At 73.8% G+C, this 56,246-nt stretch carries 48 protein-coding genes (1 of these 48 running past the window's edge); 24 read left to right on the forward strand and 24 right to left on the reverse strand.

Annotation, left to right across the window (positions count from 1 at the left end):
• Window positions 1–8: the 3' portion of a citrate synthase 2 gene (locus ACIF8S_RS13700; protein WP_399999272.1), read on the forward strand. It extends 1,093 nt beyond the left edge of the window; only the last 8 of its 1,101 coding nucleotides appear in the window; its start codon lies off the left edge, out of view; the stop codon is at window positions 6–8.
• 700 nt (window positions 9–708) lie between these two features.
• Window positions 709–2,103, forward strand: coding sequence for a PAS domain-containing protein (locus ACIF8S_RS13705; protein ID WP_349798745.1), 1,395 nt, complete (start codon window positions 709–711; stop codon window positions 2,101–2,103).
• 33 nt (window positions 2,104–2,136) lie between these two features.
• Here the strand turns inward: ACIF8S_RS13705 and ACIF8S_RS13710 are convergent, their stop codons facing one another.
• The gene (locus tag ACIF8S_RS13710; protein WP_399999274.1) at window positions 2,137–2,892 is read right to left on the reverse strand and encodes an SIS domain-containing protein; all 756 of its coding nucleotides are present in this window, start codon (window positions 2,890–2,892) and stop codon (window positions 2,137–2,139) included.
• Window positions 2,893–3,123: 231 nt separating this feature from the next.
• Here ACIF8S_RS13710 and ACIF8S_RS13715 point away from each other — a divergent pair, with 231 nt between their 5' ends.
• Window positions 3,124–3,816 carry a metal-dependent transcriptional regulator gene (locus tag ACIF8S_RS13715; RefSeq protein ID WP_024884243.1) on the forward strand — a complete coding sequence of 231 codons (693 nt, stop codon included), beginning with the start codon at window positions 3,124–3,126 and terminating at the stop codon, window positions 3,814–3,816.
• Between the two features lie 512 nt (window positions 3,817–4,328).
• Window positions 4,329–5,207, forward strand: coding sequence for an alpha/beta fold hydrolase (locus tag ACIF8S_RS13720; RefSeq protein ID WP_399999275.1), 879 nt, complete (start codon window positions 4,329–4,331; stop codon window positions 5,205–5,207).
• Between the two features lie 84 nt (window positions 5,208–5,291).
• Here ACIF8S_RS13720 and ACIF8S_RS13725 read toward each other — a convergent pair whose 3' ends face one another.
• The 4 genes from ACIF8S_RS13725 to ACIF8S_RS13740 form a co-directional block, all read right to left on the reverse strand.
• On the reverse strand, window positions 5,292–6,038 hold the full coding sequence (locus ACIF8S_RS13725) for an alpha/beta hydrolase (protein ID WP_399999276.1): 747 nt from the start codon (window positions 6,036–6,038) through the stop codon (window positions 5,292–5,294).
• A 199-nt stretch (window positions 6,039–6,237) separates the two neighbouring features.
• Window positions 6,238–7,830: a transporter gene (locus tag ACIF8S_RS13730; RefSeq protein WP_399999277.1), complete on the reverse strand. Its 1,593-nt coding sequence runs from the start codon at window positions 7,828–7,830 to the stop codon at window positions 6,238–6,240.
• Complete coding sequence (locus ACIF8S_RS13735) at window positions 7,827–8,603, reverse strand: ABC transporter ATP-binding protein (RefSeq protein WP_399999278.1); 777 nt, start codon at window positions 8,601–8,603, stop codon at window positions 7,827–7,829. The genes ACIF8S_RS13730 and ACIF8S_RS13735 overlap by 4 nt, the downstream gene beginning before the upstream one ends.
• Before the next feature lie 74 nt (window positions 8,604–8,677).
• A complete protein-coding gene (locus tag ACIF8S_RS13740) occupies window positions 8,678–9,340 on the reverse strand; it encodes a bifunctional DNA primase/polymerase (protein ID WP_399999458.1) in 663 nt (220 codons plus the stop codon).
• 309 nt (window positions 9,341–9,649) lie between these two features.
• Here ACIF8S_RS13740 and ACIF8S_RS13745 point away from each other — a divergent pair, with 309 nt between their 5' ends.
• The gene (locus ACIF8S_RS13745; RefSeq protein WP_399999280.1) at window positions 9,650–11,035 is read left to right on the forward strand and encodes a transcriptional regulator; all 1,386 of its coding nucleotides are present in this window, start codon (window positions 9,650–9,652) and stop codon (window positions 11,033–11,035) included.
• A gap of 190 nt (window positions 11,036–11,225) precedes the next feature.
• Window positions 11,226–12,908 (forward strand): hypothetical protein, encoded by a 1,683-nt coding sequence (locus ACIF8S_RS13750; RefSeq protein ID WP_399999281.1) that lies wholly within the window; start codon window positions 11,226–11,228, stop codon window positions 12,906–12,908.
• A 164-nt stretch (window positions 12,909–13,072) separates the two neighbouring features.
• On the opposite strand, the gene ACIF8S_RS13755 is transcribed toward ACIF8S_RS13750, so the two are convergent.
• A complete protein-coding gene (locus ACIF8S_RS13755) occupies window positions 13,073–14,389 on the reverse strand; it encodes an ABC transporter substrate-binding protein (RefSeq protein ID WP_399999282.1) in 1,317 nt (438 codons plus the stop codon).
• 172 nt (window positions 14,390–14,561) lie between these two features.
• On the opposite strand from ACIF8S_RS13755, the gene ACIF8S_RS13760 reads away from it, so the two are divergent.
• Together ACIF8S_RS13760 and purU are read left to right on the forward strand one after the other, a co-directional pair.
• Window positions 14,562–15,008 carry a hypothetical protein gene (locus ACIF8S_RS13760; protein WP_024884252.1) on the forward strand — a complete coding sequence of 149 codons (447 nt, stop codon included), beginning with the start codon at window positions 14,562–14,564 and terminating at the stop codon, window positions 15,006–15,008.
• A 47-nt stretch (window positions 15,009–15,055) separates the two neighbouring features.
• Complete coding sequence (purU, locus tag ACIF8S_RS13765) at window positions 15,056–15,937, forward strand: formyltetrahydrofolate deformylase (RefSeq protein ID WP_399999284.1); 882 nt, start codon at window positions 15,056–15,058, stop codon at window positions 15,935–15,937.
• A 95-nt stretch (window positions 15,938–16,032) separates the two neighbouring features.
• Here purU and ACIF8S_RS13770 read toward each other — a convergent pair whose 3' ends face one another.
• Window positions 16,033–17,220, reverse strand: coding sequence for a maleylpyruvate isomerase N-terminal domain-containing protein (locus ACIF8S_RS13770; RefSeq protein WP_399999285.1), 1,188 nt, complete (start codon window positions 17,218–17,220; stop codon window positions 16,033–16,035).
• Window positions 17,217–17,798 carry a sigma-70 family RNA polymerase sigma factor gene (locus tag ACIF8S_RS13775; protein WP_399999286.1) on the reverse strand — a complete coding sequence of 194 codons (582 nt, stop codon included), beginning with the start codon at window positions 17,796–17,798 and terminating at the stop codon, window positions 17,217–17,219. Before ACIF8S_RS13775 ends, ACIF8S_RS13770 begins: the two co-directional genes overlap by 4 nt.
• A 362-nt stretch (window positions 17,799–18,160) precedes the next feature.
• On the opposite strand from ACIF8S_RS13775, the gene ACIF8S_RS13780 reads away from it, so the two are divergent.
• The 3 genes from ACIF8S_RS13780 to ACIF8S_RS13790 all read left to right on the forward strand — a co-directional run bounded on the left by ACIF8S_RS13780 (window position 18,161) and on the right by ACIF8S_RS13790 (window position 20,175).
• Window positions 18,161–18,541, forward strand: coding sequence for an STAS domain-containing protein (locus tag ACIF8S_RS13780; RefSeq protein WP_349798720.1), 381 nt, complete (start codon window positions 18,161–18,163; stop codon window positions 18,539–18,541).
• 173 nt (window positions 18,542–18,714) lie between these two features.
• Window positions 18,715–19,227, forward strand: coding sequence for an EF-hand domain-containing protein (locus ACIF8S_RS13785; RefSeq protein ID WP_349798718.1), 513 nt, complete (start codon window positions 18,715–18,717; stop codon window positions 19,225–19,227).
• A gap of 483 nt (window positions 19,228–19,710) precedes the next feature.
• A complete protein-coding gene (locus ACIF8S_RS13790) occupies window positions 19,711–20,175 on the forward strand; it encodes an ATP-binding protein (protein ID WP_399999459.1) in 465 nt (154 codons plus the stop codon).
• Between the two features lie 423 nt (window positions 20,176–20,598).
• Here the strand turns inward: ACIF8S_RS13790 and ACIF8S_RS13795 are convergent, their stop codons facing one another.
• Window positions 20,599–21,648: a GlxA family transcriptional regulator gene (locus tag ACIF8S_RS13795; protein WP_399999287.1), complete on the reverse strand. Its 1,050-nt coding sequence runs from the start codon at window positions 21,646–21,648 to the stop codon at window positions 20,599–20,601.
• 71 nt (window positions 21,649–21,719) lie between these two features.
• Here ACIF8S_RS13795 and ACIF8S_RS13800 point away from each other — a divergent pair, with 71 nt between their 5' ends.
• Window positions 21,720–23,015 (forward strand): MFS transporter, encoded by a 1,296-nt coding sequence (locus ACIF8S_RS13800; protein ID WP_399999288.1) that lies wholly within the window; start codon window positions 21,720–21,722, stop codon window positions 23,013–23,015.
• Between the two features lie 45 nt (window positions 23,016–23,060).
• On the opposite strand, the gene ACIF8S_RS13805 is transcribed toward ACIF8S_RS13800, so the two are convergent.
• Window positions 23,061–24,260 carry a flavin-containing monooxygenase gene (locus ACIF8S_RS13805; RefSeq protein WP_399999290.1) on the reverse strand — a complete coding sequence of 400 codons (1,200 nt, stop codon included), beginning with the start codon at window positions 24,258–24,260 and terminating at the stop codon, window positions 23,061–23,063.
• A gap of 106 nt (window positions 24,261–24,366) precedes the next feature.
• Here ACIF8S_RS13805 and ACIF8S_RS13810 point away from each other — a divergent pair, with 106 nt between their 5' ends.
• Window positions 24,367–25,056, forward strand: a complete 690-nt coding sequence (locus ACIF8S_RS13810) for a GNAT family N-acetyltransferase (RefSeq protein WP_399999292.1) — start codon at window positions 24,367–24,369, stop codon at window positions 25,054–25,056.
• 52 nt (window positions 25,057–25,108) lie between these two features.
• Here the strand turns inward: ACIF8S_RS13810 and ACIF8S_RS13815 are convergent, their stop codons facing one another.
• The 3 genes from ACIF8S_RS13815 to ACIF8S_RS13825 form a co-directional block, all read right to left on the reverse strand.
• Window positions 25,109–25,774 (reverse strand): pyridoxal 5'-phosphate synthase, encoded by a 666-nt coding sequence (locus ACIF8S_RS13815; RefSeq protein WP_399999293.1) that lies wholly within the window; start codon window positions 25,772–25,774, stop codon window positions 25,109–25,111.
• A 59-nt stretch (window positions 25,775–25,833) separates the two neighbouring features.
• Window positions 25,834–26,259, reverse strand: a complete 426-nt coding sequence (locus ACIF8S_RS13820; protein WP_399999294.1) for a pyridoxamine 5'-phosphate oxidase family protein — start codon at window positions 26,257–26,259, stop codon at window positions 25,834–25,836.
• 217 nt (window positions 26,260–26,476) lie between these two features.
• Window positions 26,477–27,112 (reverse strand): TetR family transcriptional regulator, encoded by a 636-nt coding sequence (locus ACIF8S_RS13825; RefSeq protein WP_349799170.1) that lies wholly within the window; start codon window positions 27,110–27,112, stop codon window positions 26,477–26,479.
• A 134-nt stretch (window positions 27,113–27,246) separates the two neighbouring features.
• Between ACIF8S_RS13825 and ACIF8S_RS13830 the strand changes: the two genes are divergently transcribed.
• From ACIF8S_RS13830 to ACIF8S_RS13840, 3 genes are all read left to right on the forward strand, one after another.
• Window positions 27,247–27,969, forward strand: coding sequence for a VOC family protein (locus ACIF8S_RS13830; RefSeq protein WP_399999295.1), 723 nt, complete (start codon window positions 27,247–27,249; stop codon window positions 27,967–27,969).
• Window positions 27,970–28,204: 235 nt separating this feature from the next.
• Window positions 28,205–30,556, forward strand: coding sequence for a PQQ-binding-like beta-propeller repeat protein (locus tag ACIF8S_RS13835; RefSeq protein ID WP_399999296.1), 2,352 nt, complete (start codon window positions 28,205–28,207; stop codon window positions 30,554–30,556).
• Window positions 30,557–30,801: 245 nt separating this feature from the next.
• The gene (locus ACIF8S_RS13840) at window positions 30,802–31,320 is read left to right on the forward strand and encodes a hypothetical protein (protein ID WP_399999297.1); all 519 of its coding nucleotides are present in this window, start codon (window positions 30,802–30,804) and stop codon (window positions 31,318–31,320) included.
• 181 nt (window positions 31,321–31,501) lie between these two features.
• Here the strand turns inward: ACIF8S_RS13840 and ACIF8S_RS13845 are convergent, their stop codons facing one another.
• The 3 genes from ACIF8S_RS13845 to ACIF8S_RS13855 all read right to left on the reverse strand — a co-directional run bounded on the left by ACIF8S_RS13845 (window position 31,502) and on the right by ACIF8S_RS13855 (window position 35,378).
• On the reverse strand, window positions 31,502–31,690 hold the full coding sequence (locus tag ACIF8S_RS13845) for a sigma-like protein (RefSeq protein WP_399999299.1): 189 nt from the start codon (window positions 31,688–31,690) through the stop codon (window positions 31,502–31,504).
• A gap of 209 nt (window positions 31,691–31,899) precedes the next feature.
• A complete protein-coding gene (locus ACIF8S_RS13850) occupies window positions 31,900–34,857 on the reverse strand; it encodes an AfsR/SARP family transcriptional regulator (protein WP_399999300.1) in 2,958 nt (985 codons plus the stop codon).
• A 125-nt stretch (window positions 34,858–34,982) separates the two neighbouring features.
• Complete coding sequence (locus ACIF8S_RS13855; RefSeq protein ID WP_399999302.1) at window positions 34,983–35,378, reverse strand: nitroreductase/quinone reductase family protein; 396 nt, start codon at window positions 35,376–35,378, stop codon at window positions 34,983–34,985.
• 195 nt (window positions 35,379–35,573) lie between these two features.
• Here ACIF8S_RS13855 and ACIF8S_RS13860 point away from each other — a divergent pair, with 195 nt between their 5' ends.
• From ACIF8S_RS13860 to ACIF8S_RS13870, 3 genes are all read left to right on the forward strand, one after another.
• Complete coding sequence (locus tag ACIF8S_RS13860; protein WP_399999303.1) at window positions 35,574–36,434, forward strand: LLM class F420-dependent oxidoreductase; 861 nt, start codon at window positions 35,574–35,576, stop codon at window positions 36,432–36,434.
• A gap of 24 nt (window positions 36,435–36,458) precedes the next feature.
• A complete protein-coding gene (locus ACIF8S_RS13865) occupies window positions 36,459–39,047 on the forward strand; it encodes a bifunctional FO biosynthesis protein CofGH (RefSeq protein WP_399999304.1) in 2,589 nt (862 codons plus the stop codon).
• A gap of 68 nt (window positions 39,048–39,115) precedes the next feature.
• On the forward strand, window positions 39,116–39,685 hold the full coding sequence (locus ACIF8S_RS13870) for a hypothetical protein (protein ID WP_399999305.1): 570 nt from the start codon (window positions 39,116–39,118) through the stop codon (window positions 39,683–39,685).
• A 33-nt stretch (window positions 39,686–39,718) separates the two neighbouring features.
• On the opposite strand, the gene ACIF8S_RS13875 is transcribed toward ACIF8S_RS13870, so the two are convergent.
• Both ACIF8S_RS13875 and ACIF8S_RS13880 read right to left on the reverse strand, forming a co-directional pair.
• Complete coding sequence (locus tag ACIF8S_RS13875) at window positions 39,719–40,072, reverse strand: hypothetical protein (protein WP_399999307.1); 354 nt, start codon at window positions 40,070–40,072, stop codon at window positions 39,719–39,721.
• Window positions 40,069–40,530, reverse strand: a complete 462-nt coding sequence (locus ACIF8S_RS13880) for a prevent-host-death family protein (RefSeq protein ID WP_399999309.1) — start codon at window positions 40,528–40,530, stop codon at window positions 40,069–40,071. Before ACIF8S_RS13880 ends, ACIF8S_RS13875 begins: the two co-directional genes overlap by 4 nt.
• Window positions 40,531–40,720: 190 nt before the next feature.
• Here ACIF8S_RS13880 and ACIF8S_RS13885 point away from each other — a divergent pair, with 190 nt between their 5' ends.
• Window positions 40,721–43,270 carry a tetratricopeptide repeat protein gene (locus ACIF8S_RS13885; RefSeq protein WP_399999310.1) on the forward strand — a complete coding sequence of 850 codons (2,550 nt, stop codon included), beginning with the start codon at window positions 40,721–40,723 and terminating at the stop codon, window positions 43,268–43,270.
• 124 nt (window positions 43,271–43,394) lie between these two features.
• Window positions 43,395–44,516 (forward strand): ADP-ribosylglycohydrolase family protein, encoded by a 1,122-nt coding sequence (locus tag ACIF8S_RS13890; protein WP_399999311.1) that lies wholly within the window; start codon window positions 43,395–43,397, stop codon window positions 44,514–44,516.
• A gap of 125 nt (window positions 44,517–44,641) precedes the next feature.
• Here ACIF8S_RS13890 and ACIF8S_RS13895 read toward each other — a convergent pair whose 3' ends face one another.
• The 3 genes from ACIF8S_RS13895 to ACIF8S_RS13905 form a co-directional block, all read right to left on the reverse strand.
• Window positions 44,642–46,177 carry a sodium:solute symporter family protein gene (locus ACIF8S_RS13895; protein WP_399999312.1) on the reverse strand — a complete coding sequence of 512 codons (1,536 nt, stop codon included), beginning with the start codon at window positions 46,175–46,177 and terminating at the stop codon, window positions 44,642–44,644.
• Window positions 46,178–46,417: 240 nt separating this feature from the next.
• Window positions 46,418–48,367, reverse strand: coding sequence for an MFS transporter (locus ACIF8S_RS13900; RefSeq protein WP_399999313.1), 1,950 nt, complete (start codon window positions 48,365–48,367; stop codon window positions 46,418–46,420).
• 153 nt (window positions 48,368–48,520) lie between these two features.
• Window positions 48,521–51,073 carry a D-alanyl-D-alanine carboxypeptidase gene (locus ACIF8S_RS13905; RefSeq protein WP_399999315.1) on the reverse strand — a complete coding sequence of 851 codons (2,553 nt, stop codon included), beginning with the start codon at window positions 51,071–51,073 and terminating at the stop codon, window positions 48,521–48,523.
• A gap of 223 nt (window positions 51,074–51,296) precedes the next feature.
• On the opposite strand from ACIF8S_RS13905, the gene ACIF8S_RS13910 reads away from it, so the two are divergent.
• The 3 genes from ACIF8S_RS13910 to ACIF8S_RS13920 all read left to right on the forward strand — a co-directional run bounded on the left by ACIF8S_RS13910 (window position 51,297) and on the right by ACIF8S_RS13920 (window position 53,645).
• The gene (locus ACIF8S_RS13910; RefSeq protein ID WP_349798673.1) at window positions 51,297–52,049 is read left to right on the forward strand and encodes a GPP34 family phosphoprotein; all 753 of its coding nucleotides are present in this window, start codon (window positions 51,297–51,299) and stop codon (window positions 52,047–52,049) included.
• Window positions 52,050–52,369: 320 nt separating this feature from the next.
• A complete protein-coding gene (locus ACIF8S_RS13915) occupies window positions 52,370–53,227 on the forward strand; it encodes a helix-turn-helix transcriptional regulator (protein ID WP_349798671.1) in 858 nt (285 codons plus the stop codon).
• 226 nt (window positions 53,228–53,453) lie between these two features.
• Window positions 53,454–53,645: a DUF397 domain-containing protein gene (locus ACIF8S_RS13920; RefSeq protein WP_024884283.1), complete on the forward strand. Its 192-nt coding sequence runs from the start codon at window positions 53,454–53,456 to the stop codon at window positions 53,643–53,645.
• A gap of 228 nt (window positions 53,646–53,873) precedes the next feature.
• Here the strand turns inward: ACIF8S_RS13920 and ACIF8S_RS13925 are convergent, their stop codons facing one another.
• The 3 genes from ACIF8S_RS13925 to ACIF8S_RS13935 all read right to left on the reverse strand — a co-directional run bounded on the left by ACIF8S_RS13925 (window position 53,874) and on the right by ACIF8S_RS13935 (window position 56,145).
• A complete protein-coding gene (locus ACIF8S_RS13925; protein ID WP_399999316.1) occupies window positions 53,874–54,755 on the reverse strand; it encodes a MerR family transcriptional regulator in 882 nt (293 codons plus the stop codon).
• 62 nt (window positions 54,756–54,817) lie between these two features.
• Window positions 54,818–55,327, reverse strand: coding sequence for a glutathione peroxidase (locus ACIF8S_RS13930; RefSeq protein ID WP_399999317.1), 510 nt, complete (start codon window positions 55,325–55,327; stop codon window positions 54,818–54,820).
• 110 nt (window positions 55,328–55,437) lie between these two features.
• On the reverse strand, window positions 55,438–56,145 hold the full coding sequence (locus ACIF8S_RS13935; protein ID WP_399999318.1) for a nucleotidyl transferase AbiEii/AbiGii toxin family protein: 708 nt from the start codon (window positions 56,143–56,145) through the stop codon (window positions 55,438–55,440).
• Window positions 56,146–56,246: the final 101 nt, after the last annotated feature.

The raw sequence follows: 56,246 nt of genomic DNA on the forward strand, positions 1-56,246 counted from the left end.
CGCGCTGACCGCGCGCCGGGACCATCCTCCGGGAGCCCTCCGGAGAAATCCCGGAGAACGCAGGCGACCCGCGAGTCTGGTTCCCCCTCGGGGGAGCCGGCCGGACGATACCGGCGACTCGCGGGTCGGGTGACTGCGTTGGATTGGGCCGGTTGCGTGCATCACTCGCACGCCGGTCCGGCGCCGAACCGAGTACGGCGGCGGGCCACTAGCCCGCAGCCACCTCTTCCGTCCGGTTGTCATACATCTGCCGAACCACCTCCTTTCCGAAGTACCGCCACTGTAAGAACCGCTCGCCGCAGGATCAACCACTTTTTTCCGGACCGTCCGCGGAGCCGTCCTCCGGGCGCCCGCGCGTAAGGGCTTCGGGTCCGCGCTCCACGAGGCCGGTCATGAGCACGCGCGGGCGGCGGGCGCCGCGGCCGTCGAGACGGTGGTGCTCGCCGCGAACGGGGACGGCGTCCGGTTCGCCCGCGCGCGGGGATTGGACGAGACCGAGCGGTACGTCCTGCCCGGGGAGACCGATGTCTGGCTGACGTTCCGGTTGAGGACTTTTCCCTCGTGAAAGCGTGGGTACGAGGTCGGCGGGCAACAATTCCCACAATCTTGTCGAGAACTCGATGTGCGCTGAGTCACGTTCAAGTTGAATGATTGCAAGTGAGCGAACCGTCGTGCCGTACGGGCGGACACAGCCTGCAGGGGGTCCAGGTGAGTGCATCCCGGCGTAGTGGGGCCACCGACGAGCTCGGGCCGGAAGGGCCCGAGCCCGAGCGGGAGGGGCCGTCCGGCTCCGATCTGCTCGCGGCGCTGCTCGACGGCATGGACGCGGCCCTGTGCGCCTTCGACGCGGACGGTGTGGTGACGCACTGGAACCGCGAGGCCGAGCGCGTCCTCGGCTGGACCGCCGCCGAGGCCGTGGGCCGGGCCGGGTTCGCCGGGTGGGCCGTGCGCAGCGCGGACGCCGAGGAGGTCGAGGCGCGGCTGATGTCGGCCATGGACGCGCCGGGCCGCCAGGTGAACGAGTTCGCGCTGCTGACCAAGGACGGCGGCCGGGTGCTGGTGCGCACCCAGTCCGCGGCCGTACGCGGCCCGGACGGCAAGCCCGCCGGGGTGTACTGCGCGTTCAGCGAGGTGCACGCGCAGATCGACCTGGAGCGCTCGATCGCGCTGAGCGAGGCGCTGCTGGAGGACGCGAGCTGGGGTGTCGTCCTGGTCGACGCCGACCTGCGGCCCGCCGTGGTGAACGCGCACGCCGCGCGGGCGCTGGGTGCCGGGCGTACGTCCGTGCTGGGGCGCCCGCTGGGCGAGCTGCTGACCCAGGGCGTGGAGGAGCTGGAGAGCGCCCTGACGCATGTGCTGGCCGAGGGCGCGCCGCCCGCGCCGGCCGAGCTGTGGGTGAGCGTGCGCACACCGGAGGGGGAGCGCCGGCGGTGCTGGCGCAGCGGGTTCGTGCGGCTGGCGTCGCCGCTCGCCGAGGAACCGGTACCGCTGGGCGTCGGCTGGCTGTTCCAGGACGTGACCGACTCCCGGCAGGGCGAGCAGGAGGCGTCGCTGCTGCGGTTCCGCGCGCAGCAGCTGCACCGCGCGGCGCGTGCGGCGGCCGAGTGCGAGGACCCGGCGGAGGCGGCGACGGTCCACCTGGACTTCGCGCTCGCCGGTTTCGCCGATCACGCCCTCATCGACCGCGTGGCGGGCGGCGGCGAGGACACCGACCGGGTGCGGCTCGTACGCATCGCGGCCACGCCCTCCGGGGTGCCGGGGCCCAGCAGGCTGGACGGCCGGGCGGGGCTGCCGACGCGCTACGCCGAGGGGCATCCGGCGCTGCAGTGCGTGGAGCGGGCCGGGTCGGTGCGGGCCGGCGCGGGCTCGCTGCCGGCGGAGGCGGCCCGGAAGTGGGCGCTGGCGCGGCAGTGGCCCGAGGACGCGGTGCACGCGCTGTGCACGGTGCTGCGCAGCAGGGGACGCACGCTCGGTGCCGTGACGTTTCTGCGGACCGCGAACCGCACGACGTTCGAACGCTCCGACGCCATGTACGCGGAGGACGTCGCCGCCCACATCGCCACGGCCCTGGACCTGGCGGCCCTGCTCCCCGAGGACCGCTGAGCGGCACGTACGAGCGCCAGGGGCGTACGGGCGTCAGTGGTGGTAGAAGATGCGGTCGCCGTACTCGGTCATCACGCGGGCGTTCCAGTCGTGGCCGCCGTCCACGTTGCCCGAGCGCAGCAGCGGCGGCTCGATCCCGCGGTCGGCGAGGGCGGCCGCGGCGGTGGCCATGACCGCCTGCAGCAGCGCCGAGGTGACGACCGTGGACGCCGGCGCGAACGGCGCGGGCACGCCGTCCCAGGTGAGCTCCGCGTCGCCGACCGCGATGCCCGAGTCGAGCACCAGATCGCAGTGGTCCTTGAGGAACGTCCCCGAGGAGTGCCGCGAGGAGGTCTCGGACGCGTAGGCCACCGACGTCACGCCGATCACCCGTACGCCCATCGTGCGGGCCTTCATCGCCATCTCCACCGGCAGCGCGTTGCGCCCGGACAGGGAGATGATCACCAGGACGTCGCCCTCCCGCAGCGGCGAGGACTCCAGCACCACGCTCGCCAGCCCGTCCACCCGCTCCAGCGCGGAGCCCAGGGTCGCCGGCATCACGTCGACGCCCACCATGCCCGGCACGGTGAGCAGGTTCATCAGGGCGAGACCGCCGGCCCGGTAGACGAGGTCCTGCGCGGCGAGCGAGGAGTGGCCCGCGCCGAAGGCGAAGAGCCGTCCGCCGTCGGCGACCGCGTCGGCGAGCAGGGTGCCCGCGGCCGCGATCGGCTCGGCCTCCTCGTCGCGCAGCCGCCGCAGCAGCCCGATCGCGGCGTCGAGGAACTGACCGGCGGGCGTGCGGTCGCTCATGCGGCTTCCCTTCGGGGCGGACACGTCGCCGATCACCGTGCGGTCTGGACCACTGCCGTGTCAATACGGTGGTGGCGCGGGCCGGTTTCCCAGGGCTGAGCCCCCTCGTTTCCGGGGCGCGGCCCGGTTGTCGGCCGTATGCGTAAGAATTGAAGCTCGGGCCAGCGCACACGCCGGTGAGCAGTCCAGCCTCCGGCAGAGCCAATCCGCAGATCTCATCGAGGGGCACGTATGTCCGGACTGATCGACACCACGGAGATGTATCTCCGCACCATCCTCGAGCTGGAGGAGGAAGGTGTGGTCCCCATGCGCGCCCGGATCGCCGAGCGGCTCGACCAGAGCGGGCCGACGGTCAGCCAGACGGTGGCCCGGATGGAGCGCGACGGTCTGGTGTCCGTCGCCCCGGACCGCCATCTGGAGCTCACGGAGGAGGGCCGCCGGCTGGCCACCCGCGTGATGCGCAAGCACCGTCTCGCCGAGTGTCTGCTGGTCGACGTGATCGGCCTGGAGTGGGAGCAGGTGCACGCCGAGGCGTGCCGCTGGGAGCACGTGATGAGCGAGGCCGTCGAGCGCCGCGTCCTGGAGCTGCTGCGGCACCCCACCGAGTCGCCGTACGGCAACCCGATCCCGGGCCTGGAGGAGCTGGGCGAGACGGACGGCGCCGACCCCTTCCTCGACGAGGGCATGGTGTCGCTGGCCGACCTGGACCCGGGCGCCGAGGGCAAGACGGTCGTCGTGCGCCGGATCGGCGAGCCGATCCAGACGGACGCGCAGCTGATGTACTCGCTGCGCCGGGCGGGCGTGCAGCCCGGCTCGGTGGTGAGCGTGACGGAGTCGGCGGGCGGGGTGCTGGTGGGCAGCAGCGGCGAGGCGGCCGAGCTGGAGTCGGAGGTCGCCTCGCACGTCTTCGTCGCCAAGCCCTGACCCGCGGCCCCGCGGGGGCGAAGGCCTCACGCTCGCGGTGACGAACGCGCCGAATCCGGGATCCGTTGTGCCGAATCGCAGCGCCTCCCCGGCCGGCGTGCGAGGCTGTCGCGTGAGGCATATGACCTGAGGGGTTCTTGGCCGGACGACCTGGACGCCCGGCCGGGGAGGGGCGGGACGATGTGCCGTGACCACGTGAGGAGCCCCGGCGCCGTGCGGCGCCGGGGCCTGTCCTCCCCTGTGCTGACCCGGAGCCCCGAGCTCCCAGGGTCATTCCCCTCGGACCGTTTTCCCCGAGCGGTCCGCCTCCCGCTGAAAATCTCCCCCGGGCCACGGCGGTCAATCCCCGAACGGGGTCACTCGAACGAGGGGTGTTGCCGGGCAGACGGGTATTTTCGAATGCTCATTCGATAACGTGCGGCAGTGGTGACAGGCAGGAGCCGGCGGACCGACGGGTCCGGTGGACCGGCGGCAGGCAGTGGGCAGGCAGCGAGCTTGGGGGGTGCCAGACCATGGCGCGACGCATCGACGTGACAGGGGCGGACGGCGTACGTCTGGCCGCCTGGGAGTTCGGCGACCCGGCCAAGAACGGGCCCGGCCCGGTGGCGGACGCCGGCGCGGACGCCCCCGGCGTGCTGTTACTGCACGGCCTGATGGGCCGCGCCTCGCACTGGGCGTCCACCGCCCGCCGGCTCTCCGCGCGCCACCGCGCGATCGCCCTCGACCAGCGCGGCCACGGCCGCAGCGAGAAACCCTCGGACGCCTCCTTCACCCGCGGCGCCTACGTCGACGACGCGGAGGCCGCCCTCGAACAGCTCGGCCTCGGACCCGCCGTCCTCATCGGCCACGCGATGGGCGCGCTGACCGCCTGGCAGCTGGCCGCCAAACGCCCCGACCTGGTCCGCGGCCTGATCATCTGCGACATGCGCGCCTCCGCCCTCGGGGGCGCCTCCCAGCGCGAGTGGGCGGAGTGGTTCGCCTCCTGGCCCGTGCCGTTCGCGACCCTCGCCGACGTGCGCAAGTGGTTCGGCGAGGACGACCCCTGGGTGGAGCGGCCCAACCCGGCCCGCGGCGAGTTCTACGCCGAGGTGATGGCCGAGTCCCCCGACGGCTGGCGCCCGGTCTTCGAACTGGACCAGATGCTCCGCTCCCGCGAGACCTGGGTGTACGACGCGCACTGGGAGGAACTGGCCCAGGTCCGCTGCCCCGCCCTGGTGGTGCGCGGCCTGGACGGCGAACTGGGCCGCGCGGAGGCCCAGGAGATGGTCCGGGTCCTGCCCCGCGGCCGGTACGCCGAGGTCGCCGACGCCGGCCACCTGGTCCACTACGACCAGCCCGACGCCTGGTTCTCCGCCATCGAACCGTTCCTGGAGACCCTCGACGAGACGTGAGGGCTCCGGAAACCCTCGACGAGACGTGAGGGCTCCGGGGAGCCCGAGCCGCCAGCCGCGGCCCGAGCCCCCGCGAGGCCGGCGTCAGGCGGCCTTCAGATGCCGCGCGAGGAACCGCGCCGCGGCGTCCCCCGCGTGCTCGGGGACGCCGGTGTGGCCGCCCAGATGGGCGTGCAGCGACTTCTCCCCGGAACCGAAGGCGTCGAACAGGTCCAGGGCCGCCTGCCGCTCGTTCCCCTCGTCGTCCCACTGCAGCAGGACGTGCAGCGGCACGGTCACCCGCCGGGCCTCCTCGAACATGACCCGGGGCACCAGGCTCCCCGCGAACAGGACGGCGGCCTCGATGCGCGGGTCGGCCACCGCCAGCCCGATGCCGACGGAGATCAGCCCGCCCGAGTAGCCGACCGGACCGCCGATGCCGGGCAGCGCCAGCAGCGCGTCCAGGGCGGACCGCCATTCCGGGACCGCCCGTTCGACCAGCGGGAGGACGAGCGCGTCGACGGTCTCGTCGCCGACCGGACCGCCCGCCCGCATCGCCCGCCGGAGACCGGCGCGGGCCTCGTCCAGGGCCGGCCACGCGGGCCGGTCGCCGCTGCCGGGGAGCTCGACGGTGGCCGTCGCGAAACCGTCCGCCGCGGCCCGGCGGGCCCGGGTCACCAGCCGGGGATACATCGCGCGCAGGCCCAGCGGGGGGTGGCCGAGCAGGATCAGCGGCGCCGGCGCGGCGGCTGACGCGGCCGGCGGCGTCCACAGCAGGCCGGGGATCTCGCCGAGGGTGAACTCGCGTTCCAGGAGACCGTCGTCGAGGTGCTTCTCGGAGATGACACGCATGGTGGTGCCTTTCGGGAGTGCGCGGAGACGGCGCTCCCGGACGACCTGCCTATCGCCCGACCGTGACCCCGGAGGGGAGCACCCATGTCAGTACGGCGTTCACGGGTACCACCTCCTCGCTCTCTCGCACGGCCTCCGGGACCGTAGCACCGGCCACCCCGGCCGCCAACCGGTTTTCCCACGCCTCGGCCGGGCGCGGTCAGCCCTTGCTGACCGCCGCGATGATCTCCGGGAGCCGGCCGGCCGTCCGGGGCGCGGCGAGACGCAGACCGCCCAGGGCCAGCAGCGCCCCGTAGACCGTGCCCACGGGGAGCAGGAGCCACCGGAGGTCCTGGCCGCCCTCGGCGAGGTTCAGCCAGATGGTGGCGGCGATCACCGGGAGGCACAGCAGGGCCGCGGCCATCATGCCGCCGAAGATCGAGATCCAGGCGAGCCCGACCTGGCCGGGGGCGACGTTCTTGTAGCCCTCCTGCGGCACGGAGTACGGGAAGCGGGCCGAGGTCCACGCGCCGGTCGCGAGCATCGCGCCGAGCAGCGCGAAGGACAGGCCCAGCGCCTCCGGCAGCCGCGTCCAGTCGTCCAGCATCGCCGTCGTCAGCACGGTGACGAGCGTGGCGTACGGCAGGGTGATCAGCAGCAGCGCCAGGGCGCGGGCGCGCAGTTCGACGTAGGCGTCACGGGTGGAGGAGATGGTCGTCGCGACCATCCAGAAGGCGGAGGTGTCCTGCCCGAACTGGTTGTACATCTGGATGCCGAGCATCCCGGCGGCGAAACAGGCGAAGTACACCGAGCCGGTGCCCTGCCAGGCGTTGAACACCGGCACGATCAGGCCGATCGCCAGCGACGTCACCCACGCCGCCTTCGTCTTCGGGTCGCGCCAGATGTAGCGCAGGCTGCGCTCCATCACCGTGCCGGTCCTGCCCTGCGGCAGCAGGCGTCCGAGTCCGGGCGAGGGGCGGTCGCGCACCGCGGAGTCCCCCGCCTGCAGCGTGGAGCCGTCCGGCGCGGTCATCAGCCGGGTCAGGGAGCGCGACCACAGCACCAGCAGCGCCGCCAGCGCCGCCGCGCTCACCGCCAGCTGCGCCGCCGCGACGCCGTACGACCCCTCGCCGGCCGTGTGCACGGCGCCGACCGCCGACGCGGCCGGGAACCAGCGCAGCACGTCCGCCACCGGGTCCAGCTGCTCCAGACCGGACGAACCGAGCTGCTGCGCGCCGAAGTTGACCACCTGCGCGCCGATCGCGATGACCAGACCGCTGAGCACCGCGAGGTCGCGGCCCTTGCGGCTGGTGAGCAGCCGTACGTTCGCCGCGGCCACGGCCCGCGCGAGGGCCACGCACACCAGCAGCGCCAGCGGGGCGGCGAAGACGCCCACCGCGAAGGCCGCCGCGCCGTGCGCGACGGCGATCACCGAACCGGTCAGCAGGCACAGCGAGAAGAGCGGTCCGATGCCCACCAGGGAGGCCGCCAGCAGGGCCCGGACCAGGGATCGCGGGCGCAGCGGCAGCATCACCAGGCGGGTCGGGTCGAGGGTCTCGTCGCCGCCGGGGAAGAACAGCGGCATCACCGCCCAGCCGAGGGCCAGCACCGCCACCAGCAGCACGACCAGCGACTCGACGTGGCCGAAGCCGCGCAGCGCGACGAGTCCGAGCACCTGGAGCGCGGCGAACAGCAGGGCGAAGACGGCGGAGGCGATGTACGCGGCGCGGCGGCCGCCGGACTGGCGCAGGCCGTTGCGCAGCAGCGACAGCTTCAGCCGTACGACGACGGGGGTGATCGCGGGCGCGCTCACCGGGCCCCGCCGCCCAGCCAGTCGAGGTCGGAACCGGCGTCGCGGCTGTCGGCGCCGACCAGTTCGAGGAACGCCCGCTGGAGGGTGGGGGCGTCGCCGCGGACCTCGGCGAGCGGGCCGTGGGCACGGATGCGGCCCGCGGCCATCACCGCCACCCAGTCGCACAGCGACTCCACGAGCTCCATCACGTGCGAGGAGAACACCACCGTGGCGCCGGACGCCGTGTAGCGCTCCAGGACGCCCCGGATGGTCTGCGCGGACACCGGGTCCACGCCCTCGAACGGCTCGTCCAGGAACAGCACTTCCGGGTTGTGCAGCAGGGCGGCGGCCAGGCCGATCTTCTTGCGCATGCCGGTGGAGTAGTCGACGACGAGCTTGTGCTGGGCGCCGGCCAGCCCGAGCACGTCGAGCAGCTGCGTGGCGCGCTTGTCGACCTCCTCGCCGGGCAGCCCCCGCAACCGGCCGCTGTAGGCGAGCAGTTCCCGCCCGGAGAGCCGCTCGAAGAGACGAAGTCCCTCCGGCAGGACGCCGATCCGGGCCTTGACCGCGACCGGGTCACGCCACACGTCGTGCCCGGCGATCTCGACGGTGCCCTGGTCCGGGCGCAGCAGGCCGGTCACCATGGACAGCGTGGTGGTCTTCCCGGCGCCGTTCGGCCCGACCAGCCCGATGAACCGCCCGGCGGGCAGTTCCAGGTCGATCCCGCCGACGGCGACCTGCTCCCCGAACCGCTTCCACAGGCCCCGCACGCGTACGGCAACAGTCCCCACCACGTCTCCCTCCGTCGGCCCCGAGCCTAAGGGGAACGGGCCGCGGGATCACGGTGCGGGGGCGGGCGGGGCTCCGGTCACCGGTCCCGGCCGCACGCGTACGCCAGCGCGGACGCCAGCTCCTCCGCGTCCGGCAGCCAGCGGTTCTCCCGGGTCGGCCGGCGGACCCACTGCACGGCCCCGCGGCATCCGACCCGGGTCGGCGGCGCGGCCACGTACGACCCCTCGCCCAGGACGGCCAGGTCGAGCGAGGGCAGCGCCCACCCCAGGTCGCGCACCAGCTCCGGGAGCTTCGCCGCCGCCCCCGGGAGCACGAAGAACTCCGTGCGCCGGTGCGGTGTCCGGGTCACCGGGCCCGGCGTGAGCCCCATCCGCTCCATCCGCGCCAGCGCCAGGAGTCCGGCCGTCTCCGGCACGGAGATCGCGTCGAAGGTGCGCCCGGTGGGCAGCAGGATCGAGGCGTCGGGCCGCTGCTGCCACATCCGGCGCGCGACGGTGGCGCTGCCGGTGGACTGCGCCGCCCAGTCGGGGCGGTCCGGGTGCGCGCCCGGCGCGGAGCACGCGAGGTCACCGCACGAGCAGACGTGCATTCCGTCGACGACCTCGGTCCAGGTGCCCGGCACCACGTCCCAGTGCCGCTCCTCGGCATAGCGCACGGCGGTGTCCAGCAGCGATTCCCCGCGCTGCGTCGGGATCTGTACGGCGTCGGCGCCCGCGATCGTCTCTTCCACGATGAACACAACTACAGCCGTCACCAGGGGTTACGCCCGCCCCTGTGCGCGGGGGAGGGGCATCGGGTCCGTGTCCGGGGCGCATGGGTGCATCCGTGGGGGCGCGCGGGGGGATCCGCCACCGCGACGGGGTAACCAGGAGGGGGGCCGGCAACCGCCGTTACCCCGGCAATTCTCACATGTCCCGCATTGTCGGTATGTCGACGGGGCATTGATCCTCCCGGCCGGACGTCTCGCCGGGACGACGTGAGACGTACGGCCGCGGACAACACGTCAACCCGGTGCGTGGGCAGGCACCGCAGCCTCAGGGGGTACGCCATGGCCGCAAGGCCGCTCGTCGCCCGGCAGCCGAACGAACGGCTGCAGGCGCTCATCCAGGAAGCCGGATGCTCCAACGCCGGACTGGCCCGCAGGGTCAACATGTGCGGCGCGGAACACGGCCTCGACCTGCGCTACGACAAGACGTCGGTGGCGCGCTGGCTGCGGGGCCAGCAGCCGCGGGGCCGGGCACCGGCGATCATCGCGGAGGCGCTGGGCCGCAAGCTGGGCCGTACGGTCACGATCGACGAGATCGGCATGGCCAACGGCAAGAACCTCGCGTCGGGGGTCGGCCTCCAGTTCTCGCCGACGGTGCTGGGAGCCATCGAGCAGGTCTGCGAGCTGTGGCGCAGCGACGTGGGGCGGCGGGACTTCCTGTCCGGGTCCTCGGTCGCCGCCTCGGCGCTGGTGGAGCCCAGCCGGGACTGGCTGATCTCCGCGCCCGACGGGCAGGTGGCGCGCTCCACCGGCCCGCGCGTGGGCCAGTCCGACGTGGCGGCGGTGCGGTCCATGACGGAGGCGCTGGTCGCCCTGGACCACCAGTACGGCAGCGGGCACGTCCGCCCGGTCGTGGTGCACTACCTCAACAGCGTCGTCTCGGGGATGCTGGCCGGGTCGTACCGCGAGGCGGTGGGGCGCGACCTGTTCGCCGCCGTCGCCCGGCTCACCGAACTCGCCGGGTACATGGCCGTCGACACCGGCCAACCGGGCCTGGCGCAGCGCTACTACATCCAGGCGCTGCGGCTGGCGCAGGCGGCCGGGGACCGGGGCTACGGCGGGTACGTGCTCGCCGCGTCCATGAGCCACCTCGCCGCGCAGCTCGGAAACCCGCGCGAGATCGCCCAGTTGGCGCGGGCGGCCCAGGAGGGCGCGCGGGGGCGCGTGACCCCCCGCGCGGAGGCGATGTTCCTCGCGGCGGAGGCCCGGGGACACGCGCTGATGGGCGACGCCCAGGCCGCGGAGGCCGCCGCGGGCCGCGCGGTGAGCGCCCTGGAGGCCGCCGAGCCGGACTCCGGGGACGACCCGCCATGGATCGCGCACTTCGACGAGGCTTACCTGGCCGACGAGTTGGCGCACTGCCACCGTGACCTCGGCCGGCCCGAGGCCGCCGCGCGGTACGCCCAGGAGTCGTTGGACGGCCACCCGCCCTCGCGGGCCCGGCGCCGGGCGATCGGCTATGTGCTGCTGGCCACGGCCCAGGTGCAGCAGCGCGAGATCGAACAGGCCTGCAGCACCGGCCTGAAGGCGGCGGACCTGCTGGGCGGGCTGCGCTCCAACCGGGGCGCCGAGTACCTGGAGGACCTCCAGCAGCGCCTGGAGCCGTACCGCGAGGAGCCGGTGGTACGGGAGTTCGGGGCGCGCATGGAGTTGCAGGCGGCGGCGTGACGTGCGTGACACGCCGTACGACACGTGAGGCGGGGCGGGAAGGAGGGGACGTAATCAGCGTGCGGTGACCTGGTTTTGTTACCGCGCTCACAGGGCAGGAGGTCAGGTTCTGTGCTGCGTGGCACCGGGCTCCGGGGACCCGGTAGCGTGAGCCGACGATTCACAAGGTCCCCCATTGGTAGGAGTCCCGGTGACGCAGAGTGGACAGGGCGAGGAGCCCTCGGCGCGCCCCGCGCGCGAAGGCATCGTGCTGCCCTCCGACGGTGGTGAACCCCTGCTGCCGGGCATGACGTCCGGTCCCGTGGCGCCCGGCGGCACGGACGGCCGCCCGCCCGCCGGCGGGTTCCCCGCCTCCGCGCCGCCCGGCGGCCAGACCTGGGGGAGCCCCTGGGGCCCAGAGCAGCAGCAGGCACCCGCCCCGGCGGCGGGCCAGGAGTGGCCCGCCGCGGGCGACGGCTCCTGGCAGCCGCAGCAGCCCTCCTGGGACGCCGGCGGCCAGGCCCCGGCCGGGCAGGGCCCCGGCCCGCTGCCCCCCGAGGGAACCCCGCCCCAGGCCGGCTACCCGGCCGCGAACGGCACCCCCGACGCGTACGGCCACGGCGCGCACGCCGGGCAGCAGGGCGCCGGCTACGGGCACACCGGCACGGACGGCTACGGCACCGGCGGCGCGGCGGCGTACGGCGGGCACGGCGCGGGGTACGGCACGCCGGACGGCGGAGGCTACGGCTACCCGGCCGCCCCGCTGCCGCCGCCCGCCCCGGACGGGGCCGAGGGCGCCACGCAGTTCCTCCCGCCGGTCGCCGCGGGCGGTCTCGACGAGGGTGCCACCCAGTACATACCCCCGGTCGCCCCGGGCGCGCTGCCGCCCGAGATGCCCGCCGCGCACGACGCGGAGGCCACCCGCAACCTCGCCATGCCCCCGCAGCCCGCGGCCGGCTCCGGCCCGCTGCCGCAGCACGGCAACCCGGACGCCGAGCCCACCCAGTTCATCGCCCCGATCACCGACCACGGGCCGCCGCAGCCCTACGGCGCCGCGCCCGACGACGGCAGCCGGCAGCCGCCGGCCGAGTTCGACAACCTCTTCCGCAACGACGACGGCGGCGCCGCGGGGTCCACCCAGCAGCTTCCGCGCATGGAGTACGGACGTCCCGCCCGGGCCGACCGCACCCCGTCCGGACCGCCCACGCCTCCCGCACCGCCCGCCCCCCGTGGCGGACGCGGCGGCGGTGGTGGCGGGGGCGGCGGCCCGCGGTGGCCGCTGATCGCCGCGGTCGGGGTCGGCATCGCCGTCGTCGGCGTCGGCGCGGGCGCCCTGCTCGGCAGCGGCGGCGGCGGGGACGACGACTCCGGGAAGAACCAGCCGGTGTCCGCCACCGCGCCCGCGAGCGAGGAGGCCTCGGCCTCACCGTCCGCCGACCCGGCCCGGGAGCAGGCCGTCGAGCTGGACAAGCTGCTGGCGCACAGCGGCGACAGCCGCAGCACCGTGATCAGCGCGGTGGAGGACGTGAAGTCGTGCCGTGACCTCGGCAAGGCCGCGTCCGACCTGCGGGAGGCCGCGAAGCAGCGGAACCAGCTGGTGACCGACCTGTCCCAGCTGTCCGTGGACAAGCTGCCCGAGCACCAGACGCTGACGGAGGCGCTGAGGAAGGCGTGGAAGGCGTCGGCCTCGGCCGACGACCACTACGCGCGCTGGGCGGAACAGACGGCGGGCAAGAAGGGGTGCAAGAAGGGGCAGGCGCGGTCGACCCGTGAGACGGAGGAGGGGAACCGGGCGAGCGGGACGGCTACGGAGCAGAAGAAGAAGGCGTCCAAGGTGTGGAACGAGATCGCTCGTCAGTACGGGCTGACCGAGCGGGCGCCGACCCAGTTGTAGGGCTGGGCCGGCGGGGCGCCCCTGCGGGGCGGGGGGCTCCGGGTCGGGGGCGGGTGCCGGTGCGTGGGGGCTGATCGCGCAGTTCCCCGCGCCCCTTGAGGGCGTCGCGGTTGCCCGTGCCCTTGTCAGGGGCCTCGTTCAGCGACCCCGCTCCCCGAGGGTGTTCACAGGGGGGCGTTGCGGAGGGTGGCGGTGACGTCGGTGAAGCCCTTCGCGGCGGAGACCAGGCGGCCCTGGTCCACCGTCTGGAGGGTCACGTTCGCGTTGACCAGGCGGGGGAGGCCGACCGCGGCCAGCTCGTCCTGGAACCGCCAGCGCAGCGTCGGCGTGAGATCGCCGGTGGAGACCTTCAGGCCGCCGTCCAGCGCCCCGCTCACCGTGTCCGCGCTGACGTCGCCGTCCCCGAGCGACTCCACGGCCTGCCGGAGGACGGTGTAGGCGATCCACGTGGTCTGCACCCCGGCGTCCGCCGGGTCGATGCTGTTGTCGCCGAACGCCTCCGCCCGGATCACCTCCTTCATCGGGTTCCAGCGCGCGTCGCCCGCCTCCGGGTACCAGCCGGTGACGTACGCCCCCTCGTACGGTCCCGACGCCCCGCCGGACGCGTCCAGCACCGTCTGGTCGACGCTGCCCAGCACGGTCGCGGTGCGCACGTCGGGGTGCCCGGCGCGGGCGCGCCGGAAGGAGTCCATGAAGGTGCCGGTGCGGTCCCCGAGCGCCGGTACCACGCAGCCCTTCTCCCCGGAACCGGCGGCGGCGTGCTCCAGCGCCTGTTCGGCTGTGCCGCCGTAGGAGGTCGCGGCCTCGGCGGCGCGCAGGTCCCCGGCCGGGTCGTGCCCGCCCGCCGCCAGGCCCGAGTCCAGCAGCGGGGGCAGCTGGTCGCCCGCGATGGTGTCGGGCCGGACCAGGGCGACCGGCCCGCACACGTCGGCGAGGGTGCGGCCGAGACCTGCCAGCAGGGCGGGCTGGCCGCCGTTGACGGGATAGGACAGCGGGCTGGTGAACTCGTCGTGGGTGATGCCGTAGCCGCCGATGTACGGGACGCCGGCGGTCTCCAGCGTGGGCAGGAAGGCGTCGCCGTGCCGGCTGTAGGAGCCGACCACCGCGACGGCGTTCTCCGCGACCGCGCGCCGGGCGCAGCGCGCGGCGGCCAGCGGGTCGTCACCCTCGTCGCAGGTCAGCACCTCCAGCCGGCGGCCGTTGATGCCGCCCCGGGCGTTGACCCAGCGGCCGTAGGCCTCGGCGAACGCGGGCATGCCGGACTTGTCTGCGGCCCCGAGTCCGCCGGTGTCCTCGGGCGCCCACGTCATCACGGTGATCGTGTCGTCCCCGGAGCCCCCCGTGACCCCGGGCACGATCCCGCATCCCGCGACCAGCACGGCGCACGCCGCCAGGGCCCCTGCGGCGAGGGCGCCGGCACGGGCGGTCCGGGCGAGGGGGAAGGGGAGGACGGTGCTGCGGATGCGTCGCCTGCCGGTCATGCCCCCGCACGATTCCCTCACACGGCGAACCCGGGAGTGACCCTCGGTCGACGGACGGTGACGCGGAGGTGAATTGCGGGGTCCCGTCCGACCGGTGCGGGAGGGAAACGTACGATCGACGACCGTGCAAGGTTCGGAGAACTCTTCCCGTCGCGGCCGTCGCTCCTCCACCATGGGCGGCATGCCACTCAACGACATGCCGTGGTGGCGCTGGCGCAGCAATGTGCGCTCCGCGCTGCACATGCTCTCCGACCCCGGCTTCCAGCGGGACGTCTGGCTGGCCGGCGTGCCCGGCTACGGGGACGTCACCGACGCCGTGTACCGGCTGGTCGAGGACACCTGGCTGGACAACTGGTCCGCGGAGAAGTACGTCGGCACGATCTTCCGTGACTCGCAGGAGGCCGCGCTCGTCGACACCGCGGTGCTGCGCGTGCTGCGGATCATGCACCAGGTCGGCCCGGACGCCCAGGTGACCGCGTACCTGGAGCACGAGGGCTGGCCGGAGGCGGTCCGCGCGGCGCGCGACGCGCACGTACGGATGGCGGCGAGCGACGGCGACGACCCGGACGCGCCGCCCAGCACGCTCGAGGTGCTGCGCATCCTGACCCGGTCCGCGTAGCGGAACGGCAGGCCGGGCGCGGGCCCGGGTGTGCGACCCTTTCCCCCATGAGCGAGCAGTCCACCCGAGCCGCGGCCCCGGCCGACCAGTACGTCCTCACGCTGTTCTGTCCCGACAAGCAGGGCATCGTGCACGCCGTGTCCAGCTACCTGTTCATGACCGGCTGCAACATCGAGGACAGTCAGCAGTTCGGCGACCACGACACGGGTCTGTTCTTCATGCGCGTCCACTTCTCCGCCGAGGCGCCGGTCACCGTGGAGAAGCTGCGGGCGAGCTTCGCGGCCATCGGTGACTCCTTCCAGATGGACTGGCACATCGACCGGGCCGACGAGAAGATGCGCATCCTGCTCATGGTCAGCAGGTTCGGGCACTGCCTGAACGACCTGCTGTTCCGCGCGCGGACCGGCGCGCTGCCGGTGGAGATCGCCGGTGTGGTGTCCAACCACACCGACTTCGCCGAGCTGGTGGCCTCCTACAACATCCCCTTCCACCACATCCCGGTGACGAGGGACTCCAAGCAGGAGGCGGAGGCACGGCTGCTGGAGATCGTGCGCGAGGACGAGGTCGAACTCGTCGTCCTCGCCCGCTACATGCAGGTGCTCTCCGACGACCTGTGCAAGCAGTTGTCGGGGCGGATCATCAACATCCACCACTCCTTCCTGCCGAGCTTCAAGGGTGCGAAGCCGTATCACCAGGCGCACGCGCGGGGTGTGAAGCTGATCGGGGCGACCGCTCATTACGTCACCGCGGACCTGGACGAGGGGCCGATCATCGAGCAGGAGGTCGAGCGGGTGTCGCACGACGTCACGCCCGATCAGCTGGTCGCCGTCGGGCGGGACGTGGAGTGCCAGGCGCTGGCGCGGGCCGTGAAGTGGCACGCCGAGCGGCGCATTCTGCTGAACGGCCGCCGTACGGTCGTGTTCGCCTGAGAGGCGGGGCTCCACGGTCTCGCCGGCGACTGCGGGCCGCAGGGGGCCGAGAACCACGGACGTACCCGCACCCGCCGACGAAACGCAAGGCGCCCTCACATACGGCTCAAGCTCGCCGCGGCGAACAGGACGTCCCTGATCGCCTCGCGGTCCCCCTCCTGCCCGGCGGCAGCCTCAGGCGGAGGCACATGCCCCGCCGCCAGCCGGCAGAACTCCGCCCCGTCCAGCGCGACATGCGCGACCTCATGCTCCGCCGACCCCTTCGCCGCCGGCGAGTCCAGCGGGATCAGCCACTCCCCGCCTCCGGAACCCTCGATCTCCAGCCGCAGGCTGCGCCCCGGCTCCCCGGCCGACACCAGCCGGCGTTCCACGGGGGCGGCCAGCCCGTGGTGGCGGCGGTTCTCCAGGACCACCGGCAGCAACCGGGCCGCGAGGTCCACCATGTCGTGCAGGTGCCGTCCGGAGGGCGGATCGTAGGGGTAGTCCACCGCCTCGGCGATGTCCTCCGCGTGCACCCAGCACTCGAAGGCCCGGTCCAGCATGGCGTCGTGCAGCGGCAGCGCGAAGTCGCCGTAGGGGACCGTCATGCGGCCGGTGTCGCTGCCGGTGAAGGAGACCGTGCGGATCAGCCGGTGGCTCTGCTCCCGCCAGGGGCCGCGGACGGCCCGGGTGGGCGGGAAGCGCGCGGCGTGCCAGTAGGCCTCGGTGCGGTCGGACGGTGTGGGGCGGGCGGGCCGGACGTCGCCGAGCGGGTCCTCCAGGCCCAGGGCGACCGCGACCAGCCCGTCGACGGTCAGCAGGTGGGCGATGACCCCGGCGACCGTGGTGCGGCGGGTGCTCGCCTCGTCGCCCTCGTACCAGCGCAGCCGGACCGGCGCGTGCCACTCGGAGTCCCCGAAGTCCTGGAGCAGCGCGTCGAGCCGCGCCGTCTCGGCGTCGTAGGCGGTGGCCCACTCGGGGACCGGGATGCGCGGAGGGCGCCGCTCCAGGCAGGTCTCCAGGACGCGGGTGCGCAGCGCCGGGTCCAGGTCGAGGCTCTCGGGCCGGTGGAGCAGGCCGACCGCCTCACGCAGCCGCAGGGCCTCGTCCGCGCAGGGCCCGCAGTCGCCGAGGTGCTCCTCGACGGCCTCCGCCTCGGCGGGTGCGCAGGCGGCCAGCGCCCAGGCGCCCAGCAGCGACTTCAGCACGTGGTGCTCCGGCGCCGGGGGCGGACCGCCCGTCGAGGAGGCGAGGGGGCCGCGGTCGTCGCGGTCGCCGTACGGCTCGGGGCGGCGCCCGCTCACGCGGCACCTCCGATTCCGGGCGGGGCGCCCGGCGCCTCGGTGTCGTGGGCGGTGGCCAGCAACTGCAGGCCCAGGCGCAGCCGGCGGCGCGCCTCCTCGTCGGTGACGCCCAGGTCGGCGGCGGTCTGCCGGTAGTCGCGGCGCTGGAAGTACGCCAGTTCCAGCGCGGCCCGCAGCGGTGCGGGCATGGACTGCACGATGTAGTCGGCGCGGGCGGCCACCGTCGCGTGCCGCACCTTGCGTTCCAGGTCCTCGGTGGTGCCGGGGCCGCCCCGGGCGAGCGCGGCGGTCTCGGCGGTGCGCAGCCGCTGCACCGCCAGCCGGTTGGTCAGGACGGCGAGCCAGCTGCGCAGGGGGCCCTGCCGGGGATCGTAGGAGTCGGGATGCTGCCAGACGTGCGCGAAGACGTCGCGGGTGACGCCGTCGGCGGCGTGTTCGTCGTCGAGGACGCGGTGGGCGAGGCCGTGCACCAGGGAGGCGAAGCGGTCGTAGAGCTCGCCGAGGGCGGCCGCCTCCCCGCGGGCGAGCCGCTGCTGCATCTTGCGGTCCCAGCGGGGCGGTGCGTCCCTTTTCGGCATGCGGCCCCTCACCCCCTGTTCGTCCCCCGGGCCCCCGGGGTGGTCGGTGCCCGGGGCCGGTGTGTGACCGGCGACGCCACGAATGTAGTCGCCACGGACGCGCGTGCACGCCCCTTTGTGGCAATGTGCGCCCCTCGCGAAGCCCACCGTGGTAAGAGGCCGCCGGTGCAGGTCGTTTGCCGTACGGATCACACCTTCCCTACCGTGAGTCGATCGGAACCGACCGAATCAGATCGAAGGCGACCAAAACAAGCCCTTTCTGTTCGGTAACCGTTTCTGGGGCCGTGTTTCAGGGAACGGCCGGTGGGCAGCCGCGCTGCAAGGAAGCGTAGGTACTGCTTCCGTTTCGGCGAGCGAGGGGCGTGGTGGTGACCTTCAAAGTGACCGACCAGGAGAACGGCTCATGGGCCGTCCTCCGGGTCTCCGGCGAGCTCGACCTGGTGACCTCCCCGGTGCTGCGGCAGCGGGTGCACGACGTGGTGGCCGAGGGGCGGCACGCGCTCGTCCTCGACCTCTCCGAGGTGTGGTTCTGCGATTCCAGCGGGGTGGGCGTGCTCATAGCGTCCCGCCGGCTGCTGCGCTCCTGCCAGGGCCGGCTGCGGCTGATCCTCCCGGCGCGGGGCGCCGCCGACGGCAGCCACGTCAACAAGGTGCTCGGCGCGCTGGGTGTGCGCCGCCTGTTCGAGATCCACCCGGACGTCCCCTCCGCCGTCGACGAGGACGCCCGCCCGCTCTCGGCCTGAGCCGCCCGTTGTTCACCCCCCGCCCGCGCGTGGCGCCCCTCACATGTGTCACACGCGTGTCCCGTTGTTCCCCCGGACTTGGTCCAAGCACCGCTTTCCGGCTCCTGCCTGCCCCCTCACCCCGTACGCTCCCAGCGAGACGACCCTCCGACCTAAGGCGGCCTGAAGAAGACATGGTCACCAGCGAGTACGAGCGCAGGATCGCGGCCCGCTTCGCCGGCTTCGACCAGGACGGCAACGGCTACATCGACCGCGAGGACTTCAGTTCCGCGGCCAAGGCGCTGCTCGCCGAGTTCGACACCGCGGCCCGTTCCGACCGGGGCCAGGCCCTGTACGTCGGGGCCGAGGCGTTCTGGCAGGGCATGGCCGGCATCGCCGACCGGGACGGCGACCAGCGCATCACCCGCGAGGAGTTCGTGAACGGCGCGGTCAAGCGGCTGCGCGACAACCCCGAACGCTTCGCCGAGATCGCCCGCCCCTTCCTGCACGCGGCGCTCGCCGTCGCCGACACCGCCGGGGACGGCACGGTCGGCGTGGACAACACGGCGCGTGTACTCACCGTGCTGGGGGTCGCCGAGAACCTCGCCGGGCAGGTCGCCGGAGCGCTGGACACGGACGGGGACGGCCGCATCGGCGAGGAGGAGATCGTCTCCGCGTTCGCCCGCTACTTCACCGTGCCCGAGTGACGCACCGGACATCCGTGTCACGGATCGTGGCATTCTCCTGATCACGGAGCGTCGGGAGCGGGGTCCGTCCGGCGGGTTCCCCGTCACCGCCCGGAGTCGGAGGCCGGCTCCGGTAGCTTGTGTGGGATGCGAGTCGTTGTGAGCGCGCATCGCGGCCGGGCCGCCCCGTCGGCGGCGGCCCTCCGGCCGGTTCTCGCGGGCGCCCGCCGGGTGACCGGGCCGTCCGCGGCCGTCCGTTCGACTCCTCGTGGCGAGCGTCGCACAGTATGCCGCACGGGTACTCCTTCGCGCTGGAATATGCCCGAAGCGCTTGTTGAGGTGACTCAACGTCAACCATGCTGTGCCGTAAGGGAGTCACGGACCGTGATCCCTTTCCTGGTCATTGTTCTGGGCATGCAGAAAATGGCTAGGATCGTGGCCCTCGTGAGGCGCGAGTCCAAGTGTCCGCCGGTTCGGATGGTGTGAGCGGTGCAGGTGCTTCAAGTGCAGCTGGAGATCCGGCCCGACCCCGCTGAGGTGGGGCGGGCCCGGCGCTGGGCCCGCTCACGGCTGGCCGGGTCCGGCATAGGGGTGGACGAGCCGCTGGCCGAGACGCTGATCCTGCTCGTCTCCGAGCTGGTCACCAACGCCGTGGTGCACACCGGCTGTCCGGCCGTCCTGAGGCTGTCCCTGCCCGGGCAGGACGCGGCCGAGGAGGTCACCGTCCGGCTGGAGGTCGCCGACCGCAGCGGCCGGGCGCCGGTGCCGCGCTGCGTCGACGGCGACGCGACCGGCGGGCGTGGACTGGCCCTCGTCGACGGCCTCGCCGACCGCTGGGGCTGGAGCACCGAAGGCACCGGCAAGCGCATCTGGTGCGAACTGGACCGCTGCGGCGGGACGCCCGGGTCCGGCACGTCCTGCGGCGGCGGCGCGGCGACGTACGACGGGCTGGCGTACGAGGCGGTCTGAGGTCTGCGGGCACCTCGACCCAAGTTGCCGCGCCTCCGGGAGAGCACGGGGGCACAGGGCGACGGCCGCGCGGTGCCCTGTGTGATCCGGTGCGCCGGGTGTGCTCCCGTGCGCCGAGCCGACGAACAGGGCAATTGCGGCGAGTCGCGCATGACCACCCGAAACGGTGTTGACGTGCCGTGACGAGGTGATCACGCTGGTCGTCAGCGACGCGCAGCGAGGGGACGGCGAGGGCCCTGACGGGAGTCCTCGACGAGTGCGGGTCGCGATCCGGCGTCTGCTCCCGGGGCCGGGGGATCCGCGGGAGCGCCGGAATCGAGGAGCGGTGCGGCGCTGCCGTGCTCGGGGCGCACAGCGCCGCACCGCCGCCGTCGTCCGCCCGCTTGTCCACAGGCTGTGGACAAGCGGACGGGTCTGCGTGGCTCAGGCTCCGACGTGGACCGCCGACGCTTCCTCCTCGTGCTCCGCGGCCGCCTGGAAGGTCCGGCGGTAGGCCGTGGGCGTCACACCGAGCGCCGCCTGGAGATGGGCCCGCATCGACTGCGCCGTGCCGAAGCCCGACTCGCGGGCCACCTGGTCCACCGTCAGGTCGGTGGACTCCAGCAAGTGGCGTGCGCGCTCCACCCGTTGACGGGTCAGCCACTGCCCAGGGCTGACTCCGGTCTCCTCGCGGAAGCGACGGGTGAAGGTGCGCACCGACATCGACTCCCGCTCGGCCATGTCGCGCAGCTGGATCGGCTCGTGCAGCCGGCCCAGCGCCCAGGCGCGGGCTCCGCTGGTGGACGCCTGCTGCGGATCGGGGACCGGCCGCCGGATGTACTGCGCCTGCCCGCCGTCGCGGTGCGGCGGCACCACCGTGCGCCGGGCCACGTCGTTGGCGACGGCGGCGCCGTGGTCGCACCGCACCATGTGCAGGCACAGGTCGATCCCGGCCGCGACGCCCGCCGAGGTGAGGATGTCGCCGTCGTCGACGAACAGCACGTCCGGGTCGACGTCGATGCGCGGGAACAGCCGTTGCAGGCGCTCCGCGTCGGCCCAGTGGGTGGTGGCCCGGCGCCCGTCCAGACGGCCGGCGGCGGCGAGGACGTACACCCCGGTGCAGATGGAGGCGATGCGGGCGGACGGCGGGATGCGGCCGAGCGCGGCGGCCAGTTCGTCCGTCAGCTCGCCCCGCTCGAAGACCGGACCCCGCTCGTAGCAGGCGGGGATGATCACCGTGTCGGCGGTGGCCAGGGCCTCCGGGCCGTGCGGCACGTGGACCGTGAAGTCGGCGTCCGTCTCGACCGGGCCGGGCGGCCGGACCGAACACGTGACCACCTCGTACAGCGGGCGCCCCCGCTCGTCCCGGGGGCGGCCGAAGACGCGGTGCGGGATGCCCAGTTCGAACGGCAGCAGGCCGTCCAGGGCGAGGACGGCCACGCGGTGCGGCCGGCGTCCGGCGGAGTGGGGTGGCGGTTCCGGTTCCCTGCGCATGGCTCGATCCTAGCTCATGCTGTCCTCCGGGCCACTCGTTGAAGGGGACATGTTCCCCGAAGCTGTACCGCGTGACCTCGACCAGCAAGACCGCCGCCGTCGGGCCGCCCGCGAGCGGCCGCAAGCCGACCCGCCTCCGGGTGCACCGCGCCTGGTTCGTCGCCGCCGTCACCTTCGTGACGATCATCGGCGCCGCCGCCTTCCGTGCCGTACCGGGCCTGTTCATCGACCCGCTGAACGAGGAGTTCGGCTGGTCGCGCGGCACCATCGGCGCCGCGGTCTCCGTCAACCTGGCGCTGTACGGGCTCACCGCCCCCTTCGCGGCGGCGCTGATGGACCGCTACGGCATCCGCCGGGTCGTCGCGGTCGCCCTGACGGTGATCGCGGTGGGCTCCGGCACCACCGTGTGGATGAGCGCCGCCTGGCAGCTGATGCTCTGCTGGGGCCTGCTGGTGGGCCTGGGCTCCGGCTCCATGGCGCTCGCCTTCGCCGCCACCGTCACCAACCGCTGGTTCACCGAGCGGCGCGGCCTGGTCAGCGGCATCCTCACCGCCGCGTCCGCCTCAGGACAGCTGATCTTCCTGCCCCTGCTGTCCTGGATCGTCGACCGGTACTCCTGGCGGCCGGCGGCCGTGACGGTGGCGCTCGCCGCGCTAGCGGTGGTGCCGTTCGTCTGGCTGCTGCTGCACGACCACCCGGCCGACGTCGGCCAGAAGCCGTACGGCTCCAAGGAGTTCGTGCCCAAGCCGGCACCGGTGCCGGGTGCCGCCCGGCGCACGCTGAGCGTGCTGGCCACCGCCGCGCGCACCGGTCCCTTCTGGCTGCTCGCCGGCACGTTCGCGATCTGCGGCGCCTCCACCAACGGGCTGATCCAGACCCACTTCGTGCCCGCCTCGCACGACCACGGCATGCCGATCACCACCGCCGCGTCCCTGCTCGCCGTCATCGGCGTCTTCGACGTGGTCGGCACGGTCGCCTCCGGCTGGTTCACCGACCGCTTCGACGCGCGGCGCCTGCTGGCCGTCTACTACGCGCTGCGCGGTGTCTCCCTGCTCTTCCTGCCGCTGCTGCTCGCGCCGTCCGTGCACCCGCCGATGCTGCTGTTCATCGTCTTCTACGGCCTCGACTGGGTCGCCACCGTGCCGCCCACCCTCGCGCTGTGCCGCGAGCACTACGGCGACGACAGCCCCATCGTGTTCGGCTGGGTGCTGGCGTCCCACCAGGTGGGGGCCGCCGTCGTGGCCTTCGTCGGCGGCCTGGCCCGGGACGCGTTCGGCTCGTACGACGTGATGTGGCTGGGCTCGGGCGCCCTGTGCGCGGCGGCGGCCCTGATGGCTCTGGTCATCCGCAAGCGGTCGGCCGCGTGACGGGGGGTTCGCGGCGGCCCGCTGACGGGGGTCCGTCCGCCGTGGTCACGCACCCGGCAGGCGGGACGCCCGGCCCGTGCGGGCTATCGCACGGGCGATGCGGTGGGCGTCGAGGGACAGTTCTCTGAGGTTGCCGCTGATCGGATTGGTGAAGCCGGTGAAGTGCAGGCCCGGGGCGCCCTCGGGGGTGCGGGCGCCGTGGACCACGGGTCTGCCCCGGTCGTCCAGCACGCCGAGGCCGCCCACCAGGCCCTCCAGGCCCCGTTCGTAACCGGTGGCCGCGACGACCGCGTCCGGCGTGATCCGCCCGCCGTCGGCCAGCAGCACCCGGTCCTCCTCGAAGCCCTCGACGGCGGCCACCACGTCCACCGTCCCCTTGCGCACGGCGTCGATCAGGCCGACGTCCTGGACCGGGATGGCGCCCTCCCGGACCCGGGTGTAGAGACCGGAATCGGGGCGGGGCAGCCCCCGGTCGGACAGGTCCGGCACCGCGATCCGCGCCTGGACCCGGCTGATCCGGTCCACCAGGCCCACCGGCAGCCGGCGCACCAGCACCCCGGAGTACTGCGCGGGCCAGCCGGCGGTCGAGCGGCGCACGATGTGCGGCGGGGTGCGCACCGCGAGCCGCACCCGGGAGGCGCCCCCCTCCACCAGGTCCACGGCGATCTCGGCGCCCGTGTTGCCGACGCCCACCACCAGCACGTCCCGCCCGGCGAAGGGCTTCGCGTTGCGGTAGGCCGACGCGTGCAGGAACTCGCCGGTGTACGTGTCCCGGCCGGGCCAGTCGGGGACGCGCGGGGTGTGGTTGAAGCCCGTGGCGACGACGACCGCCGCGCCGGTCAGCTCCCGCCCGCCCGTGGCGTGCAGCAGCCAGCCGTCGCCGTCGGCGGTGCGCTCGACCCGGGACACCTCGACGCCGGTGACGATCTCCAGGCGGTGGTGCTCGGCGTACTTCTCCAGGTAGCGGACCACGTCGTCGCGGGACGGCCAGCGTCCGAAGCGGCGGGGCATCGCCAGGCCGGGCAGGGCCGACAGCCGCCGGGTGGTGTGCAGGTGCAGCCGGTCGTAGTGGCGGCGCCAGGAGTCGCCGACGCGTCCGGACCGCTCCAGCACGACGGCCCGTACCCCGCGCTCGCGCAGGGCGTACGCGACGGACAGTCCGCCCGGGCCGCCGCCGATGACGTAGACGGGGCGGTCCGCCCGGAGGGGCACGGCGGGCTGCGCGGACGTGGTGGAGTCGGCCATGACCGCGAGCGTAATCCGGCACATGCTTGATGGGTCTCGGTCAAGACCGGAATTGGTTGCGGAATGATCACATGGTTCCGCCGCGGGCGCGGGCTTGAATGTCCTCATGGCTTCTCGACAGCGCACCGGACCCCGCCCGCCGGCCGAACTCCGCGGCCACGGCCTGCTCCTGCGCCCCTGGGACCCGGCGTCCGACGACGACGTCCGGACATGGCTGCGCGGCACCACCGACCCGGAGTTCCGGCGCTGGAACACCCCGCTGCGTCCGGCCGTCGACCTGGACGGCGCCCGGGATTCGCTGCGTACCCGGGCCGCCCTGGCCGCGGAGGGCAGCACCGTCTCCTTCCACGTCGCGGACGAGGCCGACGGCACACCGCTCGGGCACATCGGCATCGAGGACATACGCCCGGTCATGGGCGTCGGCCGGGTCGGCTACTGGGTGCTGCCCGAGGCCCGCGGCCGGGGCGTGGCCACCCGCGCGCTGCTGCTCACCGCGCACTGGGCGCTGACCGGACTCGGCCTGCACCGGCTGGAGCTGGGCCATGCCGTGGGGCACGAGGCGTCCTGCCGGATCGCGGAGCGGTGCGGTTTCCGGCACGAGGGGACGATGCGGGGGGCGATGTTCGCCGCCGACCGCCACGACGCCTTCCGCGACGCCCACCTGCACGCCCGCCTCGCCACCGACCCGGCCCCCGCAGGGCCCACGGGACCTACGGGTCCCACGGGATCTACGGGTCCCATCAGTCCCACGGGATCTACGGGTCCCACGGGACCGGGAACCGCCGGGGGCTCCTGACCGGTGCCGCGCACAGCCGCAGCGGTTCGCCGATCCGGCCGTGCGCGCCCGCTCACGGCCAGAGCAGCTCCGTGGTCCAGCCGTCGGCTGTGCGGCGGTAGCGCAGGCGGGTGTGGCGGCGCCGCGGGTCACCCTGGAAGAACTCGGCCTCCTCGGGGCGCAGCCGGTACAGCGTCCAGGACGGCGCCGGCGTCCCCGGCTCCCGCCGCGCCCGCTCCCAGGCCTCCTCCGAAGCCCGGGCCAGCTCGTCCGCCGAGCCGAGGACCGCGCTCTGCCTGCCGGTCAGGGCGGAGGCCAGCGCCCCGGTGGAGCGGGCGTGCAGGTCCGCCTGCGCCTCCTCGGCCGGCGCCGTCCCGACGGACCCGCGCACCCGCACCTGACGGCCCAGCACGGGCCAGTAGAAGGCGAGGGCGGCCTGCGGGCGGGCGGCGAGCTGCCCGCCCTTGCGGCTGTGCGCGTGCGTCGCGAACGACCAGCCCCGCTCGTCCGCGCCGTGCAGCATCACGATCCGTACGTCGGGCACGCCCGCGGCGTCCGCCGTCGCCAGCGACATGGTGTGCGGCTCGGGCTGCCCGGCCGCCGCGGCCTCCGCCAGCCACCGGGCGAACAGCGGCAGCGGCTCGGCGGGGGCGCCTTCCGGGTCGAAGGGGCGCAGGTCGGTGACCGCCGGGTCCCACACCCGCAGGGACCGCAGCAGCTCGTGGAGATCGGGTTCCATCAGGCGATTGTCGGCCCCCGGCGCCCGAGCCGGCGCGCGGGCCACGCCCCGGACGTGCCTCAGACCGAGCCGAGGTCCGACGACACCCACCGCTCGGGACGCATCCGTACGACGACCTGCTCGCCGTGGTCCTTCCACGCGAACTCGACGTAGCCGTCGACCTTCTCGGCCGGCAGGTAGCGGGCGGAGATCTCCCGCAGCAGTTCGATCGTGGCGGGGGAGGTGTCGACGACCGGGCCCTCGACGGACACGTAGCGGATGGTCGGCTCGACCCGCTCCACCAGCAGCGAGAACCGTCCTGCGGCCTGCAGCAGCCGGTTCTTGCGCGAGTGCCGGCCGGTGAGGATCCACACGTCGCCGCCGGGCGCGTACTGGTACCAGAGGGGCACGGTGAGCGGGGCGCGCCCCTCGCCCGCGTCGACCGCGAAGGCGGCCACGCGCGGCTCGGACAGGAACTGTTCGCGCTCTTCGGGGGTCAGGGCCATGGCGGGTTCCTCCTGCGGCGTCGGGACGTGCGCTGTCACCTGGGTCTGCGGCCGGCCGGTACAACACCGGCCGCGCGGGGACGTGTTCCGCACGCCGCACCCCACCATCGGAACCGGACAGGCCCGGTACACGCGACAGGCGGCGGTCCACCGGAGTGAACCGCCGCCCGGATGACAGGACGTGCGAGGTCGCGTGGGGGATCGGGCCGCGGGGCGGCTACTTGGTCGGCTTGCGGCCGGTGACCCCCAGGTGCACCAGCAGCGCCAGGTTCGGCTTGATGTCGGCCTGCTTGACGCCCCGCGAGGAGAAACCTTTCTGGTGCGAGGCGACGGCCGCCAGCATGGCGACCAGGGACCCGGCGACCGCGCCGGGGTTGACGTCCTTGTCGATCCGTCCCTTGGCCTGGAGCTCGGTGACGGACTCCGCGAGCGAGGACTCCACCGCGCTGAGGACCTTCACGCGGATCTTGGAGAAACGTTTGTCCCCTTCGGCGGCGCCGAGGTCCACCACACGCAGGATCGCGTCGTTGCGCCGCCAGAAGTCCAGGAATCCGTCGACCAGTTCCTGCGCCGTCTGCCAGCCGGCCCGCCCGCTCCAGGAGCGCCCCTCGACCAGTCCGGTCAGGGAGCCGCTCTCGGCGGCCATGGTCTCGGCCAGCTCCAGGACGGCGCCCTCGACGTCCGGGAAGTACTGGTAGAAGGTGGCCGGCGAGGTTCCCGCGCGGCGGGCGACGTCGATGACCTTGACATCCCGGTACGGGGACGAGCTGAGCATCTCGCTGAGGCAGTCGAGCAGCTTCTGCCGGGTCTCCTGCCCACGTCGGCCGGCCACGCGGCCGTCCACGGTACGCACTTGTCCTGTCATGCCGTCAGCTTACCGACGGGTGATCGGAGCGCGATTCGGCCGACTGCAAATGGGGTGCGCGGCCTCCGGAACCCTGGTGTGCCTGGTCGGCGGCGTGCGGGCGCCCCGGATACGTTATGAGCATGGCCGAAAATGGGGCATCGGAGTACACGGAGGGCACCCCTTGCTGGGTGGACGCGCAGCTGCCCGACCTGGAGGCGGGCAAGCGGTTCTACGGTGAGCTGTTCGGCTGGACCTTCGAGGACCAGCCCACCGGGACGGTCCGGGCGCTGAAGGACGGCGAGCCGGTCGCCTCCCTCGCGCACAAGACGGACGGACGGCTGCCCACGGTGTGGACGGTGTCCTTCGCCACCGCGGACGCCGAGGCGCTGTGCCGGCGCATCCTGGCGGGCGGCGGGCAGGTGGTCGCCTCCCCGGCGCCCTTCGGCGACCTGGGCCGCACCGCCCTGGTCACCGACCCCGAGGGCGCGGTGTTCTCGCTGTGGCAGCCCGGCACGGCGGCCGGCTTCGGACGCCGGCACGAGCCCGGCACCTTCGCCTGGGTCCAGCTGTACGCACGGGACACGGAGACGGCCAACACCTTCTACGGCGACCTCTTCCACGAGGCGCTGTTCGGCGAGGGCGCCGACCCGGACTTCGGCCGCGCGCCGGTCACCGAGGTCTTCGCTCCGCAGATGCCGCCCCACCTCCTGGTGCACTTCGCCGTGCGGGACCTGGAGGCCGCGCTGGGCGAGGTGACCCGGCTCGGCGGGCGGACGCAGGTCCCGCCGTTCGGGACGTCGTACGGGACGGCGGCCGTGGTCACCGACAACCAGGGGGCGTCCTTCGCGCTGCTGCACCGCTGAGCCGTACCCTCGGTGCGCCGTCGCGGTCCGCGGCGCCGGTCCGTTCCCCGCACACCGTCCGCGGATCCTCCGTGTCATATGTAAACCTGGACACCCGATTTGTCGGCCGGTTCGCAACCGGGGGCCCGGACAGGAAGAATCGGGGTGCGTGCCGCCACGGCGGTGCGGTGGTGAGACGCTGCACTACGGTCGCGCACAGGTGGTGGCGCGACGCGTACGGGGAGGTGGCAGGCAAGTGGTGGATCAGCTGACGCAGCACGATCCGCGGCGTATCGGGCCGTTCGAGGTGCTGGGACGGCTGGGAGCCGGCGGCATGGGGCTGGTCTATCTCGCGCGCTCGGCGTCCGGCCGGCGGGTGGCGATCAAGACGGTACGGACCGAGCTGGCCGAGGACCAGCTGTTCCGGGTCCGCTTCACGCGCGAGGTCGAGGCGGCCCGCGCGGTCTCCGGTTTCTACACGGCGGCCGTCGTGGACGCCGACCCGCGCGCCGCCGTGCCGTGGCTGGCCACCGCGTACGTCCCCGCCCCCTCCCTCGAGGAGATAGTGAACGAGTGCGGGCCGCTGCCCGCGCAGGCGGTGCGCTGGCTCGCCGCCGGCGTCGCGGAGGCGCTGCAGTCGATCCACGGCGCGGGCCTGGTCCACCGCGACCTCAAGCCCTCCAACGTGCTGGTCGTGGAGGACGGCCCCCGGGTGATCGACTTCGGCATCGCCTCCGGGGTGTCCAACACCCGCCTGACGATGACCAACGTCGCGGTCGGCACCCCCGCCTACATGTCCCCGGAGCAGGCCAAGGACTCCCGCAGCGTCACCGGCGCGAGCGACGTCTTCTCCCTCGGCTCCATGCTGGTCTTCGCCGCCACCGGACACCCCCCGTTCCACGGTGCCAACCCCGTCGAGACCGTCTTCATGCTGCTGCGCGAGGGTCCGGACCTCGAGGGCCTGCCCGACGAGCTGCGCCCGCTCATCGAGGCGTGCATGCAGATGGACCCCACGGCCCGGCCCAACCCCGCGGACCTGCAGGCCCAGCTCGCCCCGCACCTGTTCGGCTCCGGCTCCGACGACAGCGGCACGGCGTCGGCGTGGCTGCCCGAGCGGGCGGTGGGCCTGATCGAGACGCGCCGCGGCGGACGACCGGCCAAGCCGCCGCAGCAGGCCGGCCGCAGCGGGGGCGGCGCCCGCCCCCACGTACCGCCTCCGCCGCCGCACGACCCGGTCGTGCCGCAGCCCCCGCCGGTCCCGGTTGGCGCGCCCGGCACCGGCCCGGTCCGGCTGGCGGGCGCCGCGGTGCCCATCGGCCCCGGCCCGCGCGTCGCCGACACGCGCGCGGCCGCCGTGCAGGCGCCCCCGCCCGCCTCCGCCCTGGCCGCGACCTGGACCAAGCCCCGCCCCGGCGTGAACGGCGCCGAGCCCGCCGCGCCCGCGACCACGGCGCCCGCCGCGCCGCCGGAGCAGCCCGGCGGCTGGCGCCCGTGGCGGTTCCGCATGTCCAACGACGTGTGGGGCACGCCCGCCGTCGCCGGCGACCTGGTGTACGTCACCTCCTTCGAGGTGCACGCCCTGGACGTGGCCACCGGGCGGCGCCGCTTCAAGACCCGGGACGTCGCCTGGTCGATGGCGGTCGCCGACGGCCGTATCCACGCCTCCGACGGCCCCACCCTCTACGCGCTCGACGCCCGCGAGGGCGGCGACCTGTGGCGGCTGAACACGGACGCCTGGGTGTACTCCCTCAAGGCCGAGCGCGGCACCGTCGTCACCGGCACCCGCGGCGGCGGCGTCCAGGGCCGGGAGGCGTCCACCGGGCAGCAGCTGTGGGAAGTCACCGGCTGCCAGACCGACTTCGAGTCCCCGGAGGCCGGGCCCGCCCTGCACGACGGCACCGCCTACGTCTGGCAGGACGCCCGGCTGCGCGCCCTGGACGCGCGCACCGGCGAGGAGCGCTGGTCCTACCCGATCGGCGACGCGGCCTCCTGCGGCGGCGTCCCGGTCCGTCTCACCGCCGCCCCCGACGGTTACGTCTACGTCTGCGCCGGCACCCGGGTGCTCGCCCTGGAAGCGGCCTCCGGCCACGTCCGCTGGCACTTCGAGGCCCCGGCGGTCTTCCTGTGCCCGCCGGCCTTCGTCCCGGGCCCGGCGGTGACCGGCGGCGGGGTCTACCTCGCCGACTACCTCGGCACGGTCTACGCCCTGGACGCCACCGACGGCCGGGACCGCTGGCGCATCGCCACGGAGTCCCGCTCCTCCGCCGAACCGGTGCTGGTCGCCGCCGGACACGTGCACGTGGGCAGCGGCAAGGGCCTGTACACGCTGGACGCGGTCACCGGCACGCCCAAGTGGCGCTTCCAGTCGGGCGGCGAGATCGTCGGCGCGCCCGCGGTCGCCGAGGGCCGCATCCACTTCGGCTCCAGCGACCACCTGCTGTACACGCTGAAGGCCGACGACGGACGGCTGCGCTGGAAGCTCGCCACCGGTGGCGAGATCACCGGCTCCCCGGTGGTGCGGGACGGCGTGGTGTACGCGTGCAGCAAGGACCGCTGCGTGTACGCGCTCGACGCGGAGAAGGGCACGGGCACGGCACGGACGGCCTGACGCTGTTCCGCCCCCCGCGTCCCCGGGGCCTGGCGCGTATCCGACGCTCGCGCGTCCCGGCCCCGAGCGTTCCGTGTCCCGGCGGGACGGCCGTCGTGCCGGCGCGCACGGAAGGGGTCCGGACGGCGGCCGCCGCGGCGGGCGGCGGCGCTGTCCGCCGCCCACGGGCCCGACGCTACGCCGGGTACGCGGCGGTCGCCAGACAGTGACATGCTCGTGACAGGAAGATCGCTAGTCTGACGGCCATGACTTCTCGGGGGAAGACACTCAGGCTCACCGCCGTCTCGGCGCTCGTCGTCCTCGCGCTCACCGGTTTCTCGACCGGCCGCGGGCACGGACACGGCGGCGGAGGCGACGGCGGGGGCGGCTGCAGCAGCTCCGGCCAGAACCACGACTCGTCCGGTTCCGGCGGCGGTTCGCACCGCGACTACGACGACGATGACGACGACTACGGCGACAGCGGGGGTTCCGGCGGCGTGGACACCACGGCCTCCGCGGACGCCGCCACGGTGACGCTGGTGGACTGCGCGTCCCAGGAGACCCCTTACGCCACCGTCGAGGTCACCAACCCGGACGCGGTGGAAGGCGCCTTCACCGTCACGGTGGACTTCGTGGACGCCGGCGGCGCCACGCTCGTCTCCCGCACCCAGGAGGTCACCGTCCCGGCGGGCGGGACCACCCCGGCGCGGATCGCCGTGGACGACGCGCAGAGCGTCCCGCTGATCGACGAGTGCGACGTGGACCCCTTCGCCCCGGCCGTCTGACCGGGGAGCGCGCGCATGCCGGTGGGCCCTGGGTCGCGCGACCCCGGGCCCACCGGCACGTCCCACACCAACGCGTCCGGTGCCGGTGTCCGTCTCGGACACCGGCACCGGACGCGTTCACGCCTCGGCCGCGGCGGCTCCCCCTCCGCGCCGCCGCGGCCGGTCCCCGTGCGGGAAAGGTCTACTGCCCGTCCCGGTCCAGGGCGGGCGGCGCCGGCGCGTGCTGGTCCAGCGTGGTGACCTCGCCGATGCTCGGCGGGGCGGGCGCGTGCTGGTCGAGCGTGGTGACCTCCGGGTCGTCCTTGCTCGGCGGCGTCGGCGCGTGCTGGTCCTGAGTGGTGAACTCCGGCTCGTTCGTAACTTCGCTCATGACGTGTGCTACCCCCAACAGGTGGACTGGGCCGTGCGGTTGAACGGCCCGTTCGGCGACTCCCCCGAAGGCCGCCGAACGGGCGTTCTGGCGGGTCTCAGAGTAGAGATGAGCCCCTCGGATCCGCCTGCCCCCCGACGCGACGCATCCGTTCCATGAGAGTGACAGCCCGCCATAAACGTTCGATGAACGCCGCCGGCGGGGGCCGGTCAGGCCGCGGACAGCGGGGCGAGCAGGCGCCGCACCTGGGCGGCCTCGGCGGAGCCCGCCTCGTCGTAGAGGGCCAGCGCCTCGCGCCAGCAGGCACGTGCCCGGTCCGCGTGGTCCAGCGTGTCCAGCGCCCGCCCGAGCACGGTCAGGGCGTTGGCCCGCATCCAGTCGCCGCCGATGCAGCCGATCGCCAGGGCCTGTTCGGCGTGGCGGGCGGCGCGGGCCGGACGTCCGGCCCGCAGGTGCACCTCGGCGATGCGGTAGTGCGTGGTGCCCTCCCACAGGGACTGGCGGTTCTCCGCGAAGATGCACAGCGCCTCGTCGAGCCGGCCGAGCGCCTCGGCCGGCCGCCCCGCCTGGCTGAGCACGATGCCGGAGGCGTACCGCGCGTTCGCCAGCCGTACCGACATCCCCAGCTCGTCGTAGATGTCCACGCCCCGCTGGGCCAGTTGGACGGCCTCGGTGGTGCGGCCCATCGAGGCGAGGGTGCGGGAGAGGTTGCAGACCGCGCTGGCCTCGCCGGGGCGGTTGCCGTCGGCGCGGAAGGCGTCGATCGCCCGCTGGAAGTACCCCTCGGCGTCGGCGTACCGGGAAGTGCACAGGGCGATGATGCCCAGCTGGTTGGGCGCGGTGCCGTTCGCCCACGGGTCGTCCGCGCCGCGGAGCAGGGTGTCGGCGCGCCGGGACTCCTCCTCGGCGGTCTCGAACCGGCCCGCCTGGCTCAGCACCTGGGCGAGGGTGACGCGGGCGCGCACCTCGGCCCGGGCGTCCCCCAGGGCGGCCGCCGCCTCGCACGCGGCGACCGCGGTCTTGCGGTACTGGCGCGAGTCCACCCCGGACTCCGCCAGGTCGATGGTCGCCACCAGCAGGTCGACGGCACGGCGCACCATGGCCGCGTCGAGGGACTGCTGCACGCACGCCAGCAGCGGCCCGGCCTCGGTGTGCAGCCAGTCCAGCGCCTTCGCCGCGGTGCCGAACTCCCGGGCCGCGTACCGGCCCTTCTCCAGATGGGCGACGGTCCGGTCACCCGGCCGCTCGATGGCGTACACCCCCACCGCCGTCGCCAGGTAGTGGTCCAGCAGCCGGGACCGGGCCGCGTCCCGTTCGGCGGGCGGCTGCTCGTCGCGCTCGGCGCACGCACGCGCGTAGAGCCGTACGAGATCGTGGAAGCGGTAGCGGCCGGGGGCCGCCGACTCCAGGAGGGAGGTGTCGACGAGGGACTCCAGCAGGTCCTCCGTCTCCTCCACCGGCAGGTCCAGCAGGGCCGCCGCGGCGGCCACGGAGATGTCCGGGCCGTCGGCGAGGCCCAGCAGCCGGAACGCGCGCGCCTGCGTGGCCTCCAGGGCGCCGTAGCCCAGCTCGAAGGTGGCCGCGACCGCCAGGTCGCCGGCCTGGAGCTCGTCCAGCCGGCGGCGTTCGTCGGCGAGCTTCTCCGCGAGGAAGGAGACCGTCCAGGTGCGCCGCGAGGCCAGCCGGGAGGCGGCGATGCGGATGGCCAGCGGCAGGAAGCCGCAGGCGGCCACCACGTCCAGGGCCGCCTCGCGCTCCGAGCGGACCCGCTCCGCACCGACGATCTTCGTGAAGAGCGCCAGCGCCTCCTCCGGCGACATGACGTCCAGGTCGACCAGATGCGCCCCGGCCAGGTCCACCATCCGCACCCGGGACGTCACCAGGGCCGCGCAGCCAGCCGTGCCCGGCAGCAGGGGCCGGACCTGGGCCGCGTCGCGCGCGTTGTCCAGCAGCACCAGCACCCGGCGGCCGTCCAGCAGCGAGCGGTAGAGCGCGGCCCGCTCCTCCAGGGAGTCCGGGATGGCCGAGTCGGCCGCGCCGAGGGCGCGCAGGAAGGCACCGAGGACCGTCTCGGGCTCCGCCGAGCGGGCCCCGGCGCCCTGCAGGTCGACGTAGAGCTGGCCGTCGGGGAAGGCGGGCCGGGCGGCCTGCGCCACGTGCACCGCGAGGGTGGTCTTGCCGACGCCGCCGATGCCGGCCACCGCCGACACCGCCATCACCCGCCCCTCGGCACCGGACGCGCCCGAGAGGACCTCACCCAGCTCCCGTACGAAGGCCGCACGGCCGGTGAAGTCCGGCACCGACGCCGGAAGCTGCGCCGGGCGCACCGGGGCGGGCTCCTGCCGGGGCAGCGGGGCGGACGGCTGCGCGAGGGCCGGGTCGGCCTCCAGGATGCGCTGCTGCAGCTCCCGCAGGTCCGGGCGCGGGTCCACGCCCAGCTCGTCGGCGAGCAGCCGGCGGGTGTCGGCGTACACGGCGAGCGCCTCGGCCTGCCGGCCGCTGCGGTACAGGGCCAGCATCAGCAGTTCGCGCAGGCGCTCGCGCAGCGGGTGGGCGGCGGTGAGCGCGGTCAGTTCGGAGACGGACTCCGCGTGGCAGCCCTGCTCCAGGTCCATGTCGAGCCGGGACTCCAGGAGTTGCAGCCGCCACTCCTCCAGGCGCACGCGCTGTGCCTCGGCGTACGGGCCCGGCACCCCGGCCAGCGTCTCGCCGTCCCACAGGGCCAGCGCCCGGTCGAGCAGTTCGCGCGCATGGCACAGGTCGCCGCTCGTGCGGGCCTTCTCCGCGTCCGCCGCCAGCTCCTGGGCCGCCGCGAGGTCCAGCGCGCCCTCGCCGAGCCCGCGCACCGCGTAGCCCCCGGACTCGCTGACCAGGACACCGGGGTCGAGCACCTTCCGGAGCCGGGAGGCGTACGTGCGCACCGCGGCCAGCGCCTGGGAGGGCGGCTCCTCACCCCACAGGGCGTCGATCAGCTCGGCGGCCGTGGCCGTGCGGCCCTCGCGCAGCAACAGGGCGGCCAGCAGCGCGCGTTGCTGCGGGCTGCCGGTGGCGACCGGTTCCTCGCCACGCCAGGCGCGGACCGGGCCGAGCACGCCGAACCGCAGCGCCTCCCGCTCCGCCGAGGAGCCGGCACGGCGCTGCTCCGGTCCTCGCGGCACACCGTCCATGCAGTCCCCCTACGCATCCCGAGCAACTAGGCCAGTTTGCCTTCTCCTGACGAAGGAGTCAGCCGTGCGAGACACCGATCACACGGCGAGCGGCGGGCCCCCACGGAGTCCCCACATGTGCGACCTCATCCGTCCAGATCCACCCGTACCGTCAGCAGCCCCGCCCCGAAGGCGCGTACGGCGGCGCTGTTGAGGCGGGGCAGCAGCCGCATCCGGGCGACCGGGTCGTCGTCCGGCATCAGGTGGGCGGTGCCGGTGTGCCAACGGCCCCGGATGCGGACCCGCACCCGGGGGTCGGCCTTGATGTTGCGGACGTACTGCGAGCGTTCGCCGAACTCCGAGACCAGCCAGAAGGTGTCGCCGGCGCGCCGCCCGCCCACCGGGGTGGTGCGGGGGAGCCCCGAGACGCGGCCCGTGGTCTCCAGCAGCGTCTGGAACGGCATCCGGCGCAGCAGCGGGTTGCCGACGCGCCGCTGGAAGGCGGTGGCGGCCCGGTACTTGCGTTCGGCGCGAGAAGTCATCGTGCCGCCGAGCCTACCGGCGGGTGAGGAAAACGGAGTTGGTGTGGAAAGGGGAGTTGGTGAAAGCGGCCGGTGCCTTGGGGCGGCGGTCTTGGTCACCGGCCTCGGTCACCGGCCGATCCCGACCGGTCGGTATGGACAGGGGCGGGGTTCGCGGGTATTGATGGGGCGTCGTCCGCGTACGAAAGGCCGCCCATGCGCATCGCCGTCACGATCTTCCTCACCGACGAGACGATCACCCCGGTCCGGCTGGCGAAGGAGCTGGAACAGCGGGGCTTCGCCGGGCTGTACCTGCCCGAGCACACGCACATCCCCGTCGAGCGGACCACCCCCTACCCGGCGGGCGGCGAGCTGCCCCGCGAGTACGGCCGCACCCTGGACCCCTTCGTGGCGCTCGGGCAGGCCGCGGCGGTCACCGACCGGCTCGGGCTCGGCACCGGCATCACCCTCGCCGCGCAGCACGACCCGATCGACCTGGCCAAGCAGATCGCGACCCTGGACCACCTCTCCGGCGGCCGGTTCACGCTCGGGCTCGGCTTCGGCTGGAACGTCGAGGAGGCCGCCGACCACGGGGTGGAGTGGCGCACCCGGCGGGCCCTCGTGCGGGACCGGATGGGCCTGATGCGCGCCCTGTGGGCCGAGGAACCCACCTCATACGACGGGGAGTTCGGCAGTGTGCGGGCGAGCACCGCGTACCCGAAGCCGGTGCGCAAGCCGCGCGGCCCGGTGACCGGCCCGCGCACGCTGGTCGGCGGCGCGGCCGGCCCCAGGCTGTTCGCGGACATCTGCGCCTACGCCGACGGCTGGCTGCCGATCGGCGGGCGCGGCCTGACCGAGTCCCTGCCGGCGCTGCGGACCGCCTGGGCCGACGCCGGCCGCGACCCGGCCGCGCTCGAGGTCGTGCCGTACGCGGTCCGGCCCAGCGCGGGCAAGCTGGAGCACTTCGCCGAACTGGGCGTCGAGGAGGTCGTGGCGCAGCTGCCCCCGGCGGGGGAGACGGAGGTGCTGCGGGCGCTCGACGCGCTCGAGCCGTTCGTGCGGGGTCGGAAGTCCTGATCACCCCGAACGTATGCTCAAAGAATGACGACTTCCGCGACGTCCGGAACCGGCGGCCCGACCGAGAACTCCCTGCGCCGTGCGCTCAGACGCGCCCGGGACGGCGTCTCCCTGGACGTCTCCGAGGCCGCGGTCCTGCTCCAGGCCCGCGGTGAGCATCTGACGGACCTGTCCGCCTCGGCCGCCCGGGTCCGCGACGCGGGCCTGGAGGCGGCGGGGCGGGCCGGCGTCATCACGTACTCCAAGAGCGTCTTCATCCCGCTGACCCGGCTGTGCCGGGACAAGTGCCACTACTGCACCTTCGTCACCGTGCCCGGCAAGCTGCGCCGGGCCGGGCACGGGATGTTCATGTCGCCGGACGAGGTCCTCGACATCGCCCGCAAGGGAGCCGCGCTCGGCTGCAAGGAAGCCCTCGTCACCCTCGGCGACAAGCCCGAGGACCGCTGGCCCGAGGCCCGCGAATGGCTCGACGCGCACGGCTACGACGACACCCTCGCCTACGTCCGCGCGATCTCCGTCCGCATCCTCGAGGAGACCGGCCTCCTCCCGCACCTCAACCCGGGCGTGATGTCCTGGACGGACTTCCAGCGCCTCAAGCCGGTCGCGCCGTCCATGGGCATGATGCTGGAGACCACCGCGACCCGCCTGTGGTCCGAGCCCGGCGGCCCCCACCACGGCTCCCCGGACAAGGAGCCCGCGGTGCGCCTCAGGGTCCTGGAGGACGCCGGCCGCTCCTCCGTCCCCTTCACCTCCGGCATCCTCATCGGCATCGGCGAGACCTACGAGGAGCGCGCGGAGTCGCTGTTCGCGCTGCGGAAGGTGGCCCGCGCCCATCACGGCATCCAGGAACTGATCATCCAGAACTTCCGCGCCAAGCCGGACACCGCGATGCGCGGCATGCCGGACGCGGAGCTGGACGAACTCGTCGCCACGGTCGCCGTCGCCCGGCTCGTCCTCGGCCCCACCGCCTGCCTCCAGGCCCCGCCCAACCTGGTCGACTCCGAGTACGGGCGGCTGATCGCGGCCGGCATCGACGACTGGGGCGGGGTCTCCCCGCTCACCATCGACCACGTCAACCCGGAGCGCCCCTGGCCGCAGATCGAGGAACTGGCCGAGCAGTCCCGCGCGGCCGGCTTCGAACTGCGCGAACGCCTCTGCGTCTACCCGGAGTTCGTCCGGCGCGGCGAGCCCTGGCTGGACCCGCGGCTGCGCCCGCACGTGGCCGCGCTCGCCGACCCGGAGACGGGCCTCGCCCGCCCGGACGCGCTGCCCCAGGGGCTGCCGTGGCAGGAGCCGGACGAGGCGTTCACCGCCACCGGCCGCACCGACCTGCACCGCACCATCGACACCGAAGGCCGCACGTCCGACCGCCGGGACGACTTCGACGAGGTGTACGGCGACTGGGACGCCCTGCGCGAGGCCGCCGCCCCGGGGATGCTCCCGGAGCGCATCGACACCGATGTGCGGGACGCACTGCGCACGGCCGCCGACGACCCGACGAAGCTGACCGACGCCGAGGCCCTCGCCCTGCTGCACGCCGACGGTCCGGCCCTGGACGCCCTGTGCCGGGTCGCGGACGACGTCCGCAGGTCGGCCGTCGGCGACGACGTGACGTACATCGTCACCCGCAACATCAACTTCACCAACGTCTGCTACACCGGCTGCCGTTTCTGCGCCTTCGCCCAGCGCCGCACCGACGCCGACGCGTACACCCTCTCGCTCGACCAGGTCGCCGACCGCGCCCAGCAGGCGTGGGACGTCGGAGCGGTGGAGGTGTGCATGCAGGGCGGCATCCACCCCGACCTGCCCGGCACCGCCTACTTCGACATCGCGCGGGCCGTGAAGGAACGCGTCCCCGGCATGCACGTCCACGCCTTCTCCCCGATGGAGGTGGTCAACGGCGCGACCCGCACCGGCCTGTCCGTCCGTGAGTGGCTGACCGCCGCGAAGGAAGCGGGCCTGGACACCATCCCGGGCACGGCGGCGGAGATCCTCGACGACGAGGTCCGCTGGATCCTCACCAAGGGCAAGCTGCCGGCGGCCACCTGGATCGAGGTCGTCGAGACGGCCCACGAGCTGGGCATCCGCTCCTCGTCCACCATGATGTACGGCCACGTCGACCAGCCCCGCCACTGGCTCGGCCACCTGCGTACCCTGGCCGGCATCCAGCAGCGCACCGGCGGCTTCACCGAGTTCGTGACGCTGCCCTTCGTGCACACCAACGCCCCCGTCTACCTGGCCGGCATCGCCCGCCCGGGTCCGACGGTCCGCGACAACCGCGCGGTCACCGCGACGGCCCGCCTGCTGCTCCACCCCTGGATCCCCAACATCCAGACGAGCTGGGTGAAGCTGGGCGCGGAGGGCGCGGCGGAGATGCTGCGCTCCGGCGCGAACGACCTGGGGGGCACGCTGATGGAGGAGACCATCTCCCGCATGGCGGGGTCCTCCTACGGCTCCTACAAGTCGGTCAAGGACCTGATCGCGGTCGCCGAGGCGGCCGGGCGTCCCGCACGCCCGCGCACCACGCTCTACGGCGAGGTCCCCGAGGAGCGCCGCCGTGCCGCCGAGACGTCGGACGGCCATCTGCCGGAGCTGCTGCCCGTCCTCGACTGAGCCGGGCCAGGCCCACGCTGGCAGTAGGATGATCCGACCCGCTTTCGGTAGCTGAGGAGTGCGTACCGGTGTCTGCCCGTCTTCCTTCGTGGGCCTGGGTGACCGGGCTGACCACGGGGGCGATAGCCGTGGTGGCGGTCCTGGGCGTCCAGGCGGACCAGGGCACGAAGCCCGTCGCCGCCACCAGCCCGCCGAGCGCCCCGGCGACGGCCGACCCGAAGCCGTCGGCCTCCGCACCGCGGAAGGAGAAGCCGGCGGCGGTACCGGCCGACTCGGGTACCGGCCGCCGCATCGTCTACTCCCTCGGCCAGAAGCGGGTCTGGCTCGTCGACGCCAGCGACGCCGCCCGCCGCTCCTTCCCGGTGTGGCCCGGCACGGTCGCCCCCGACCCCGGCACCTACTCGATCGGCACCCGCAACGAGGCCACCACCGGCAGCGACGGCGTCCCGGTGGAGCACATCATGTACTTCGCCCAGAAGTCCGGCGTCTTCGTCGCCTTCTCCAACGCGGTCGACGGCTCCTCGCCCCCGCCCGCCGACCCCGGCGCCAAGACCGGCGGCATCCGCGTCGCCAAACAGGACGGCAAGGCCCTGTGGACCTTCGGCACCCCTGGCACCACGGTCCGCGTGGTCGGATAGCCGGCCGACCGAGGGACGTGGGAGTGCGTGCGGCTACTCGGTGTCCTTCGGGTGGCGCGGGGACGCGTACACGAAGTGAACCGTGCGGCGGGCCTCGTCGACGAGGCAGCGCACGCGCCCGCCCGCTGTGACCTCGTACTCCCACTGGGGGTAGTCACGCCCACCCAGGTTGCCCGTGGCCAGTCTGCCGCGGAGCCGGTGCTGCCGGTCCGGGTCGGACCGGGAGACCGGGTCACGGCGCAGGGCCTCGAAGCAGCGGCGGGTGGTGCCCGGCGCTTCCGCGCCCAGCTCGCCCCACCCCTTCGCCGCCTCGTTCGTCGCGAACCGCAGGCGCCATTCGCCCTCCACCGGCGGCGGAGCGACGTCGTCGCCGCGCTTCGGGGTCACGGAGCCGTCACCTCGCCGTGGTCCTCGTCCGGCAGGCGCCGCGTGAGCTTCGCCGTCAGTTCCGGATCCGCGAGGATGCGTGCTGTGGCGCGCCATTCGGCGACGAGACGGTGCAGGTTTCCGTGGACGTCGAGGTGCGCGGCGTCGTTCGTGGCGTCGATGAGATCCGCCACGAACTCCTTCGCCTCCTCCGCGGACAGGTGACGCACCCAGGGGAAGACCGAAGGGAGCGCGTGCAGTATGGCCCGCTCACCGGCGTCGCTGCGGACGAGGGCGCCGAGGAGCCGGGCGGTGATGTCCGCGGTCTCCTCGCGCTGCTGATCGTGGCGGGCCGTGGTGAGGTAGAGGTCCTCACCGTCCCGGCGCGTGACGTGCACGCGGTGGGCCCGGTCGAGGGTCTCGGCGACGCGCTTCGAGTTCTTCGAGAGTTCGGAGAAGGCGACCGTGGGTGTGGACACGCCTCGACGGTACTTCGGAACGTATTCCGAAGTCAATCGAAGGGTGTCCACGCGGGGAGCGGTCGGCCCGAGGCCGGCCGGCCGGCTTCTGCCGCCAACGGTCCAGAGCCAGGTGTCTGCGGGCGCGAGGTGCGTCACAATGTGGCGGACGGGACGTGGGGGAGAGGGCGGTCGGGTGGCGCGGGCGCGGGTGTCGTTGCAGGAGCTCGTCCGGCTGCGCACGCGGGCGGGACTGGTGGCGCGCAGCGCCGAACGGGAGCTGTTCCGGGCCAACTTCACCACCGCGCCCGAGGACGGGCGGCACCGCTTCCTGTTCCACGTCCACGGCACCGCCGGCGTCGGCAAGACCAGGCTGGTCAAGGAGTTCGAGCATCTCGCCCGCGAGCAGGGCGCGTTGACCGCGTACGTCGACGAGAGCGCGGGCGGTGTCCCCGAGGTGCTCGAGGCGATGTGCCGTCAGTTCGCCGCACAGGGACACCGGCTCAAGGACCTGGAGCGGCTGCTGACCAGCCACCGTGAGCGGCGCCACGAGGCGGAGACGGCCGCCCTCACCGCCCTCGAACCCGTGCCGGACGGCGCCCCCTCGGCGGGCGGCATGGCACTCGCCCGCGCCGGACTGGCCGGACTGGGACTCGTCCCGGGCGTCGCCCCGTTCGCCGCCGTCCTCGACCCCGCGCAGCTCGCGCACGGCGCCGACCGGCTCCGCTCGACGCTCTCGGCACGCTTCCGCAGCCACGAGGACGTGACGCTGGTCCTCGACCCGGCGAGCGTCCTCACCCCCGTCCTCACGGACGAACTGAACGCCGCCGCCTCCGACGTGCCCTGGATCGTCCTGTTCTTCGACACCTACGAGCGCACCGGCCCCTTCCTCGACGCCTGGCTGCACGACCTGCTCACCACCGACCGCCACGGCGCCCTGCCCGCCACGGTCGTCGTCGTCACCGCGGGCCAGCGCCCCGCGGACCCGGCCCGCTGGGGCACCTTCGCCGACTTCATGACGTCCCTGCCGCTCCAGCCGTTCACCGAGGCGGAGGCGCGCGGCCTGCTCGCCGAACGGGGCGTCACCGCAGAACCCGTCGTCGCCGAGGCGCTGCGCCTCACCGGCGGCCTCCCGGTGCTGCTGTCCACCGTCGCCGGCACCCGCCCCGCCGGCCCCGAGGACGTCACCGACCCGAGCGCCACCGCCGTCGAACGCTTCCTGAAGTGGGAGCCGGACCCCGCCCGCCGCGCCGCCGCCCTCGCGGGCGCGCTGCCGCGGCTGCTGGACGCGGACGTGTTCGCGGTCGCCGCCGACTGCGATCCGGAGCGGGCCGACCTGCTGTACGGCTGGGTGGCCACCCTGCCGTTCGCCGACCGCCTTGGCGGCCGGATCCGCTACCACGACATCGTGCGCGCCCCGATGCTGCGGCTCCAGCGCGGTCGCTCCCCGCGGGGCTGGTTCGCCGGTCACCGCCGGCTCGCCGACGCCTTCCGGCGGTGGCGCGAGGCCGCGGAGGGCGGACGGGACGCGGGCACGCTCCTGCTGGACGACGACTGGTGCGAGCTGCGGCTGGCGGAGCTGTACCACCGCCTGTGCGCCTCCGGCCACGCGGCGGTCTCCGACACCCTGCGCGACCTGGTGGAGGCGTGCGACCAGGGCGAGGCGCTCGCCGGGCGCTGGATCAGGGTGCTGGAGGACGCGGGACGGGACGCGGAGGTGCCCGGGGTGATCGCGTGGGGCGGGCGCCTGGCGGACGCCCTCCGCTCCGGCGGCACCCAGGCCGTCCTGGAGGCCCTGCTCGCGGGTACCGGACACGCGCCGCTGGCCGCCCCGTCCGGCGCGCTGCCCCGGGGCGGCGACCTCGGACCGGCGGCCACCCCGGGCGGTGCCCTGCACGGCGGTGGCGGGTGGGGAGGCAGTCCCGTACAGGGCGGTGGCGTGCACGGCGGTGGCGCGTGGGGCGGCACCCCCGACTTCGGCGGGGACCCGGTGACGGCCGAACCCCGGCCCGAGGACGAGGACGCCCTGGACTGGATGCTGGAGGAGCAGGCCCGCGAGGTCACCCCCGCGGAGGTCACGCTCCCCCCGGCCCTCGTCGCCCGCATCCACCGCGACCGCGCCCTCGCCCACGCCGCACGGGCCGAGCACGCCGCCGCCGTCACCGCGTTGAGCTGGGCCCTCACCCTCACCCCGGACGACGCCGGCACCCTCGCCCTGCGCGGGGAGTACCTCCGCGTCCTCGGGCGGCACCAGGAGGCGGCCGCCGACCTGGAGCGGGCCGCCGCGCTCGACCCCGCCGACGCCTACGCCCACGCCTCCCTCGGCGCCACCCGCCTCGCCCTCGGACGCCCGGAGGAGGCAGGCACCGCCCTGGACCGGGCCCTCGCGCTGCGGCCCGACTACCCCTGGGCGCTGGTCCGCCGGGCCCGGGTGGCCCGGGAACTGGGTGACGCGGAGGGCCGCCTCGCCGCCCTCGACCGCGCGGTCGCCGTGGAGCCGGACTCCGCGTGGGCGCACTGCGAGCGCGGGGACGCCCTGCGGGCCGCCGACCGCGACCGGGAGGCCGTGGACGCCTACGACCGGGCGCTCGCCCTCGACCCCGGGTACGCGTCGGCGTACGCGAGCCGGGGCGTGGCGCACCACCGCCTGGGCCACCTCGACCGGGCCCTCGCCGACCTGGACCGCGCCCTGGAGCTGAACCCGTCCTACGCCTGGGCGCGGGAGCGGCGCGACGAGGTCGTACGGGACCACGACGGCTGATTTCCGGCCACTTCCGACCGGCTCGGGTCACACTCCGTATACCGATCCGGCTTCTCAGCCGACCGACCACGTTCGATTACAGTGCTGGGGCGTCGTACGTACGGACGGTCCCCGGGAGGTCTAGGTGGCTGGTACTGCCGGGCCCGTGTGGGGGCGCCGTGAGCAGCAGGACTTCCGCGGCCGGGTGCGCGGCACACTGCTCGGGGTGGCCGTCGGCGACGCGCTGGGCGCGCCCGTGGACGCACTGGACCTCGACGCCGTCCGCCGGACCCACGGCGCGGAGGGCCTGACCGACCTCACCCCCGCCTACGGCCGGCGCGGCGCCGTCACCCACCACACCCAGCTCACGCTGTTCACCGTGGACGGCCTGATCCGCGCCCAGGTCCGGCGCGACACCGGCGCCTGGCACCCGCCGACCGACCTGCACCGGGCGTACCTGCGCTGGGCCACCACCCAGCGCGACTGGGGCCCGGACGAGCGGCGCAAGGAGGACGGCTGGCTGGCGCGCGAGGAGTGGCTCTACGCCCGCCGCGACCCCGCCCGCAGCCTGCTGATCGGGCTCGGCGACGCCACCATGGGCACGCTCGACGCCCCGAAGAACCCGGGCGAGGCCGGTCCGGAGGCCGCCGCCCGGTCCGCGCCGTTCGGTCTGCTGGTCGGCTGGGACCCGCAGCTCGTCGCGCAGCTCGCCGTGGAGTGCGCGGCGCAGACCCACGGCCACCCGGTCGGCTTCCTCGCGGCGGGCGCGTACGCGGTGCTGGTGCACGCGCTGGCCCGGGGCGACAGCCTGGACGCCGGGGTGCAGCGCACCCTCGCCCTGCTGGCCGCCCGGCCCGGCCACCAGCCGGTGACGGATGCCCTGCAGCGCGCGCTGGGCGCCGTACGGCAGGGGATGCCCGGCCCGGAGCGGGTCACGGAACTGCTCGGCAACACCACCGCCGAGGGGCTGCTCTCCGCCGCCGTGTACTGCGCGCTGGTGGGGGAGGACGTACGGCACGGGCTGTGCCTGGCCGTCAACCACAGCGGCCCCAGCGCGGCGGCCGGGGCGCTGACCGGCGGCCTGCTGGGCGCCCTGCACGGCGAGACGGCCCTCCCGCCGGCCTGGCTGGCGGAACTGGAGGGCCGCCCCACGGTCCTGGAGCTGGCCGACGACTTCGCCATGGAAATGACCCAGGGCCCCGCCCTCCACACCCCCACGACCTCCTCCCCGGCCTGGCTGACCCGCTACCCGAGGTCCACCCTTTAGGGGGCGCGGGGAACTGCGCGAACGGGGGTCCGGGGGCGAAGCCCCCGAGGGACGGGACGGGAAGGGGCGGCGGGGGCGAGAAACCCGTAGGCGCACCCACCCACTCACCCCCCCGCGAGACCCACCTAGTCCTTCACAGCCGCCGGCACGGCAACCTCCACCCCGCCCCCGTCCGTGTTCACCCGCTCGATGACCGCCACCCGCTCCTCCGTGTCCTCCGGCTTCACGAACCCGATCACCACGTACAGCACCAGCGACACGGCCAGCGGAATGGACACCTGGTACTCCAGCGGCACCCCGCCCTCGACCGCCCAGTTGACCGGATAGTTCACCAGCCAGAACGCCACCAGTCCCAGCCCCCAGCTGGTCAGCGCCGCCGTCGGCCCGGACCGCCGGAACGGCCGCAGCAGCCCCAGCATCATGGGAATGGCGATCGGCCCCATCAGCCCTGCCACCCACTTGATGACGACCGTGATGATGTCCTTGAACGTGGGCGAGTCGACCTGCGTGGCCACGGCCATGGACAGCCCCAGGAACACCACCGTCGTGACCCGCGCCGCCACCAGCCCCGACCGCTCGCCCCAGGCCCGCGCCCGCGCGGACAGCACCGGCGCCACGTCCCGGGTGAACACCGCCGCGATGGCGTTGGCGTCCGAGGAGCACATCGCCATCGTGTGGGAGAAGAACCCGACGATGACGAGCCCCAGCAGCCCGTGCGGCAGCAGCTGCTCGGTCATCAGGGCGTAGGAGTCGGACCCGTCCGCCTTCTGGGACTCCACCAGCAGCGGAGACATCCACATGGGGAAGAACAGCACCAGCGGCCAGACCAGCCACAGCACCGCCGACAGCCGCGCCGAGCGCGCCGCCTCGCGGGCGTCGCGGGTGGCCATGTAGCGCTGGGCCTGGTTGAGCATCCCGCCGTTGTACTCGAACAGCTTGATGAAGAGGAACGCCAGCAGGAACACCGTGCCGTACGGCCCGACCAGCGGCTCCCCGTGCCCCTTGAGCTCCGGCTGGTCCCACGCGCCGAGGAAGCCGCCGTGGTCGCCGAGCTCCAGCACCACCGCGACGAACATGGCGATGCCGGCCAGCAGCTGGATGACGAACTGTCCGAGCTCCGTCAGCGCGTCCGCCCACAGCCCGCCGATGGTGCAGTAGACCGCGGTGACCGCGCCGGTGATGAGGATGCCCTGGTTCAGCGAGACCCCGGTGAACACCGACAGCAGGGTGGCGATGGCCGCCCACTTGGCACCCACGTCCACGATCTTCAGCAGCATCCCGGACCAGGCCAGCGCCTGCTGGGTGCGCAGGTCGTAACGGTTCTTGAGGTACTCCAGGGGTGAGGCGACGTGCAGCCGTGAGCGCAGCCGGTTGATCCGCGGGGCGAACAGCCTGGACCCGATGGCGATGCCGAGGGCGATGGGGAAGGACCAGGTGACGAACGACGTCACGCCGTAGGTGTAGGCGATGCCGGCGTACCCGGTGAACATCACCGCGCTGTAGCCCGACATGTGGTGGGAGATGCCGGAGAGCCACCAGGGCATCTTGCCGCCGGCCGTGAAGAAGTCGCTGACGTTGTCCACCCGCTTGTGCGACCAGACACCGATGCCGACCATCACGGCGAAGTAGCCGATGAGGACCGCCCAGTCGAGACCGTTCATGTCCCCCCTTCCAGGGTCCGTCTTGTGAACTCCGCTCAGCTGGTTGGCACTTCGCCTGGGCGGGGTAGGGACGGGGCAGGACGCGAAGTGCCCGCTCATCGTGGGCACTGTGGCGGGAGCACGACAAGAAAGCGGAAAGTCAAGACCGGGTAAAAGCGTTCGCCAAGCTGACCGCCGTTCAGTATGCTGAACACGGCGCGCACAAGAGAAGGCCCCGGGGAACCCTCCCCGGGGCCTGCCTCAGCGCAGCTCGTCAGGGCAGGGCGTCCCCCGCTCGCCCCACTTGTACGGAGCCGCCAGGCGGTACGTCCCCGCCTCCGGCGCCAGCAGCACCGTCCACTGGTCGCCGTTGGTGTCCTCCTCCGTCTCCATCAGGCACCCGTGGACGTTCTCGAACGTCGCCGGCTCGCCCTCCGGACGGTTCTCGGACTCCTCCGTCTCCTGCGGCGGGTCCAGCGCCTTGCCCTCGGCGTCGACGAGGCCCAGCCACGGCGAGTACGGCACCCGGATCAGGATCCGGCCCGGCTTCTCCACCCGCAGCGTCCACTCGCCCTGCTCGGCGCGCTCCACGACCGTGTTCGGCTCGGCCAGCGGGGTCGGGCCCTGCACCTCGAACAGCTGCCAGTTGGCGTCGCCCCAGATCTGCTTCAGATACGGCAGCCCGCCCTGCACCAGGTCCCGCTCCCGCTGGCCGCCGTCACCGTCCGGTTCGTCCTTCGGCAGCACCACGAAGTGCACGCCCCAGCGCTTCAGCCACTCGTGGTAGTTCGCCGAGTTGAGGGTGTCGTCGTAGAAGAGCGGGTTGCGCTCCATGTCGGCCTGCCGGTTCCAGCCCCGCGCCAGGTTCACGTACGGCGCCAGCGCGGACGCCTCGCGGTGCGAGCGGGCCGGGACGACCTCGACGCGGCCGCGCTCGGCGCCCACCTCCTGGAGCTCGTTCACCAGCGGCGCCAGCTCGCGCGCCCAGGACGCGGTGGGCGTGGTGTGCACGACGTCGTCCACCGACTTGAAGCCGACCCAGCAGTTGAAGCCGACCACGGCGACGACCAGCGCGTACCACTTGAGGGTCCGGGGCGCGGCGAACGGCAGCGCCGCCACCAGCACCACACCGCCGAACAGCATCGCCAGCCGCGTCATGTTGGAGCCGATCTGCGAGCTGATCAGCCAGACCAGCACCACCCCGAGCCCGTACACCGCGGCCGTGATGCGGACCGTCTTCCAGTCCTCGGGCACCAGCAGGTACACCAGGACCGAGTACACCAGCGGCAGGATCACCGAGCCGAAGCCCATCGGCTGCGTACCCGAGAACGGGAACAGCCAGGCCGACATCGCGACCACCGCGCTGGGCGCGAGCCCCAGCGCCCACGCGCCCGGCCGGCGCTTCTGCAGGAACAGCGCCACCGCCACCAGCCCCACGAACAGACCCGCGACCGGCGAGGCCATGGTCGCCAGGGCGGCCAGCGGGGCCGCGGACAGGGCCTTCGCCCACCGCTTGTAGCGCCAGCGGTAGGGCCAGCAGAAGACGACCGCGACGGCACCGAGCGCGAACATCGTGCCCAGCCCGTACGTCACCCGGCCCGAGGCGGCGTTGCACAGCAGCGCGAACACGCCCGCCAGCGCGGCCCACAGGGGATTGCGCACGGACCGGCTGCGCATCAGCACCAGCGTCAGCAGACCGGCCGAGACCGTGCCCGCGATCATCATCGTGGTCCGCACGCCGAGCAGCGACATCAGGTACGGCGACACCACGCTGTACGACACGGGGTGCATCCCGCCGTACCAGGCGAGGTTGTACGCGGAGGCGGGGTGCCGGCCGACGAACTCGGCCCACGCGTCCTGCGCGGCGAGGTCGCCGCCGCTGTTCGCGAAGGTGAAGAACCAGACGACGTGCAGCAGGCCGGCGAGCGCGGTGACGGACAGCACCGGGTGGCGCAGCATGCGGGCACGCACGGCGAACACGGCGGCCTTGGCGCGGCCCGGGTCTCCCGCTCCGCCGTCACCGGCGCCGGGCGACCGCGGGGCGTGTCCGGCCTCCGGGGCGTCCTCGGAACGTCCCGCGGACCCGTCAGCGGGCCCCGGGGCCCCGTCCGTGGTCCGCGGAGAGCGTTCCGCTTCGAATGCGGGTATTCGCGGGTCTGCCCCTGGACCCGGGTCTGCGTCGTCGGCGCGTGTCGGCTCCGCTGTCGCCACCTGAAGGCACTCCCCGTATCCCGTTCCTCGCCCGTTTCCTGCCCGTTTCGTGACGCTAGCACGCACCCCGCGGACCGTCGCCCGGGTGAGCGGCGGTCCGCGGGGTGCGGCCGTGCCGGTCCGCCGGCGAACCGGCCGTGTCCCGGCTCCGGATCAGGTGAGACGGGTCAGCTTGTCGGTGAAGCCCGGCTCCACGAGGTCCTCCTGCAGGGCGACCGGCACCTTGACGGCGCCGTTCTTGCCGTCACCCACGGTGAGCGTGCCGACCTTGGTACCGGCCTTCGCCGTCTGCGGCAGTTCGGTCCCGGCGAACGTCAGCTTCACCGAGAGCCCCGCCCAGCCGACGGCCTTGACGTCCTCCGTCACGGCGACCGGCGTCCGCCCGCCCAGACCGTCGTCCGCGTACCCGACGACCTGGCCCTTCTTCAGGATGGTCTCGGCGCGCAGTGCGTCCTGACCGGCCAGCACCAGGTTGCGGCCGGCCTCCAGGGCGCCGGACAGGATGGTGTTGTCCTCGCCGCCCTCGGGCTGGCGCAGCACCGCGCCGACGATCCGGTGCACCTCGCCGTCGACGTCCTTCTTCGCCGCGAAGCTGAGGTTGCCGAGCGCGGAGGTGGTGGTGCCGGTCTTGATGCCGACGACGTCGTCGTGGCCGACGAGCCGGTTCCAGTTGTCGTGCCTGTCGCCCTTGTAGTCGACGTACGACATCATCGCGGCGACCTCCCGGAAGGAGGGGAACTGCATCGCGGCCCGGGCCAGCTTCACCTGGTCCACGGCCGTGCTCACGGTGGTGTTGTTCAGACCCGAGGGGTCGGTGTACGTCGTGTCCGCCATGCCGAGGTCCTCGGCGGCCTCGTTCATCTTCTCGACGAACGCGTCCTCCGACCCTGCGTCCCAGCGGGCCAGCAGCCTTGCCACGTTGTTCGCGGACGCGATCAGGATGGCCTCGATCGCCTCCCGCTGGGAGATCTCGTCGCCCTCGGTGACGTTGACGGTCGACTCCTGGCCGGCGTCGGACTGCTCCTCGGCGAGCGCGTCGATCGGGATCTTCGGGCCCTCGGCGCCGCTCTTGAGCGGGTGGTCGCGCAGGATCACGTACGCGGTCATGACCTTGGCGACACTGGCGATCGGCACGGGCTTCTGCTCACCGGAGGAGCCGAAGGTGCCGATGCCGTCGACGTCCAGCGCGGCCTGACCGCTGTCCGGCCACGGGATGTCCGGCTTGCCGCCCTTGAAGGTGTAGCTGTCCTCGGCGGTCAGCACGAGCGTGGGCGTCGGCAGCGGCCGGACGTTCTGCACGACCGCGAAGGCGATCACCAGCAGGATGACCAGGGGCGTCCAGATCTTCACCCGTCGCACGGCCGTCCGCAGCGGCGTCTGCGGGGGCGGCGGGGTGTTGGTCAGCTCGGCCAGCAGGTCCAGCGGCGGCTTGGGCGGCAGCGGCTGCTGGGTCGTCCGCTCCGGGCCGACCTGGGGCAGGAACGTCGTCGACTCGGCCGGGGCGGGACCGCCCTGACGCGGGGGCTGCCGCACGGCGGGGTCGTCGAGCTGCTTCAGCGCGACGAACTTGCTGGTCCGCTCGGCCTCGGCCTCGGCGCCGCGGGCCTCGGCGGCGCCGGCCTTCTTGCGTGCGGCCGCCGCGTCACCCAGTTTCAGCATGGTGGTGGGCTGGTCGACGGACGGTGCGGAGGGGCGCGGGGCCCGGAAGACGGCGGTGGGCTGGTCGACGGAGTCCTTGGAGGCACCGGCGCCGGTCGTGGCGGGGCCGGCGGAGCCGGGGTGGCCGGCGGAGCCGGGGGTCGGGGCGTCGCCCTTGCCCTTGTCCTCGCCCTTGCCCTTGTCGTCGCCCTTGCCCTCGTCGTCGGCTTCGTCCGCGTCGGCTTCGGTTTCGGCTGAGTCGTCGGTTCCGGTGTCACGAGGAGCCGCCTCGGCGTCCTCGGGGCCGTCGGCGTCCGCTTCGGGGGCCGAGGGCTTCTCGTCGGCCGTGGAGGCCTCGCCGGCGGCACTGTCGGCACTGTCGGCGCCCTTGGTTGCGTCGTCCGCCTCGCTCGCGCCCGTGTCGTCGTCGGACGCGTCGTCCTCGGCGTCTTCGGTGTCCTTCACGGTCGTACCGGCCGCCGGGCCGTCACCGTCCTCGGTGTCGGCCTCGGCGTCGTCGTCCGTCGAAGCCGCCTCGGTGTCCTCGGCGTCGGCAGCGCCGGCCTTCGTGTCGCCCGCCGTCCCGTCGTCCGGCGAGGCATCCTTCGCCTCCGCCGCCGGGGCGTCCTTGCCCGCGTCCTCGGCCGGCTCCGCCGAGCGGACCCAGGCCGCGACCGCCTCCCGCAGGCGTCCGTCGCCGCCCGTCGCCGTGGAGTCGCCTTCGGATGCCTCGGCGCCCTCGGGTGCCTGGGGCGCCTCGGAGGCCGACGACTCGTCGGCGTCCCCAGGCGCGGCGGTGTGCGTGGCGTCCGAGTTCTCCGCGGACTCCTTCGCGTCCGCGGACTCCTCCCGCACGGACAGCACACGGGTCGCCGTGTCCGCGCTGCTGCCCCGCCCCTCACCGGAGGCCCGCTTCTCACTCGCGGAGGACTCCGTCCCCCGTGCCACCGCCAGGCGGGGATCCTGCTTCTCGGGAACCGGGCCGGCGCTCCCCGACGTCTGTTCTGCCGACGACTCGCGCTGCTTCGACCTGTCGGGGGACTCGCCCGCCACCGATGCCTCCTCCATGTGCCGCACGCCCCGCGTGCGCCAACCGAACCGTGAACCGCCCGCCCGTGACATCGCTCCGCAGCGCTGTCCGAACCATGTACCAGTGTCCTGTGTGCGGGCTTACCCCACGCGGTAGACGAGAACGACATACCTACTGGTTCCACTACGAACCGGTCACGTGCTCTCGACAGACCAATGTGAGAGGGGTCACCCTGTCATTCATCCACGCGGGGAGGCATGGATGGGCAGGAGCCGCAGAACTATTCCGGAGGAGCTTCTGCTGCTGGCGCTGGACCCGACCACGGGTACCACCGCACAGCCGCAGTCGCTCGACCTCGGTCTGGCCGGAGCGCAGCTAGTGGAGCTGGCGCTGGCCGGACGGATAGCCCCAGACGGGGATCGTATCGCCGTGGTGGTGCCACGGCCGACTGGAGACCCAACACTGGACTGCGCGTTGGAGTTGCTGCGAAGGCGCGGCGCTCCGGTGCGGGCGGTCCACTGGATCGGCGGGCCGCGTCTCGGGCTGCGCCAGACCTACCTCTCGCATCTGGAGCGGTGCGGCATGGTGCACGCCGTGGCCGGCCAGATGTGCGGGGTGCTGCCGACGACTCGCTACCAGGCGACGGACACCGAGATCAGCCGGGAGATCAGGGCCCGGCTGGACTCCGCGATCCGCACCGGCGTCCCGCCGGACCCGCGGACCGCGGCGCTCGCCGCACTGGCGCACGCGGTCGGTCTCGGCAAGCACCTGTACCCGGGGAACGAGGGCAGGTCCTCGCGCTCCCGGTTGCGGGACCTGATCCGGCACGACCCGATGGGCGGACTCGTCGCGCACGCGGTGATGGACGTCCAGAACGGCGTCGCGGCCCAGCCGCGCCGCAGCTCCGCACCGGCGGCCCGGCAGGCCCCCGGCGGCAGGGGCGCACCGGAACCCGCCCGAGGTGTTCCGGCGCAACCACGCCACGGATCCATGGCACGCGCCGTGGCCCACTGAGCCGTACGTCCCCAGGGCTCGGCAGGCACCACGGATCCACGGCACCGCAGACCCGGTCACGGGAGCCGCTGTCCGAGCGGGGCGGAGAGAACGCACGGGCTCTCTCCGCCCCGCTCGGCGTGCCCGGCGGCCGTACCGCTCCCGGCCACCGGGTTCCGCGCTGTTGTGTACCCGTCGTATATCCACCATTTCCCAGCGGTAGTACGTGCCTTGGTGGCAGTCTGCTCATCGAGCAGACACACAAAGTGTCACGTACGAAGTGCAAGTACGCAGTGCAAGACAGTGCAAGTACGAGGCACGCAGCCGGAGGTGCACGTCCCGTGGCGTCCAATGTCAATCCCACCGTCCGGCGGCGCCGGCTCGGCCAGGAGCTGCGCAGGCTCCGTGAGCTGAAGGGCATGACGGCCGAGGAGGTCGCGGAGCGACTGCTGGTGTCGCAGTCGAAGATCAGCCGGCTGGAGAACGGCCGGCGCAGCATCAGCCAGCGTGACGTCCGCGACCTGTGCGGGGTGTACGAGGTCGAGGACCAGCGGATCGTCGACTCGCTGATGCAGATGGCCAAGGACTCCCGCCAGCAGGGCTGGTGGCACGCGTTCGGCGACATCCCGTACAGCGTGTACATCGGTCTCGAGACGGACGCGGAGTCGCTGCGGGTGTACGAGCCGCAGATCATCACCGGGCTGCTGCAGACCCGCGCCTATGCCGAGGCGATCGTCCAGGGCGGTTCGCCGGAGTCCAGCGAGCAGGAGAACGACAAGCGGGTGGAGGTGCGGCTGCGCCGGCAGAGCCGGATCACCGCCGAACAGGATCCGCTGCGGCTGTGGGTGGTGCTCGACGAGGCCGCGCTGCACCGGGTGGTCGGCAGCCGCCAGGTGATGCGCGAACAGCTCGAGCACGTCATGGAGCTGAGCCAGCTGCCGCACATCACCGTGCAGGTGCTGCCGTTCGAGGTGGGCGCGCACGCGGGCATCAACGGCCAGTACTCCATCCTGGAGTTCGCCGACGCGGCCGACTCCAGCGTGGTCTACATCGAGGGCGTCACCAGCGACCTGTACCTGGAGAAGCCGCACGACGTGCAGAAGTACACGGTGATGTACGAGCACCTGCGGGCCCAGTCGCTGAACGTGGAGCAGTCCCGGCAGCTCGTGGAGCGCCTCGCCAAGGACTACGCACGCTGAACTCCGTTCAGAAAAGGGCCGGATGATACACGGGCGACACGTACGACTGGAAGTCCCGCCCGGTATATGCCATCCGGTCGAGTGAACGACCGCTCCGGACGATGAGGGTGGCGAGTAGCGTCGATCACGCCAACCAGCAGCAGAGGTTGGCGCAATTCCGTTCTGCGGGTCCACGCCGGAATGCGCAGGCGGTGACAGCAACTCAGCATCTGGCTACGGAGCGAACATGGCAATTCGTCTGGGCGCCACGGAAACGTGGACGACGTCCTCCTACACCAACAACAACGGCGCGTGCGTGATGGTCAGGTCGACCACCGAGGAAGCGCTGGAGCTCGGGGACACCAAGGTCCCCGAGGGTCCGAAGCTGGCCTTCCCGGTGGACGCGTGGAGCGCCTTCGTGGCTTCGGTCAGGTCCTGACACCCGGCGCACGGGCGCACGCACCACCGACAGGGCCCTCTCGACGAGTTCGCCGTCCTTGCCGAGAGGGCTCGGCTCGTGCCCGTCCGCCCCGACGGCGGACACCCGGCCCACCCGGCCGGCGCGAGCCCACGCGACACCGCTTGACGGCCGTCCCCCGGCCCGGTCGCCGGGAGGCCCGCCCGACCGCCCTCCGGTCGCCGGGGGCCCGTTCGGCCGGGCGACCGCTCAGTCCGCCGGGCCGGTCACCGGGAACGCGACGTCGCACACCGGGTCCTGCGGCCCCGCGGCGTCCCAGTCCGCGAAGTACACCTCACGGCACGGCCCCGCGTGCGTCAGCCCCCGCTCCCGCATCCACTCCTCCACCGCCTCGAAGGCGGCCAGGATCTGCGGGTGCGCGACCTGCGCCTTGGTGATCCGGGTACGGGCCAGCCGCATCGCCGGCTCCACCCGCACCGTCGTCCCCCGGGCGCGGCCCCGCTCCTCCGCCCAGGCGCGGGCCGCCGCCGCGTCGGCGACCGGCACGCACGCCTCCGCGGGACCGTCGCTCTCCACCGACACCTCGGCGTGGTACACGACGAACGGCGCCCCGGTCACCCCGCCGCACGCCCGTGCGCCCTCCTCCAGCCGCCCCAGCGACGCGCCGATCCACGCCGGCAGCTCGTCCGCCAGTACGTGCCGCGACTCGGTGACGACCACCTGCTCCGGCACGTCCACCAGGTCCACCGTGAACTTCCCGTACATCTCGGAGCTCCTCCCCGACAACCGTCCACGGAGATAGTCGGCGAGCGTCCGCCGGGCCGCGTGCCGGGCCTCGACGTCCGCCCAGTACGCGGCGAGCCGCTCCGCCCCCGCCGCGCCGCCGTCCGCGTCCACGACCTCGGCGATCCGGGCCAGCGGCATGTCCAGCTGCCGCAACAGGGCCACCAGACGGGCCCGTTCGACCTGGGCGGCCCGGTAGAACCGGTAGCCGGTGTCCGCGTCGACCCGGGCCGGCACCAGCAGCCCCAGCCGGTCGTACAACCGCAGGGCCTTGGCCGACAGCCGGGTGCGGGCCGCGAACACCCCGATGGGGAGCAGTTCCTCGTCCACGCCGGCATTCTCCGTCACCGGGCGGTCCGTCCGCCCGGTGACGCAGACCCTCACCCCTGACCCAGGGGCAAGGTCAACGGTCAGCCGAGCGCCTTCTCCACGGCCGCCACGACGTCCGCCGACTCCGGCTCGGTCTGCGGCGAGAAGCGGGCCACGACCGCCCCGTCCCGGCCGATCAGGAACTTCTCGAAGTTCCAGCGGACGTCCCCGCTGTGCCCCTCGGCGTCGGCGAAGCCGACCAGCCGCTCGTACAGGGCGTGCCGCCCTTCACCGTTCACCTCGACCTTCTCGGTCATCGGGAAGGTCACCCCGTACGTCGCCGAGCAGAACTCGGCGATCTCCTCCGCGGAGCCCGGCTCCTGCCCGAGGAACTGGTTGCACGGCACGCCGAGCACGGTGAAGCCCTGCTCCGCGTACCGCTCGTGCAGCCGCTCCAGACCCTCGTACTGCGGGGTCAGCCCGCACTTGGAGGCCACGTTCACGACGAGCACGGCACGGCCCGCGTACTGCGAGAGGTCGGCGGAACCGCCGCTCAGGGCGCCGATCTCGGTGTCGAGCGGCGCGGCGCTGTTGTTCTCGGTAGTCGTCATGGGCCGACCCTAGCCGCGGCGCCCGGCGCTGTCGGAGGGGGCCGACGAGGAACCCCACCCGGCGGCCACGGAGGGGGCCGACGAGAACCGCCGCCCCCCGAGGCCACCCGCTACCCCTCCGGGCCTTCGCCCTGCTCCTCCGGGTCCTCGCCCTCCACCAGCCGCTCCGCGATGTCGTCCGCCCACGCCAACGCCCAGCGCCGCAGATCCTCGATCGCCGGGGCGTCGAGGCCGTGCGCGCGGAACTCACGGTCGTCGAGCCACTCCGTACCGGTCAGCCGGGACTGCAGCTCGGCCAGGTCGAAGGTGTCGGGGGCGTGACGGCGGCCCAGTTCCTCCAGCTCCGGTGGGCTCCACCGGTCCGCGGCCGCGTGCACGTCCACCAGATCCCGCGGCAGCCCCCGGTCCGCCAGCGCCCGCACCCGGGTGCCGACCAGGTCCTCCAGGGACAGCGCCGGACCGGCCGAGGTGACCACCGCCGGCCGCCACAGCACCTCCTTGCGAATGTCGACCCGCCACCGCGCCCCGGCCACGTCGTCCCCGACGAGCAGCCGCGCCGCCAGCGGATCGACGACCGCCACCTCGACCGGCCACCCGCGCTCCTCCAGCCCGGTGCGCACGGCCCCGGCGATCTCCGGCATGTCCGCGGGATGCTCGGTGGCCAGGTCCACGCCCCCGCTGACCCGGGCGTCCACCAGCCGGTGCGCCCGTACGGCCTCCCCGCCGGCCAGCAGCAGGCCGTACGGCGCCCCGGCGGCGAGCAGATCGCCCGCCAGCCGCTCGTGCACGGCGTCCACGCCGAGGGGAGGTGAGGTCATGCCCCGATTATCGCGGTGGTACCGGTCCACCACGATCGGGTGAATCCATCTGGTACGGGGCAACCCGTCGTATTCCTCGCAGGTCACCTCTGCGGACGACC

The organism is Streptomyces sp. NPDC085937 (assembly GCF_044540535.1).
Taxonomy (GTDB): domain Bacteria; phylum Actinomycetota; class Actinomycetes; order Streptomycetales; family Streptomycetaceae; genus Streptomyces.

What these genes read in the sequence shown, in the direction of transcription:
- ACIF8S_RS13710 (WP_399999274.1), bottom strand. Translation starts at nt 2,892, where the DNA reads ATGAGCGACCGCACGCCCGCCGGTCAGTTCCTCGACGCCGCGATCGGG.
- ACIF8S_RS13715 (WP_024884243.1), top strand. Translation starts at nt 3,124, where the DNA reads ATGTCCGGACTGATCGACACCACGGAGATGTATCTCCGCACCATCCTC.
- ACIF8S_RS13720 (WP_399999275.1), top strand. Translation starts at nt 4,329, where the DNA reads ATGGCGCGACGCATCGACGTGACAGGGGCGGACGGCGTACGTCTGGCC.
- ACIF8S_RS13725 (WP_399999276.1), bottom strand. Translation starts at nt 6,038, where the DNA reads ATGCGTGTCATCTCCGAGAAGCACCTCGACGACGGTCTCCTGGAACGC.
- ACIF8S_RS13745 (WP_399999280.1), top strand. Translation starts at nt 9,650, where the DNA reads ATGGCCGCAAGGCCGCTCGTCGCCCGGCAGCCGAACGAACGGCTGCAG.
- ACIF8S_RS13755 (WP_399999282.1), bottom strand. Translation starts at nt 14,389, where the DNA reads ATGACCGGCAGGCGACGCATCCGCAGCACCGTCCTCCCCTTCCCCCTC.
- ACIF8S_RS13760 (WP_024884252.1), top strand. Translation starts at nt 14,562, where the DNA reads ATGGGCGGCATGCCACTCAACGACATGCCGTGGTGGCGCTGGCGCAGC.
- purU (WP_399999284.1), top strand. Translation starts at nt 15,056, where the DNA reads ATGAGCGAGCAGTCCACCCGAGCCGCGGCCCCGGCCGACCAGTACGTC.
- ACIF8S_RS13775 (WP_399999286.1), bottom strand. Translation starts at nt 17,798, where the DNA reads ATGCCGAAAAGGGACGCACCGCCCCGCTGGGACCGCAAGATGCAGCAG.
- ACIF8S_RS13785 (WP_349798718.1), top strand. Translation starts at nt 18,715, where the DNA reads ATGGTCACCAGCGAGTACGAGCGCAGGATCGCGGCCCGCTTCGCCGGC.
- ACIF8S_RS13795 (WP_399999287.1), bottom strand. Translation starts at nt 21,648, where the DNA reads ATGCGCAGGGAACCGGAACCGCCACCCCACTCCGCCGGACGCCGGCCG.
- ACIF8S_RS13805 (WP_399999290.1), bottom strand. Translation starts at nt 24,260, where the DNA reads ATGGCCGACTCCACCACGTCCGCGCAGCCCGCCGTGCCCCTCCGGGCG.
- ACIF8S_RS13810 (WP_399999292.1), top strand. Translation starts at nt 24,367, where the DNA reads ATGGCTTCTCGACAGCGCACCGGACCCCGCCCGCCGGCCGAACTCCGC.
- ACIF8S_RS13815 (WP_399999293.1), bottom strand. Translation starts at nt 25,774, where the DNA reads ATGGAACCCGATCTCCACGAGCTGCTGCGGTCCCTGCGGGTGTGGGAC.
- ACIF8S_RS13820 (WP_399999294.1), bottom strand. Translation starts at nt 26,259, where the DNA reads ATGGCCCTGACCCCCGAAGAGCGCGAACAGTTCCTGTCCGAGCCGCGC.
- ACIF8S_RS13830 (WP_399999295.1), top strand. Translation starts at nt 27,247, where the DNA reads ATGGCCGAAAATGGGGCATCGGAGTACACGGAGGGCACCCCTTGCTGG.
- ACIF8S_RS13840 (WP_399999297.1), top strand. Translation starts at nt 30,802, where the DNA reads ATGACTTCTCGGGGGAAGACACTCAGGCTCACCGCCGTCTCGGCGCTC.
- ACIF8S_RS13845 (WP_399999299.1), bottom strand. Translation starts at nt 31,690, where the DNA reads ATGAGCGAAGTTACGAACGAGCCGGAGTTCACCACTCAGGACCAGCAC.
- ACIF8S_RS13850 (WP_399999300.1), bottom strand. Translation starts at nt 34,857, where the DNA reads ATGGACGGTGTGCCGCGAGGACCGGAGCAGCGCCGTGCCGGCTCCTCG.
- ACIF8S_RS13855 (WP_399999302.1), bottom strand. Translation starts at nt 35,378, where the DNA reads ATGACTTCTCGCGCCGAACGCAAGTACCGGGCCGCCACCGCCTTCCAG.
- ACIF8S_RS13860 (WP_399999303.1), top strand. Translation starts at nt 35,574, where the DNA reads ATGCGCATCGCCGTCACGATCTTCCTCACCGACGAGACGATCACCCCG.
- ACIF8S_RS13865 (WP_399999304.1), top strand. Translation starts at nt 36,459, where the DNA reads ATGACGACTTCCGCGACGTCCGGAACCGGCGGCCCGACCGAGAACTCC.
- ACIF8S_RS13895 (WP_399999312.1), bottom strand. Translation starts at nt 46,177, where the DNA reads ATGAACGGTCTCGACTGGGCGGTCCTCATCGGCTACTTCGCCGTGATG.
- ACIF8S_RS13905 (WP_399999315.1), bottom strand. Translation starts at nt 51,073, where the DNA reads ATGGAGGAGGCATCGGTGGCGGGCGAGTCCCCCGACAGGTCGAAGCAG.
- ACIF8S_RS13910 (WP_349798673.1), top strand. Translation starts at nt 51,297, where the DNA reads ATGGGCAGGAGCCGCAGAACTATTCCGGAGGAGCTTCTGCTGCTGGCG.
- ACIF8S_RS13920 (WP_024884283.1), top strand. Translation starts at nt 53,454, where the DNA reads ATGGCAATTCGTCTGGGCGCCACGGAAACGTGGACGACGTCCTCCTAC.
- ACIF8S_RS13930 (WP_399999317.1), bottom strand. Translation starts at nt 55,327, where the DNA reads ATGACGACTACCGAGAACAACAGCGCCGCGCCGCTCGACACCGAGATC.
- ACIF8S_RS13935 (WP_399999318.1), bottom strand. Translation starts at nt 56,145, where the DNA reads ATGACCTCACCTCCCCTCGGCGTGGACGCCGTGCACGAGCGGCTGGCG.